Raw genomic sequence first — 43,894 nt, forward strand, 5'->3', positions numbered from 1 at the left:
CCGATGGGGCGGGGGGGGGGGGAGCCGGGGGGGGGCCCCCGCGGTGGGGCACCGCCAACGCGGCATGACTCTGGTCACGTAACGCTGACACCCACGAGGTTACCGACGAATTCGGCACTCGGCACGGCGTAGAGCTCCACAATCTTGGAGAACAGCCCGGCGGCATCGATCCCCGGCCAATCATCGGGCAGGAAAGAGGCGGGCAATCCGGGATCCAGGTACGGGATGATCCGCCAACGGTCGATGCTCCTGACATAGGTGGCGAAGGCCTCCGCCGAAGGCCCGGCGCCCGCCGTGCCGTTGGGTGAGTCGACCGCGGAGGAATGCTCCCTGATGAAATCGCGGTGCAACTGTGCCAGTGCGTCCAGGTCCCACCACTTCGCGGCAGTTTCTTTCAGCCCTCCTCCCGGCAAGGGAGGCTGCGTCACGAAGATCGTGGCCATGCTGCGCAGTTGAAGATCAGCCAGGATTTCTTCCACTTCACCGCGCAGCGTGTCCGGACAAATCCAGAGTCCCGCTGCAACTGTCCCGCACCCTATCCAATACAGCCTGCGGCGGAGTTGATGGCGCTTGTCCCGTTCAGTTTCGGGTATCGAGAAGGACACCAGGCACCAAGGATCGGTCGGGGCCATGGTCCGGGGCGTGAAGATCCTCCTGTCGCCCCGGGCCAGCATGGACGCGGCACCCGGAGTGAGGGTGAATCCCGCCAGGCCGGAGCGGGTGTCCGGAACCAAGACATCTTTTTTCCGGAGGCGCCCGAGGGCCGTCCGGGTGACCGTCCCTGACGTACCCAACGCTTCCATCAAGGCAACGATGTCCTTGGTGGCCATCCAACCGCCCGCCTCGCGCATGTACAAGCCGACGACGGTCCGCAGCAGTGACGTAGTACTCCCGGGACGGGAGTCCATATCGTCAAGGACAGCGCTCACTGCAGTTCCAGGAGGACATCACGGATTGCCGTGATTCCAAGCTCCACTTCCGCGTAGCTGGTGCTCAACGGCGAGAGCCCGATCCGCAGGCCGTGCGGCGGGCGGAAATCGGGGATCACCCCGCGTTCCCAGAGCTTCGCAGTGACGTCCGCAAAGAGTGGATGGTCCACCGTCACGTTCGAACCACGCTCGGCAGGGTCCCGGGGGCTGGCGATGGCAACGCCCAGGGGCACCAGCATTTCATCGGCGAGGTTCATGGCATGTTCGGTGAGCTTAATGGACTTCTCCCGGACAGCATCCATGCCTACGGAGGCGATGAGCTCCACCATGTCCTTGAGGGGCTGTATGGCAAGTACCGGGGGAGTGCCTGTGATGAAGCGGCGGATGCCCTGTGCAGGCTGGTAGGCGTCAGTCATGCCGAAGGGATCGGCAGCCCCCATCCACCCCCAGATCGGTTGCTGGAGGATGTCCTGGCAGGCGCTATTTACATAGGCGAACGCAGGAGAACCCGGACCGCCGTTGAGGTACTTGTACGTGCAGCCCACGGCGAGGTCGACGTCCCAGGCGTCCAGTTCCATGGGCACCGAACCCACTGAATGGCACAGGTCCCACAGCATGAGGGCCCCGGCATCGTGCACTTTGGCCGTGATCGCCTTGACGTCTGCAAGGAACCCGGAGCGGTAGGCCACATGGCTCAAAACCACGACGGCGGTCCGCTCGCCCAGCAGCCCATCGAGGTCGTGCGGACGAACCCCCGCGGCCGGGTTCGCGGCAATCCACCTGATGCTGGCGCCGCGTTCCTTAGCGATACCTTCGATGATGAAACGGTCGGTGGGAAAGTTATCCCGGTCAATGATGATTTCGTCCCTGCCTGGCTGTGAATCAACAGCGGCGCGAATCAGCTTGTACAGCATCACCGACGTCGAGTCCCCAACAGTTACCTGTCCAGCGGCGGCACCCAGTGTCACCTCGCCGATGCGGTCGCCCACCCGCGTTGGTTCGTCCATCCACTGCTCGTCCCAGCCGCGGATCAGCCGGCTGCCCCACGCGTCCTGCACGAACGACTGCAGCGATGCCACTGTGACGTCCAGTGGCCTGCCCAGCGAGTTTCCGTCCAGGTACGCGGTGAGTTGGCCGTCGTCGGGCGTGTAGAAAGCGGCCCGCTGTGCGGCGAGCGGATCAGCGGCGTCCAGTTGCGCCGAGGTGGGCCGAAGGGTTTGGCGTGCGGTGGTCATGGGTTCTCCTGCGGAGGTGGGTAGGGGGCTGCGCGTAGGAAGGCTGTGGCGTCCGGAAATAGAGCCGCTGTCAGGAACGGTTCAACTGCCGATCTCCGTCCGGACGGCATAAAGCTCCGGGAAGAACGTCAGGTCCAGTGCTCGTTTGAGGAAGTCGACCCCTGACGATCCACCGGTACCCACCTTGAAGCCGATGGTCCGCTGCACGGTGCGGAGGTGACGGAATCGCCACGCCTGGAAGTTGTCCTCCACGTCCACCAGGTCCTCGCAGGCTTCATACAAACCCCAGGGGGTGTCATCGGATTCATAGATCGTTTGGAACACCGGCACCAGTTCTTTGTGGAAGACCCACGGTTCCGAGGTGTCCCGGTGCAGTACTTCGGCAGGGATGTCGTAGCCGGCGCGGGCAAGGACAGCCAGGAAGGAGTCGTAAAGGGTGGGCTCGGACAAGAGCGTACTCAGCAGCGCGTGGGCTTCGGGGTCGCTTTCGAAAACCCGCAGCATGCCGCGGTTCTTGTTGCCCAGCAGGAATTCCACGCCGCGGTATTGGTAGGACTGGAAACCGGAGGAGTTGCCCAGGAAACCACGGAATTGCGCGTATTCCCGGGGCGTCAGTGTCCCCAGTACAGACCATTGTTCGGTCATGGTCCGTTGGATCGCCTTGACCCGGGCGATGCACTTCAAGGCCTTGCCGAGGTTGTCCTGGTCGAACAAGCGGCGCGCTTCAAGGAGTTCGTGAAGAATCAGCTTGAGCCACAGCTCGCTGGTCTGGTGCTGGATGATGAACAGCAGTTCGTCGTGGTGTTCGGGCTTGCTCACCGGATGCTGGGAGCTGAGCAGCCGGTCCAGGTCCAGGTAGCTGCCGTAGGACATGGCGTGCCGGAAATCGGTATGGACGGTGTCCTCGATGGGACGTATGTTCCGTGAACCGGGGGATTCGGAAGCAGGGGCGGCCGGTTGCGCGGCGGGGTTTTCCATGCATCCAGAATATCATTGCTTTGACGAGCGTCAAGGAAATGATTTGCGCCGGCCTTGCTGCCGGCTGTGCCGTAGGCTGACCTTAACCTTTGGGGAAGGGAGAACGCGGATGGCATCATCCGTCAGGCCGGTATCCATCTATTTGGACGTCGACGGCGTGGTGAACCCGTTCAGCCCTGTCGGCACCACCGACTGGGGCGGTGACTGGTGCATCGCGGACGCCGGCATCCTGGAGGTCGCCTTCGCGCCGGAAGTCGTAGAGGCCCTGAACGACCTGACCGCCCACCCGGCCGCGCGCTTCGTGTGGCTCACCACGTGGGAGCGGCTTGCCCCGGAGTTCCTGTGCCCGGCCATAGGTTTGAAGGGGCAGGACTGGCCCGTGCTGTCCAGCCAAGGCTGGGACGAAGGTCCCGAATGGTGGAAGCTCACTGCCCTGCAGAAGGATCTCGCGTCTTCGGGCTCGGACCGGTTCGCGTGGCTTGACGATCAACTGGGCCGCGACGCGGACGCACAGTCCTGGGCCGACTACCAGGAAGACCGCGTGTTGTGCATCTCACCGGATCCCCGCCAGGGCCTGTCGCGCAGCCACCTTGCTGCCGTCAGGGCCTTCCTGGGCTGATCACGCCGGGGCGCACGTTTGGCCGGAGGGTGGCTGGCACGTAGGATTCTTAAGGTTTCAGCCCGCACAATGAAGCCGGCAAGTCCAGCCAGTTGAACAGCTGCTGAATTATGCTGTGCTTGGCAGGTATGGGGAAGTGAAACTGCTGAACGTCGACTCTGCAGATTGGGCAACAGGTGGAAATCACCTTCATGGTCGCGCTTGTCATAGCGTTGGCCCTCTTCTTTGACTTCACCAACGGGTTTCACGACACAGCCAATGCGATGGCAACTCCCATTGCTACGGGGGCGATCAAACCCAAGACTGCGGTAGCGCTGGCCGCCGTGCTGAACCTGGTGGGCGCGTTCCTCTCCACGGAGGTGGCCAAGACCATTTCCGGGGGCCTGATCCGGGAAGGCGCCGACGGTATCCATATCACTCCGGACATCATCTTTGCCGGACTCATGGGCGCCGTCCTCTGGAACATGATCACCTGGCTCAAGGGCCTTCCATCAAGTTCCTCGCACGCCCTGTTCGGCGGCTTGATCGGTGCGGCAGTGGCGGGTATCGGCCTGCACTCCATCAACTTCGAAACAGTGCTTTTGAAGGTGATCCTTCCCGCCCTCTTCGCTCCGCTGATCGCAGGAGCCGTGGCCTACATCTGTACCCGGCTCGCCTACGCGCTGACCTCGCGGCACGATCCCGAGACCGGGGACAAGCTGACCCAGAAGCGTGGGGGCTTCAGGACCGGCCAGATCTTCACGTCGAGCCTCGTGGCGTTGGCCCACGGAACCAACGACGCACAGAAGACCATGGGCATCATCACCCTCGTACTCATCGCAGCCGGCACCCAAACTCCGGGCTCCGGGCCACAGTTCTGGGTCATCGCTGCCTGTGCGTTCGCCATTGCCATTGGTACGTACGCCGGCGGTTGGCGCATCATCCGCACCATGGGTTCGGGGCTGACGGAAGTAAAGCCCGCCCAGGGATTCTCGGCCGAAACCAGTACCGCGACGGCCATCCTTGCCTCCTCGCACCTCGGCTTCGCACTCTCCACCACGCAGGTGGCCTCCGGCTCCGTCATCGGCTCCGGCCTGGGACGCAAAGGCACCTCGGTCCGTTGGGGTACCGCTGGCAAGATCGCCTTGGGCTGGCTCTTCACTTTGCCGGCATCCGCGATCGTCGGCGGGCTGACGGCGCTTCTGGTCAATACCGGCGTCGTTGGCCTGGTCATTGCAGCCGTCGTAGGCACCGCCGCCATTCTCTTCATGTTCGTGGTCTCCCGCAGGGAGCACGTCGGCCACCACAACGCCGTCGAGGTGGATGAAGCCGGCCACGCGGTTGTGTTCCGCAAGAAGAAAAAGTCCAAGTCCAACAAGAACAAAGGTGCACAGCGATGAAGTGGTTGGAATTGCTGCTGGTTGCCGGGGTGACACTCGTGTCCGCGGTGACGGTCGTGGTCCTCTACTCGCTGGGTGTCCGGCTGACCGCGATAGCAGGCGACGTACAGCAGAAGTCGCCGGCACTCTTCAAGAGCCTTGCCTACGTATGCTTCGGCATCTGCGGGCTGGCTGTACTATTCGGGATCTACCTGATCGTTCCGTACTTCGGAAAGTAGCCCCCTCTCTGGCAGTAAAGCCCATTCGGGAGAATAATCGGCAGTGAAATTACATCACTGCACCCTGGTGATCCGGCAGATGCGGGGCTGTCATGAAGAGCCGATCCCTAAGCCACCTCATCGGACTGGCGTTGGCGCCGGTCCTGATGCTGGGCCTTTCTGCCTGCCTTCCCCCCGGCTCCGACTTCAACAGCCCCTCACCCAACCCGGCGCCGGAACCAACGTCTGCTGCGGCAACCGCCCAGCCTCCCGCCGTCGAACCTACAGCGGCCCAGCCCGCCGGCCCGGCCGGTCCCGCAGCACCGCAAGCTGAGGCGCCGGTGGTCCGCTGGGTGCCGGTCGGACCGGTCGGGCCCAATGACCCGACGGCGGGACAGCGCTACCTGCTGCTGCAGCAGTTCCAGTGCGACGCCCTGGCTGAAAGCGTCAGGCCGGACAGCGTCCAGGGGGCGGCAGACGTGACTGTCTGGCAAGCGGCAGCGGCCGTATGCCGCGCCGTGCAGAGCGGTTCCGAGCAGGATTGGCTTCAAGCGTCAGTGGCGGTCGCCGCGACTCCGCGCATCCCACAGACGCAGTGCCTGGAGTCCACGGTTGCAGCAACATCCGCCGCAGTCATTGCGCAGCACCGGGCCAGCCCCGGCCTGCCCATCAAGGCCACCTCGCCTCCCGGCGAGGCGTGCCCGCGCCACCTTAGCGGCCTGACGGTAGTGAATGAGGACCTGACGGCGGTGCCGGGCCAACTCCGGGCCTCCGGACCGCGTTCGGGCGGCACAATCGTGCGGCTGGACGGCTACTACGTCCGCGTAGGCGACATCCTCTTTGACGGAGAACCCGCCTTCCCGGAAATTGTGTCCGGTGGAGGCGACTACCAGACGATGTACCTCAGGATTCCTCCGGCCAACGGGCGGGACACCCTCCGGATTTCCATCACTGACACCGTGGATATCAGCGGAACGGTGACCTTCTACTATGAGGACACCGCGCCCTCGTCACCTCCGCCTGCCACCGGGCCAAGCCAAACGCCGTCGCCCCAACCGGGTGGGACGCAACCGGGCGGAACACAGCCCGGTGGCACACAACCGGCCCCTTTGCCCAGTACCGCTCCCAGTGAAGCGTCACCCACGGCGTTGCCGTGAGCGGACAATCGGCGGCAGAAGCTCCGGAGGAGGACGAGCGCAGCCTCATCAACACCCGGTGGCAGCGGACCTTGGACGTTTTGTCCGTGATTGGTCCGCCCTTGACGGTGGCCACGGCACTGTTGGTCTATTTCGGCTGGGCACGTACCGACGCGCAGGCAAAGGCAATGGGCCTCGACGTCAGCCTCTTTGGCTACACCGTGCAGGATTTCATTCTTCGGAGCATCCAGTCGCTCTTCCAGCCCTTGGCGTGGCTCGCGGTGATCGGCTTGCTGTGGCTGATGCTGGACCGGGCTGTTTCGCGGCTTCTGGACGCCTCAAGGCACAGGACGCTGTTGCACCGCACAGCACTGGTGGTCCTGGTGCTGGGATTCGCGTTTGCTGCCGTGATGTGGGTGGTCGTCGTTACCCAGCCGGGCCGGACTTTGCTGTACGTGCCCTTCCTGATTGCTGCAGGCCTGATAGTCGGCGCCTGGGGCCTGAGCGTCCGACGGCGGGCAGCGGCCCCTGCCGTCCGCACGCTGCGGGTCACGCCGCGCGCCTTGGAACGGTCCCTCGTTTTTGTCCTGGTCACCCTCCTGCTGTTCTGGGGTACCTCCGACTACGCCCAGGCACTGGGCCGCGGCGCCGCTGTCGACTACCAGGAGCGCTCCGGGCTTTTGCCCACCGCAGTGGTCTACAGCAAAGAGCGCCTGGGCGTCACCGCGCCCAACGTCCGCGAGGAGTCAGCGGGAACGGATGCGGCTCCGCTGTACCGCTATTCCGGCTTGCGGCTGCTGGTAGTCAGCGGCGGGCGGATCTTCCTGCTCAACGATCGGTGGACCCTGGCCCAAGGCCGCGTGGTGGTGCTGAGGGACGACGGGAGCGTGCGGTTGGAATACGGCAACGCAGGCGCGGACTGAATTGTCGGTGGCTTTTGGCTAGTCTGGGGCCATGTCGATCTTCCAGTACTACGTGGCGTCCACCATTGACGGCTTCATCGCTTCCCCGGATGACGATCTGGGCTGGTTGCTCCAATTCGACAAGGTGGAAGGGGTCAGCGGAAGCTATGAGTCCTTCTTCTCCGGCGTCGGGTGCATTGCGATGGGCGGGGACACCTACCGATGGCTCATGGCGCACGAGGCCGGAAAATGGCCTTACCCGAACATCCCGTGCTGGGTTTTTACCCATCACGAGTACTCCGCCCCCGCAGGCGCCGACGTGACATTCGTCCGAGGCGACGTCCGCGAGTTCGCCCCGGACCTGCTGGCCGATGCCGGGGACAAGAACGTCTGGCTGGTCGGCGGCGGGGACCTCGTAGCCCAATTCGCCAACGCGGGGCTGCTGGACGAGATGATCGTCACGATCATTCCGGTGGTGCTGGGAGCGGGTAAGCGGCTGCTGCCGCTCAACGGCCCGACGGCGCCGCTGGAGTTGGTCTCATCGAAGATCCTTGGCGGGGCCGCGGCCGAACTGCACTACAAGATGCCGGAAAAGAGGATGCCGGAAAAGCGCGGCTGACGCCTTGCCGGCACCTTGCGCGCCGGCTCCGCCCGACAAGCGGTCAGTGACGGTTATCGCGGATCATGTTCGTGATCCGCGCGGTGGAGAGCCTCCGACCCTGCTCGTCAGTGATCACGATCTCGTGCGTTGCCAGCGTGCCGCCAAGGTGGATTGCCGTGCAGGTTCCCGTGACCGTCCCGGCAGCAATGGAGCGGTGATGGGTTGCGCTGAGCTCAATGCCCACTGCATGGCGGCCTGGACCTGCGTGAACGGATGCCGCGAAGGAACCCAGGGTCTCGGCGAGGACTGCGTGCGCCCCGCCATGGAGGATTCCGGCTACCTGGGTGTTGCCCTCCACCGGCATGGTGGCAACGCTGCGTTCGGCGCCCAGTTCGCTGAAGCGGATGCCCATTTTGACCACCAGTGCGCCCACGCCGCCGGCCGATAGCCACTCGTGGAATTCTTCCGGTACGCCTGCTTGCCTGAGCTCATCCACAACCTGGTTCGGCGTGAAATTGTCCATCATGCCAACTAGGCTGGCACCTGTGAGTGAAACAACCAAACCGGACCAGGTTCCAACGGCCCAAGCTTCTGCCATCGCCACGGCAGCCCCCTCTTCCGAATCCCGAGCGAACATCACGGGGGAGGAGCGGCCCAGGCTGCTGGTCCTGGATGGCCACTCCATGGCCTTCCGCGCCTTCTACGCGCTCCCTGCGGAGAACTTCTCCACCGCCCGGGGGCAGCACACCAACGCAGTCCACGGATTCACGTCCATGCTGATCAACCTCATCAAGGACCAGAAGCCCACGCACGTGGCCGTGGCGTTCGATGTCTCCGACGACACCACGTTCCGGAAGGCCGAATACAGCGAATACAAGGGTGGACGCAACGCCACACCGCCCGAATTCCAGGGCCAGATCGGCCTCATCGCCCGGGTGATGGAAGCGTGGGGGATCAAGACCATAGCCCTGCCCGGCTATGAAGCCGACGACATCCTTGCCACCCTCGCCGCCCAGGCCGACACCGAGGGCTTCGAGGTGCTCCTGGTCTCCGGAGACCGGGATTCTTTCCAGTTGATCAATGACAACGTCTTCGTGCTTTATCCCAAGCAGGGCGTCAGCAACATTCCCAAACTCGATGCTGCAGCCATCGAGGAAAAGTACTTCGTCAAACCGGCTTTCTACTCTGACCTCGCCGCGCTGGTGGGCGAATCCGCGGACAACCTTCCGGGCGTGCCCGGCGTCGGCCCCAAGACGGCGGCAAAATGGATCAACCTCTACGGCGGCCTGGAGGGAATCCTCGAGAACCTCGATTCCATCGGCGGCAAGGTAGGCGGCGCCCTCAAGGAGAACGTCGAGAACGTCAAGCGCAACCGCAGGCTCAACCAGTTGCTGACGGATCTGGAACTGCCCGTATCACTGGCGGACCTCCATGAGCCGCGCCCGGACCGGCAAGCCATTGAAGAGCTGTTCGAGGAACTCGAGTTCCGCACGCTCCGCACCCGCCTTTTCGACCTCTACGGCGATGACACCGCAGGTGCAGCGCCGGACACCATCGAGGCTCCCGAGTTCACGACGCTCACCGACGCGGCCGCTTTGGAAGAGTTCCTTGCGGCCGGTTCGGGTGTCCGCTCCGCCCTCGCAATCCAGCAGGTTCCGGGCCGCATCGGCGAGGACGCTGCCGCCCTGGCGGTAGTCCGCAACAACGGTGCTGCCTTCATCGAGCTGACGTCCTTGGACGCCGCCGCCGAATCAGTACTTGCTACGTGGCTGCAGGACCCTGAGGAAGCCAAGGTGGTTCACGAGTTCAAAGCCGCGCTGAAAGCACTGCACAACAGGGGCCTGGGACTCGAGGGAGTGGTGGATGACACCTCCATCTCCGGCTACCTCATCCAGCCGGACCGCCGCAGCTACGATCTCGCCGAGCTGGCCCAGGTCCACCTGAAGATCACCCTCGGCCCCGCGGCTGCGCCTTCCGGCCAACTGGAGCTGGACCTCGCCGGAGACCAGGCTGCCGCCGCAGGGCTGGTCCAGCATGCCGCCGTCGTGCATGCCCTCAGCAAGCACTTCGAGAAGGAACTTGCCGAGCGGAAGGCCGATGCCCTCCTGACCACGCTGGAACTTCCCGTGGCCCGCGTCCTGGCGCAGATGGAGCTCACCGGCATCTACGTCTCCATGGACCGGATGAATGAGCAGCTCGCCGATCTCACCAAGGTGATCGAGAACGCCCAGGAACAGGCCTTCGCGGCGATCGGACATGAAGTCAACCTTGGTTCGCCCAAGCAGCTGCAAACAGTCCTGTTCGAGGAACTCGGGCTGCCCAAGACCAAGAAGATCAAGTCGGGGTACACCACCGATGCCGCTTCACTGAAGGCCCTGTTGGAGAAGACCGGGCACGAATTCCTGGTCCAGCTTATGGCGCACCGTGAATCGTCCAAGCTCGCCCAGATGGTGGAGACGCTGAAGAAGTCCGTGGCGGAAGATGGCAGGATCCACACCACCTATGCCCAGAACATCGCAGCAACGGGCCGCATCTCCTCCAACAACCCCAATCTGCAGAACATCCCTGTCCGCAGCGAAGAAGGCCGGCGCGTGCGCAGCATCTTCGTTGTCAGCGACGGCTACGAATGCCTGCTGTCCGCCGACTACTCCCAGATCGAGATGCGCATCATGGCGCACTTGTCCGGGGACGAAGCTTTGATCCAGGCGTACCGGGACGGCGAGGACCTGCACCGCTTTGTCGGTTCACGAATCTTCAACGTGGCTCCTGCGGAAGTCACAAGTGCCATGCGTTCCAAGGTCAAGGCGATGTCCTACGGGCTTGCGTACGGACTCACTTCCTTTGGCTTGTCCAAGCAGCTGGAGATTTCCGTGGACGAGGCCCGGACCCTTATGAAGGACTACTTTGACCGCTTCGGCGGTGTCCGCGATTACCTGAGGGGCGTTGTGGACCAAGCCCGCGTGGACGGCTACACGGCAACCATCGAGGGGCGGCGGCGCTACCTTCCGGACCTGACAAGCACCAACCGTCAGGCCCGCGAAGCGGCCGAACGCATTGCCTTGAACTCTCCCATCCAGGGGTCCGCAGCAGACATCATCAAGCGGGCAATGCTCGGCGTGGCCGCGGAACTCGCCGGCCAGGGCCTGAAGTCGCGCATGCTGCTGCAGGTTCATGACGAACTTGTGCTCGAAGTTGCCCCCGGCGAACGGGAAACCGTAGAGAAGCTCGTAGCCGAGCAGATGGGCGCGGCGGCGGATCTGTCTGTTCCCCTCGATGTCCAGATCGGCATCGGCGCCAGCTGGTACGAGGCAGGCCACTAACCCCGTCCCACCAAGGGGTCCGTCCAAGGGGCGCGCCGCCGGAAGGCTGGCGCGCCCCTTCGGCTCTGGCTAGGCTCGGGTGCGTGGCTGATCCCAAGGAAGAAAAACCAGGAAAATACACCGTCCACCAATTCGCTGCCGCCACGCAGGGCAGCCCCGATTTCGACCGTAGCGCCGCATGGGTGCAGGCGGTCTCCCACGGGTTCCACCAGAACCGGCGGGACGAAGACTACATCCGGAAGACGCTGGCAGCCTACGAGGCGGATCAGCGCACCCTGACAGGCGTTTACGTCAACGGCGACGTGCCCCCGCATTCCCTCGCCGCAGACGTCCCTGTTGCCACCTACGCCACCATGCGGAAGCCACTGAACATCGGCTTTGGCAAACAACTGGAGGCAAGCCTTGTAACGGCCGTCACCGTCCGGGGAACCCACCGGCGCCAAGGCATCCTCCGCGGAATGATCACCGCGGACCTGGAAGCTGCAAAAGACGACGGCATCGCGATCGCGGCGCTGACCGCTTCCGAAGGCAGCATCTACGGACGCTTCGGTTTCGGCGTGGCCACCTACGAGCGGAACATCACGGTGGATGCCGGCGCCCGCTTCCGGCTTCGGGGCAGCATGACGGGGACGGTGGAGGTTGCCGATCCTGCTGTCCTGCTGGAGCTTGCTCCGCAAATATTCGACCGTGTGCAGCGTGCCACGCCGGGGTCCATCGGGCGCCAGAAGTACTACCGCCTCCTGGCGTCGGGCTCCATCGGGCATGACGGCAAACCCGACACTGCTGTGCGGAGTGCCCTCCACTACGGTGCCGACGGCGCTCCTGACGGCTACGTCTCCTACCGGTTCAAGGGCTGGGACACCAAGCCCTACACCATGGAAATCGTGGATCTCGTCGCCGGCAGTGACGCAGCCTACCTCGACCTGTGGCGCTTCCTGGGGAGCATCGACCTTGTTGATGTGCTGACGTGGGCGGAAGCACCGGTCCATGATCCTTTGGCATGGGCCATGGAGGATCCCCGCTGCCTGGTGGACTCCGATGTCCGTGACATGCTGTGGCTGCGCATCCTGGACGTGCCCGCCGCGTTGTCGGCGCGGCAGTACGCAGCTGCGGACAAGCTCGTCCTGCGGATCGCGGATGCACTCGGACATGCGCACGGCACCTGGGAGCTTGATTCCGACGGCGGACCGGTGGCGGCCGTCCGCAAGGTCACCGCACGTGAGGCGGACCTCGAACTGGACGTGGCCGACCTGGCTTCGATCTACCTCGGCGCCGTTTCACCTGTCACGTTGGCTGCGGCCGGCCGCGTCAAGGAACTGAGCCCCAAGGCAGCTTTCCGGGCCCAGCAGTTGTTCGCGGTTGAACGGCCGGCGCACTGCCTGACGCACTTCTAGGGGGAGCGCACCCGTCCTTTTGACCCTGCTTTGCAGAATCAACTACAATAAACGGGCGTGTACTACGTGCGCGCAGCCATTTTGTAACAATCCACAAATCAGGATGACCCGGCACTTTGCCGTGTTCTGCCGTCCGGAGCCGGGCGGCAGCGGTTTGCCTGACCGACATACTATCCACAACGGAGCCCCTACTACATGACCATCACCTCCACCGAGAAGCCCGGTGCCCCCGTCGTCGCGATCAACGACATCGGCACCGCTGAGGACTTCCTCGCAGCAGTCGACGCCACCATCAAGTACTTCAACGACGGAGACCTCGTCGAAGGTACTGTCGTCAAGGTCGACCGCGACGAAGTCCTGCTCGACATCGGTTACAAGACCGAAGGTGTCATCCCTTCCCGCGAGCTTTCCATCAAGCACGACGTTGACCCCGGCGAAGTTGTCGCCGTTGGCGATCAGGTCGAAGCCCTGGTGCTCACCAAGGAAGACAAAGAAGGCCGTCTGATCCTCTCCAAGAAGCGCGCACAGTACGAGCGCGCCTGGGGCGACATCGAGAAGGTCAAGGAAGAAGACGGTGTCGTTACCGGTACCGTCATCGAGGTTGTCAAGGGTGGCCTCATCCTGGACATCGGACTGCGCGGCTTCCTGCCGGCATCCCTCGTCGAGATGCGTCGCGTCCGCGACCTCGCTCCGTACATCGGTCAGCAGATCGAAGCCAAGATCATCGAGCTGGACAAGAACCGCAACAACGTTGTTCTTTCCCGCCGTGCATGGCTCGAGCAGACCCAGTCCGAGGTCCGCTCCTCGTTCCTCAACAAGCTCGAAAAGGGCCAGGTTCGTCCGGGCGTCGTTTCCTCCATCGTCAACTTCGGTGCCTTCGTGGACCTTGGCGGCGTAGACGGCCTCGTCCACGTTTCCGAGCTCTCCTGGAAGCACATCGACCACCCGTCCGAGGTTGTCGAGGTTGGCCAGGAAGTCACCGTCGAGGTCCTCGAAGTGGATCTGGACCGCGAGCGTGTCTCCCTGTCGCTCAAGGCTACGCAGGAAGATCCGTGGCAGACCTTCGCCCGCACCCACGCCCTCGGCCAGGTTGTTCCGGGTAAGGTCACCAAGCTGGTTCCGTTCGGTGCGTTCGTTCGCGTCGAAGACGGCATCGAAGGCCTCGTGCACATCTCCGAGCTGGCTGTCCGCCACGTGGAGCTCGCCGAGCAGGTTGTCTCCGTTGGCGACGAACTGTTCGTCAAGGTCATCGACATCGACCTCGAGCGTCGCCGCATCTCCCTCTCCCTCAAGCAGGCTAACGAGGGCGTTGACGCTGACAGCACCGAGTTCGATCCCGCTCTGTACGGCATGGCCGCAGAGTACGACGAAGAGGGCAACTACAAGTACCCCGAGGGCTTCGACCCCGAGTCGAATGAATGGCTCGAGGGTTACGAAGCACAGCGCGCAGCCTGGGAGCAGCAGTACGCTGACGCCCAGACCCGCTGGGAAGCACACAAGAAGCAGGTTGCACAGCACGCTGCTGACGACGCCGCTGCTGCAACGTCCGGCGAGGGCGACTCCGGCGCTACCAGCTACTCCTCGGAGCCTGCTGCTGCAGAGTCCAACGCAGGCACCCTGGCTTCCGACGAGGCCCTCGCAGCACTGCGCGAGAAGCTCACCGGCAACTAATTCCGCCCGCCCTTCGGGGTTGAGCTGAATAGCCAAAGAAGGACCCCCACCGCATGCGGTGGGGGTCCTTTTGCGTCCGGACGGTAGGTGCGGCACAACGGCCTTTCCGCACCGGCGGGAGGCCGGCGGGCAGGCAGGAACCTAGCGGGGAACGTCAACCCATTCAGTTCCCTGCGGTTTGAGGACCGAGGCACCCGCCGTCAAGGCCGCCACCCGGGCTTGGGCTTCTTCCAGTAAGGCGGGCTCGTCAGGGAGGGCAACCCTGAGTACGGCCTGCCGGGCTTCGTACAGCGTTTCCGCCATGACGAAGCCCCCGCTGCGAAGTTCGTTTTCCAGCCGTCCCGCGTCTGAGTGCGGCACACCGATGTCACAAAGGCGCAGGCGTTTCCGTTCCACCAAGGGAGCAAGGTCCAGGGCTTTGGAAACCGATTCGGAATAGGCCCTGACCAAGCCGCCGGCTCCCAGCAGGATTCCACCGAAATAACGCACGACGACGGCACTGACGTCGCTCAGGTCGGCGACCCCGTCCGCCGTCTCGCGCTTGATGAGCGCCTCAAGCATGGGAATTCCGGCCGTGCCGGAGGGCTCACCGTCATCGGAGGACCGTTGGATCATACGGTCCGGGCCGATGACGAAGGCGGAGCAATGGTGCCGGGCATCGTGGAATTCCCGGCGGAGATCGGTCACCAGGGACCGGGCAGTGTCCTCATCCGGCGAACGGCGGAGCACTGTAATGAAACGGGAGCGGCGGATCTCGAGTTCGTGGCGGAAATCGGACCCGGCCGCCAGGGTTGTGTAGCTGGTTGCTCGGCTGTCGTCCTGGATTTCCACCGCTTCAGTCTAGTGTGGAGGGGTGCTGAAGATCGGGTTGACGGGCGGTATCGCCTCAGGGAAGTCGTTGGTGGCGTCGCGGTTGCGCGAATTGGGAGCAGTACTCATCGACGCCGATGTCCTCGCGCGGCAAGTGGTGGAACCCGGCACGCCCGGTCTGGCCCAGGTGGCCGAAGCCTTCGGTCCGGACGTGATCCGGAGCGACGGCACCCTTGACCGCCCCGCGCTGGGCGCGATTGTGTTCCAGGACCCGTCCAGGAGGGAGGTGCTTAACGGCATCATCCACCCCTTGGTCCGTGCTGCCGCAGCGGAGATGCTGGCCGGCGTGCCCCAGGGGGGCATCGTGGTGCAGGACATCCCCCTGCTTGTTGAGACCCGGCAGGGGAGTGCCTTCCACCTGGTCGTCGTGGTGGACGCGCCGGAGGACCTCAGGGTGCAGCGCATGGTCGATGACCGGGCGATGACCCCCGAGGACGCCCGCTCCCGGATGGCTGCGCAGGCCAGCCGTGATGATCGGCTGGCGGCTGCCGACGTCGTCCTCGACAACGCCGGCAGCCGGGAAGAGCTGCTCACCAAAGTCGATTCACTCTGGAACGAACGGCTCGTGCCCTTCGCCGCCCATCTCACCCAGGGGACACGTGCCCCCCGCACTGCCGGACCCGTCGTTGCAGCGCCTCAATCCGACTGGAGCGCGGCTGCGGCCCGCCTTATCGGCCGCATCACGGCAGCCGTACCGGATGCCCTTGCCGTCGACCACGTTGGATCCACCGCTGTACCCGGGCTGCCTGCGAAGGATGTCCTGGACCTGCAGCTTGCGGTGAAGGATCTGCAGACGGCAGACCGCATCGCACCGCTCCTTGCCGCCGTCGGATTTCCAGCCGTTCCAGGCGTTACAGGTGATACTCCCAAACCGTCCCATCCCGACCCCGCCGACTGGCAAAAGCGGTTCCACGCGAATGCCGACCCCGGACGGCCGGTCAACCTCCACGTCCGTGTCGCAGGCTCACCGGGGTGGCGCTACGCGCTCATGTTCCGCGACTGGCTCAGGGCGGATCCCGAGGGGCGCGCCCTTTACGAAGCCCACAAACTCAAGCTCGCTGACGAGTACGCCGGGGATTCAGGCACGGACGGGTACGCGGAAGCGAAGGAACCATGGTTCACTGACGTAGCCTGGCCCCTGATGGAGCAGTGGGCCACCCGGACCGGTTGGCTTCCGGAGACGTATTCCCACCAGCCTGCGCAGAGCTCAATGTGACGGTTCTCCCTTGGCTGAAGATGCCTATTCCGGACAGCGGGTGTCCGCAGGCGGGGGTAGATTGATTTCATGAGCCTTGCCCAGGAAATCAACCGCGTCGTCGCACCGTTTGAAGTAGTCAGTGAGTATAAGCCTGCCGGCGATCAACCGGCGGCGATTGCCGAGCTCACGGAGCGCATCAACAACGGTGAGAAGGATGTTGTCCTCCTGGGCGCCACCGGTACCGGCAAGAGCGCCACCACTGCCTGGCTCATCGAGAAGGTACAGCGGCCCACGCTGGTCCTCGTCCAGAACAAGACGCTGGCAGCACAGTTGGCCAACGAGTTCCGCGAGCTCCTGCCCAACAACGCGGTGGAGTACTTCGTTTCCTACTACGACTACTACCAGCCTGAGGCCTACGTAGCGCAGACGGATACCTTCATCGAAAAGGACTCCTCCATTAACGAGGAAGTTGAAAGGCTCCGCCACTCGGCCACCAACGCGCTGCTGACCCGCAGGGACGTGATCGTGGTTGCCACGGTTTCCTGCATTTACGGCTTGGGTACCCCCGAGGAATACATTGCGGGCATGGTCACGCTGCGCAAGGGCGCTGAGATGAACCGCGACCATCTCCTGCGCAAGTTCGTCTCGATGCAGTACACACGGAATGACATGGACTTCCACCGCGGAACTTTCCGGGTTCGCGGCGACACCGTGGAGATCATTCCCATGTACGAGGAACTGGCCCTGCGGATCGAATTCTTCGGCGACGAGATCGAGAACATCCAGACCCTCCACCCGCTCACCGGTGAGGTTATTCGCGACGAGGAGGAAATGTATGTCTTCCCTGCCTCGCACTACGTTGCCGGTCCCGAGCGGATGTCCCGGGCCATCAAGAGGATCGAAGACGAACTCGCCGACCGCCTGAAGGTCCTTGAAAGCCAAAACAAGCTTGTTGAGGCCCAGAGGCTCCGGATGCGGACCACCTACGACCTCGAAATGATGCAGCAGATGGGCTTCTGCAACGGCATCGAAAACTATTCCGCGCACATTGATGGCCGTGAACCGGGCACCGCTCCGCACTGCTTGCTGGACTACTTCCCGGATGACTTCCTCCTGGTGGTTGATGAGTCCCACGTGACCATCCCCCAGATCGGCGCCATGTACGAGGGCGACATGTCCCGTAAGCGCAACCTGGTGGACTTTGGTTTCCGTTTGCCTTCGGCCATGGACAACCGGCCGCTGAAGTGGGACGAGTTCCTCGAACGCATCGGCCAGACCGTCTACCTGTCAGCAACGCCGGGCAAGTACGAGCTCGGCAAGGCGGATGGGTACGTCCAGCAGATCATCCGGCCTACGGGCCTGGTGGACCCCGAGGTGGTGGTCAAACCGACCAAGGGCCAGATTGACGATCTCCTGGACGAGATCAGGCTTCGAACCGCCAAGGACGAGCGCGTCCTGGTGACCACGCTCACCAAGAGGATGGCCGAGGACCTGACGGACTACCTCATGGGCCACGGCGTCAAAGTGGAGTACCTGCACTCGGACGTCGATACCCTGCGCCGCGTGGAATTGCTGCGCGAGCTGAGGATGGGTGTCTTCGATGTCCTGGTGGGCATCAACCTCCTCCGCGAAGGCCTGGACCTGCCGGAAGTGTCGCTGGTGAGCATCCTCGACGCGGACAAGGAAGGCTTCCTGCGGTCCTCCACCTCCCTGATCCAGACCATCGGCCGTGCGGCACGTAACGTCTCGGGCCAGGTGCACATGTATGCGGACAAGATCACTGATTCGATGGCACAGGCCATCGATGAGACAAACCGCCGCAGGGCCATCCAGGTGAAATACAACAAGGATCACGGCATCGATCCACAGCCGCTCCGCAAGAGGATCGCGGATATCACCGACCAGCTGGCCAAGGAAGACGCCGACACCCAGGAGCTGCTGAACAACAACAGGCTCGCCAAGGGTGGCAAGCGGGGCAAGTCCTCGACGAAGGCTGCCGCCACCGTCCGCCAGGACGGTCTTGCGGCAGCGCCTGCCGAGGACCTGGTGGGGCTGATCGAACAGCTCACGGAACAAATGCACGGTGCCGCTGCGGAGCTTCAGTTCGAAGTCGCAGCCCGGATCCGGGACGAAGTCAAGGAGTTGAAGCGCGAGTTACGCCAGATGCAGTCGGCCGGCCACGCCTAGGGTAAAGTTGGCTCAACGTAGGGGAGTATCCCAAGCGCTACGTCCGTCAACACGCAAGGCACAGATGCCTCGCCGGGCCTAGCGGGCCGCCACATCGCGCCTTGGAGCGCATCGGCAGGCCGGAGAGACTTACACCATTTTCCCGTACCCTGCGAAAGGCCTTCTTTAATGGAGCTCCCTGTCTGGTTCGAGGTCGGCTCGTTCGTCGCCCTCGGAATCATCTTGGCCATAGACCTGCTTTTGGTGGTCAAGCGTCCCCACGAACCGTCCATGAAGGAAGCTGGCCTGTGGGTCGCCTTCTACGTGGCTTTGGCTTTGGTCTTTGCCGGTGCCATGTTCTACTTCACCGGCCCCGAATACGGCGGCCAGTTCGTAGCAGGTTGGGTCACTGAGTACAGTCTCAGCATTGACAACCTCTTCGTGTTCATCATCATCATGGCCAGGTTCTCCGTACCCAGGAAGTACCAGCAGGAAGTACTGATGGTGGGCATCATCATCGCGCTTGTCCTGCGGGGTATCTTCATTGCCTTGGGCGCCGTGGTCATCGAACAGTTCAGCTGGGTCTTCTACATCTTTGGCGCATTCCTTCTCTGGACGGCCTGGAAGCAAGCGACGGATTCCGGCGAGGATGAAGAGGACGTCGAGAACCCGCTGATTGCCCGCCTCCGCAAGGTCCTGCCGATGTCCGAGAAGTTCGACGGCGGCAAACTCCGGACCACCGTGGACGGCAAGAAGGTCTTCACGCCCATGCTGATCGTGTTCATCACGATCGGCATGACGGACCTGCTGTTTGCCGTCGATTCGATTCCGGCAATCTTCGGCCTGACGCAGAGCGCCTTCATCGTGTTTACCGCCAACATCTTCGCCCTGATGGGCCTGCGCCAGTTGTACTTCCTGCTCGGCGGCCTGATGACCCGCCTGGTCTACCTGAAGCACGCTTTGTCTGTGATTCTCGCTTTCATCGGCGTCAAGCTTGTCCTGCACGCCATGCACGTCAACGAGCTTCCCTTCATCAATGGCGGCCGGCACATCGAGTGGGCTCCGGAGATTCCGACCTTCGTTTCCCTGGCCGTGATCGTCGGAACCATCGTCGTCGCTGTCGTCGCCAGCCTGCTCAGCCCGGCGGCACGGCGGGCCAAGATCGACGCCCGGTTGGAAGAGGATGCAAAGAAGTCCATGAGCCAAGCCGACTAGGCATGGCTTGGCTGTAGTCTCTTGGGGTGACTACCACTTCATCAACGGCGCTGGATCCGCAACGGGTCCAGCGCCGTTCTGTTGCCCTGCTCAGCGGTGCCCAGCTCTTGAGCGGCATCGGAAACGGCGCCACCTTGTCCATCGGCTCCCTGCTGGCCGTCGACCTTTCAGGCTCGCAAGTCTGGGCCGGGTCCGTCACCACCATCCTCACCCTTTCAGCCGCTGTGTTCGCCTTGCCACTTGCCAGGCTCGCAGAGCAGCGGGGGAGAAGGACGGGGTTGGTCACCGGCCTGGTTGCTGCACTGGCCGGTGCGCTGCTGATGATGGCTTCAGTGGTGGCGGGATCGTTCCTGCTGCTCCTTCTGGGCGGGGCTTTCCTCGGCCTCGGCACCGCCGCCAACCTCCAGGCCAGGTTTGCCGCCGTCGATCTTGCGGACGCAGCGCATCGCGGAAGGTCGCTCTCCACGGTGGTGTGGGCAATTACCATCGGTGCAGTGGCCGGGCCCAACCTCATCCAGCCCGGCGCAGTGGTGGGAACAGCGCTGGGGATGCCACCAATTGCCGGCCCTTTCGTCTTCTCCGCAGCGGGCTTGTTCCTCGCGGCCGCGCTGCTCTTCTTTGGCCTCAGGCCGGACCCGCTTCTCCTTTCCCGCCGCCTGGCCTCGGAAGGGTCAAAAAGCGCCCTTCCCCCGGCCCGGGGTACAGTCCGTTCGGGATTGGCCGCAATCCGCGCGTCGCGACCGGCGCTTTTGGCACTGGCCGCAGTGGTTACTGCCCACGGCGTCATGGTCGCCGTCATGTCCATGACGCCCCTGCACCTGCAGCAACTCATCGCCGGAACCTCGACTGCGTCCGGGCACCAGCACGCCCCGGTGAGCGACAGCACCGACGCCCTGGTAGTGATCGGGTTGACTATTTCCCTCCACATTGCCGGTATGTTCGCGTTGTCCCCGGTCTGGGGTTGGCTTACTGACAAAGCGGGCCGCTACGCGAGCATCATCGCGGGACACGGGCTGCTGCTCGTCGCCGTCGTCGTCGCCGGATTCGGCCAGCATGAGCCGTCGCTGGTGACCGTAGGCCTGATCCTGCTGGGGCTTGGCTGGTCAGGTGCCACGATCGCAGGCTCCACGCTCCTTGCCGAAAGCGTCCCGGAAAGCCAACGGGTAACCGTTCAGGGTGTCTCTGACACTCTCATGGGCGCTGCCGGGGCTTTGGGCGGCGCCACGTCAGGCTTGGTCCTGGCCTCGGCCGGATATCAAGGCCTCAACACAGCCGGGGGCGTGCTGGCCGCAGCGGTGCTCGCATTCGCGGTCACCGCTGCGACCCGTCGGAAGTCGCCCGCCTCCGCCTAAATAGAGCAACCCCGCGGCTTATCAACTGCCGGGACGGACCAGCCCCAACAGGCGCCGGAAAATGCCTTCGCCGTCCTCGCCGATACCGTCGTGGTGGAAGGCATCGGTCACCCAAGGTTGGAGGCCCCGTACAGCCGAGGCAGTCTCCATGGATAAGGCATGGTCCACGTAGATATCGTCCTGATACACCGCGGCAGCTACAGGAACAGTGTTCGTCGCGAGCCTCTGCACGTCATAGAGGGGACCCCAGTCCGCCTTGCTGGCAAGCAACTCCGCGACCGGTTGGAAAGGCACAAGTGCAGGATCCTGCACGAAGTACCAGGGGTAGACCATTTCGCCGGTGAGAAGGGGTTCGTCCGCGGAGGGTTCGAACTCCGGGTACTCCTCCAGGACCCGCCAGGCTGCCCATTTGGTGGCCTCGCCCTGCGCGTAGATGGACTCGTGCAGTACGGCGTACAGCGGGTTGCCGGCACGGCTCACAAGCGAACGGACCTGCTCAAGGAACGCTTCGGACAGACGGGGTCCCGTGGCTGTTTCGATGAACGCGTCCTCCAGGAGGTAATGCAGGGCATCTACCCGCGTGTTGCCACCGAGGAATGAGCCCACCATCTGGAATCTTTCCGGGGTGAGCCGCTCGCCGCTGGCCAGGTGCTCTGGCTGGTCGGCCAGATGGCGCATGATCCGGGTAATACGCCCGCGGTCTTCGGGATACCAGGCGAAATACTCGGCGTTCCGCGCGGCAACGCGATGGAAGGTAGCGCGGTACACCCGTTCGGCCGGCCCTTGGAGGGGCGCGAGGCCGCCGGTGATAAGGACCTCACGAAGTCCCTCCGGAGCGAAGGACAGGTACGTGAGTGCGCAGAATCCGCCGAAGCTTTGGCCCATCACCGTCCAAGGTTCCGCCCCGAGGATCCGGCGAATCATCTCGGCATCGGCCACGATCGAGTCAGCCCGGAAGTGCGCCAGGTACTCGGCCTGCCGCTCTGCGTCTCCGCGACGTGCCAACGATTGGAATTCAATGGGCGTGGACAGGCCGGTACCGCGCTGGTCCAGCATCAGGATGCGAAAATCCTTGGCCGCAGCCTTCATCCAGCCGGACAGAGAGGTTACCCGGTTGCCGCGTCCGCCCGGTCCACCCTGAAGGTACAACAGCCAGGGCAAGCGTGCCGCGTCCTCCGCCGAGTGTTCCGTGGAGGTGTACTCGCGGGCGAAGACCGTGATGGACTCTTCGCCAGCGATTGCCTCGCGGCCGTTATGGCCCGCCCAAGCCTCCACCGGGCCATGGTCAAGGGGCACCGTGAAGAAGTGTTCCACGGTGCGGAGGCCCCGGAACTCGTGCCTTGCGCGGATGCTGTGCAGTTCAGCCACGCGCCAACGCCCTGTCCGGCGCCCCGGCTGCCGATCCGAAAGTTAGAAGGGCTTCGCCCGTCAGGCGGAACGTGGACCACTCCTCCATGGGCAGCGCGCCCAGGTTCTTGTAGAACTTGATGGACGGTTCATTCCAATCCAGGACGCTCCACTCCACGCGTGCGTATCCGCGTTCGACGGCGGTTGCGGCCAGGTGCTGCAGCAGCGCCTTTCCGTGGCCCTCGCCACGGGCTTCGGGCCGGACATAGAGGTCCTCGAGATAGATGCCGTGGACGCCCTCCCACGTCGAATAATTCAAGAACCACAGGGCAAATCCCTGGACCTCGCCGGCCGCGTTCTCTGCCATGTTTGCGAACACCCGGGGGTTGTCCCCGAAGAGGACCTCGGTGAGTCTTTCGGGCGTGTTCTTGACGGCGTCCGGTTCTTTTTCGTAGATGGCGAGGTCATGGATCATGCCAAGGATCGCGGGGACATCATCAGCGGTTGCGGGGCGGATTACACTCATGGTTCCGAGCTTACTAGCGCCCGGCCCCGGGTGCCTGATGCCGCAAAGCTCAGGCCCTGCCCCACAAGAGCTGTGACGAGCCATAGGCCACAGGCGCGCGGGTGTAACTGACAGGAACACCGTCGGCCAGCAGCGGCGGGCCTACGAACCTGAGATGGCCGTGGACGCTCTCCATCCCGTGGTATCCAGGTTCCGGCAGGGACGCCGGCAGTGACTCCGGCTCGTGGCCGCTACCCGGGGCCGGAAGGAGTCCGGCCCCGAAAAGCTCCTCAGCGGTGCGGACCAGCGACATCGTGGCCACACCGCCCCGGCCCGTGCGGGTCCGTTCGGCAAGCAATCCCAGAATGGCCGCTGCCAGGCCGTAGCCCGTTGCGTGGTCCAGCGCCTGGACCGGAAGCGCACCCGGCCGCCATCCGGCGTCGCCGTCGCTTCCGTAGTCAGTAGCGATGCCACAGGCGGCTTGGACAATACTGTCGAAACCCCGGCGTTCCTGCCACGGACCGGTACCCCAGGCGTTGAGCGTCGCCACCACAAGTCCACCATTGTCGCGTGCCAGATCCACCATTCCCAGTCCGAAGCGCTCCAGACTTCCGGATCGGTAGCCTGTGACCACGACGTCGGCCCGTGCCACCACAGCGCGCACCTCGTCCAGAACCGAAGGCACCGAGAAGTCCGCCACGACGCTTCGTTTGTCGAATCCGCAATCGATGAACGCATCGGGAAGTTCGGGAAGTCCGGGCGGGTCGATCCGGAGGACGTCCGCCCCCAGTGCGGCGAGGAGCCGGGTGGCCGTTGGTCCCGCTATGACCCGTGTCAGGTCGAGGACCCTCAAGCCCTTCAAGGGACGGGCAGCATCGCGGCCCGGGACCCAGCGGCGTGCCCCTGATGATCCCCCGGACTCCCTCAGCGCGATCCAGGGACCGCGGCTTGCCGCTTGGTGCATGGGGGAGCGTGTCCATTCCGCTCTGGTTCGAACAGCCGCGGCAACGCCGCCTTTGGCGGTGATCACTGATTCCGCTTCCGACGCTGTCAGCTCCCTCAAGGCGGGGCCGACGTCGTCGGTTGAGGAAACGCCAAGGGCCTGCAAAAGCCTGGCCGCGTGGTGCGGGTAGTTGGCATGCAACCGGACCCAACCGTCCGACGTCGGACGGAAGCCGGAGAGGGGCGCGAAACCTTCCGGCTGCTTTCCGGCGATCCGCAAGTGCCGCAGCGAGTCAAAGGCGGCTGCGGTCCCCGCTGACGTGACCGAAAAGGCCGACGTTCCTGTCAAGGCGTTGAGGGCAGTCGCCGCAGCCTGGACCGACCCAATGGCGAGGCCCTCCACATCCAAGGGTCCGCGCCACCACAGGCGCGGCCCGGACCATTCCGCAACAGGGACGTCCTTGACGGCCGCCAGTGTGCGGAGGCTGTCGGCCAGGTTGGGAACAGGATGCATTCGCGCCTCTTCGCTACGACCCGCTACAAGCGGCCAACGTCGGTCACGCGGACCACGGCGGTTCCCGTTTCATCGGAGGCCTGGAGGTCGACTTCCGCCGAGATGCCCCAGTCGTGGTTGCGGGCGGGGTCATCAAAGATTTGGCGGACGAGCCACTTTCCGGGTTCCTCGGTGATGATCAGCAACCCGGGTCCGCGGGCATCGGGGCCTGTTCCAATGTCGTCGTGTTCGTCGAAGTAGTCGTCCAGGACTTCTTCCCAGCGATCGGCGTCCCAACCGGCCTCGCCGTCGAGTTCGCCCAAGGCGGCCGAGTCTTCGTCAGCAAACAGCTCCACCCTGCGGAACATCTCATTGCGCACCATCACCCGGAAAGCCCTGGCGTTGGATGACAACGACGGCGGAGGCGGCGGGGGAGCATCATGCGGCGTCGGAGCCAGCCCGGCAGTCAGTTCCTCCCATTCGTCAAGAAGACTCGAGTCCACCTGGCGGACCAGTTCTCCCAACCACGCGATGAGGTCTTCGAGGTCCTCCCGCAGCACGTCCTGGGGTACGGTCTGCCGGAGGGCCCGGAAGCCGTCGGCGAGGTAGCGCAGGACGATCCCTTCGGAACGTGCCAGGCCATAAAACTGGACGAACTCGCCGAAATTCATGGCGCGCTCGTACATATCGCGAATGACCGACTTGGGCGCCAGCTCGAAGTCGCCTACCCACGGTGCCGCCTTGCGGTAGACCTCAAAGGCCTCGCCCAAAATTCCGGCAAGGGGCATCTGGTACGTGACTTCCTCCAGCATGGCCATGCGTTGGTCGTACTCGATGCCGTCCGCCTTCATGGCTGCGACGGCCTCGCCGCGGGCCTTCTTCTGCTGGGCAGAAAGGATCTGGCGCGGCTTCTCAAGCGTGGCCTCTATGACCGAGACGACGTCCAAGGCGTACGACGGCGACTCCGGATCGAGCAGCTCCAAGGCAGCCAGTGCGAAGGGGGAGAGTGGCTGGTTGAGGGCAAAGTTGGCCTGCAGGTGGACCGTCAGCCGCACGGAACGGCCCTCAGCGTCCTGTTCCTCCGGAGGAACGCGCTCAACGACACCTGCCGCCAGCAGTTCGCGGTAGATACCCAAAGCCTTCTTCATGAGCTTGAGCTGGGATGCCCTGGTTTCATGGTTTTCCGTCAGCAACCGGCGCGTGGCCAGGAAGGGGTCGCCCGGCCGTTCCAGCAGGTTCAACAGCATTGCGTGGGTGACGGTAAAGCTCGAGCTCAGCGGTTCCGGCGTCGATTCCACCAGTTTGTTGAATGTCGGTTCTCCCCAGGAGACAAAACCCTCAGGCGGCTTCTTCTTCACCACTTGGCGGAGCTTCTTCTGGTCGTTGCCGAACTTCGCGGCCGCCTTGGCCATGGCCTTTGTGTTCTCGACAACGTGTTCCGGAGCCTGCACCACCACTGTCCCGGCGGTGTCGTACCCGGCCCGGCCCGCACGGCCGGCAATCTGGTGGAACTCGCGGGAGTTAAGCAGCCTGGTGCGAACGCCGTCGTACTTGCTCAAAGCGGTGAGCAGCACCGTGCGGATAGGGACGTTGATGCCGACGCCCAGGGTGTCCGTGCCGCAGATGACTTTCAAGAGTCCGGCCTGGGCCAACTGCTCCACGAGCCGGCGGTACTTGGGAAGCATTCCCGCGTGGTGCACCCCTATGCCGTGGCGGACAAGGCGGTTCAAGGTCTTCCCGAAACCGGCCGCAAACCGGAAGTTCGCGATCAGCTCGGCGATGCGGTCCTTTTCTTCGCGGCTGCACATGTTGATGCTCATCAGGTTCTGCGCGCGCTCGATCGCTTCCGCCTGGCTGAAGTGGACCACATAGACCGGGACCTGTTTGGTGGAGAGCATCTCCTCCAGGGTCTCGTGGACGGGGGTGACGTGGTAGTAATAATGCAGCGGGATGGGCCGCTCCGCCGAGCTCACGGTGGTGGTGGGCCGCTCGGTCAACTCCGTCAGGCCGCGCTCGAACCGGGTGACGTCGCCCAAGGTGGCGGACATCAGGAGGAACTGTGCCTGCGGCAGTTCCAGCAACGGCACCTGCCACGCCCAGCCGCGTTGCGGGTCGGAGTAGAAGTGGAACTCGTCCATTACCACTGAGCCCAGTTCCGCACCCGCCCCCTCACGCAGCGCGGTGTTGGCCAGGATTTCGGCCGTGCAGCAGATAATGGGAGCATCCTGGTTGACCCCGGAATCGCCCGTGATCATGCCGACGTTCTCCGCGCCGAAAATCTCACAGAGGGCAAAGAACTTCTCGGAGACCAGCGCTTTGATGGGTGCGGTGTAGTAGCTTCGTTGGCCCCGGGCCATGGCCTCGAAGTGGGCCGCGATCGCCACCAGCGACTTTCCTGAACCCGTGGGCGTCGCCAGGATGACGTTGTTGCCTGCGGCGAGTTCCATGATGGCCTCGTCCTGCGCGGGATAGAGCTGCAACCCGCGGCTCTCCGTCCATTCGACAAACCGCGTGTAGATTTCGTCAGGGTCGAGGGGCCCGGCGCCCGTGGAAGCTGGAAGCTGCTCTGGAAGTTTCATTGGTTTCCAGCTTAGTGCCCTAACGCACTAGGCTCGCTCAGGTCAGCAGTACCGGTCCGGAGCTTGCCTGAAGGGTTGTCGAATGAAGTGGGATCCCAGTAAATACGTCCAGTTCGGTGACTATCGTGACCGTCCCTTCCATGACCTCGTTGCCCGGATCCGGGCCGATGACCCCACCCGGGTGGTGGACCTTGGATGCGGGCCCGGCAACCTTACCGCCACCTTGGGAATGCGTTGGCCGGAAGCACGGGTCACGGGGATCGATTCCTCTGCCGAAATGCTGTCCAAAGCTGCCGCGCTGGCCGAGCCCGGCCGGCTCAGCTTCCAGCACGGTGACATCGCCGACTGGCAGCCACAGCCGGACGTGGACGTCGTCGTCACCAATGCAGCACTCCAATGGGTCCCCGGCCATCAGGAAATGCTGGCCTCCTGGTTGCGGGCTTTGCAGCCAGGGGCCTGGTTTGCCTTGCAGGTCCCCGGCAATTTCACCTCGCCGTCACACACCCTGATGCGTGAACTCGCCAACTCGCCCGCCTGGGCGCCGCGCCTGGCCGGAGTACTGCGGCACGACGCCGTCGGCAGCGCTGCTGATTACCTGAACATCATGCTCGACGCCGGTTGCACGGCTGACGCTTGGGAAACGACCTACCTGCAGGTGCTCCCGGGCCAGGACCCTGTCCTTGATTGGGTACGGGGCACTGGACTCCGGCCGGTACTGGCAGCCCTGTCTCCGGCCGAGGGGGCCGAATTCGAGCACGAATACGCCGCTATGCTGCGTCAGGCCTACCCTTCATCGAGGCACGGCACTGTGTTTCCGTTCAGGCGGATTTTCGCCGTGGCACAGAGGAATCCGTGACAGGCAACAGCGCTGTACGCTTTCCCGCGAGCCGTCACGGCTTGTCCCGGCACTTCGACGCTGGTCTAATTCTCGGCATGGAGCAAGGACGTTTCGCTGATCAAGGCACCGCCGCCCAGGTGCCGCCCTGCCGGTGCCCGCAATGACCGGGAACGGTGATTTCCCTGGAAACTGGCGTCCGAACACCAACAGCGGAGTTGCCCTGTTCGAGCAGTTGAGGCTGCGAATCATCGAACTGGCCGACTCCGGCGTTTTGGCCGTGGGTGCCAAGCTTCCCCCGGTGCGGAACCTTGCCGGGGTCCTCGATGTTGCGCCCCACACTGTTGCCCGGGCCTACAAGGAACTCGAAGCCGCCGGCGTCGTTGCCACCAGGGGCCGCAACGGGACCGTGATCTGCGCCCGCGACGACCGGTGGGGCGCTTTGGCCGAAGTCGCCGCCCAATATGCGGCAGCAGCGAAGGCCCAAGGGGCATCGTTCGCGGAGGCGGTGCAGCTGCTGGCCGCAGCCTATGATGCCGATTGATACCGCCGGGTAGGGTGTGAGCAACGACATGGAAATTCGAAGACGTTTTCGACTAGCATTGTTGGGTGCCCAAAGCCTTAGCTGAAGATACAGCCGTCCATGACCTGAACACTGTTTCCGTCGCACCTGACGCCAAGCCCGTGCGCCCGGATCTGTCGCGCCTGGTGGTCAAGGGTGCGCGTGAGCACAACCTCCGCAATGTCGACCTCGATCTTCCCAGGGACGCGATGATCGTCTTCACCGGGCTCTCCGGATCCGGTAAGTCGTCCCTCGCCTTCGACACCATCTTTGCTGAGGGCCAGCGCCGCTACGTCGAGTCGCTGTCCGCCTATGCCCGCCAGTTCCTGGGACAGGTGGATAAGCCCGACGTCGACTTCATCGAAGGCCTCTCGCCCGCGGTCTCCATCGACCAGAAGTCCACCAGCAAGAACCCGCGCTCAACCGTTGGCACCATCACCGAGATTTACGACTACATGCGCCTCTTGTGGGCCCGTGTGGGACGTCCGCACTGCCCGGTCTGTGGTGAGCCCATCACGCGGCAGACTCCGCAGCAGATTGTCGATCAGCTGCTCGAACTCGACAAGGGCACGCGCTTCCAGGTCCTCGCTCCGGTGGTCCGCGGCCGCAAGGGCGAATTCGTGGACCTCTTCAAGGAGCTCACGGCCAAGGGCTATTCCCGTGCCCGGGTGGATGGTGAACTGGTCCAGCTCAGTGAAGCTCCCAAGCTGGGAAAGCAGTTCAAGCACACCATTGAGGTTGTGGTGGACCGCTTGGTGGTCAAGGAAGATATTGGCCAGCGCCTCACCGACTCCGTAGAAACCGCCCTGGGCTTGGCCGAGGGCCGCGTACTGGTCGAGTTCGTTGACCTCGACGCCAAGGACCCCGCACGGATTCGTGCTTTCTCCGAGAACCTGGCATGCCCCAACGAGCATCCGCTGGCTATTGACGAGATCGAACCCCGCTCCTTCTCCTTCAACAACCCTTTCGGCGCCTGTTCTGCCTGCAGCGGCATCGGTACCAAGCTTGAGGTGGACGAGGAACTGATCGTTCCCAACCCGGAACTCTCCTTGGCCGAGGGCGCCATTGCACCGTGGTCGATGGGCAGCGCTACCACGGAATACTGGAACCGGCTCCTGGAAGGCCTTGCCTCGGAGCTCGGCTTCTCCATGAATACGGCCTGGGAAAAACTGCCGAAGGACGTCCGCAACACGGTCTTGCACGGCAAGGACCACAAAGTGGTTGTGCAGTACCGGAACCGCTTTGGCCGTGAGCGCAAGTACAGCACCGGCTTCGAGGGCGCCATCCAGTATGTGCACCGCAAGCACGGCGAGACGGACTCCGATTGGGCGCGGGACCGGTACGAAGAGTACATGCGCCAGATTCCCTGCCCCGAGTGCAATGGTGCCCGCCTCAACCCGGCATCCCTCTCGGTGCTCATCAACGGCAAATCCATCGCCGAAGTCGCTGCGCTGCCCATGCGGGAGTGCGCTTCCTTCCTCGGCAACCTGACGCTCACCGGTCGTGAAGCGCAGATTGCACACCAGGTCCTCAAGGAGATCCAGGCCCGCCTGACGTTCCTCCTGGACGTCGGCTTGGAGTACCTGAACCTGGAGCGCCCGTCCGGCACCTTGTCCGGCGGAGAGGCCCAGCGTATCCGCCTGGCCACGCAGATCGGTTCGGGATTGGTGGGCGTCCTCTACGTACTGGATGAGCCTTCCATCGGCCTCCACCAGCGCGACAACAGGCGCCTCATTGAGACCTTGACCCGGCTGCGGGACCTGGGCAACACCCTCATTGTGGTGGAACACGATGAAGACACCATCCATGAGGCCGACTGGGTAGTGGACATCGGACCGGGCGCAGGTGAGCACGGTGGCCAGGTGGTCCACTCGGGCACCTACAAGGAACTGTTGGCGAACACGGAATCCCTGACCGGTGATTACCTGTCCGGGCGCCGGAAGATCGACGTCCCCGCCAAGCGCCGCAAGTACGACAAGAAGCGTGAGCTGAAGGTCGTTGGGGCACGCGAAAACAACCTGAACAACGTGGACGCGACCTTCCCGCTGGGCCTGTTTACTGCCGTGACGGGCGTCAGCGGCTCCGGAAAGTCCACCCTGGTCAACGAGATCCTTTACAAGGTCCTCGCCAACAAGCTCAACGGTGCCAAGCAGGTAGCCGGAAGGCACCGGACAGTGAACGGCCTGGAGCACCTGGACAAGGTGGTCCACGTCGACCAGAGCCCCATCGGCCGGACCCCCCGGTCCAACCCGGCAACCTACACCGGGGTCTTTGACAACATCCGGAAGCTCTTCGCGGAAACAACGGAAGCCAAGGTTCGTGGCTACCTGCCCGGACGGTTCTCCTTCAACGTCAAGGGCGGCCGCTGCGAAGCCTGCTCCGGAGACGGCACGTTGAAGATCGAAATGAACTTCCTGCCGGACGTGTATGTGCCCTGCGAGGTCTGCCATGGTGCCCGCTACAACCGGGAAACGCTGGAAGTGCACTACAAGGGCAAGACCATCGCCGATGTCCTCAACATGCCGATCGAGGAAGCTGCCGAGTTCTTTGCGGCGTTCACTCCGATCGCCCGGCATTTGAAGACCTTGGTGGACGTCGGCCTCGGGTATGTTCGCCTTGGCCAGCCGGCCACCACCTTGTCGGGCGGCGAAGCGCAACGCGTGAAGCTGGCAGCCGAGCTCCAGAAACGCTCCAACGGGCGCAGCATCTACGTGTTGGATGAACCCACCACCGGCCTGCACTTCGAGGACATCCGGAAGCTCCTCATGGTCCTTCAGGGCTTGGTGGACAAGGGCAATACGGTGATCACCATCGAACACAACCTGGACGTGATCAAGTCCGCCGACTGGATCGTTGACCTCGGTCCAAACGGTGGCTCCGGAGGCGGCCGGGTGGTGGCCACGGGCACGCCCGAGCAGGTGGCCAAGTCGACCGAGAGCCACACGGCAAAGTTCCTGGCCGAGATTCTCGGTTAACGACCCTTTACTGCGGTCGAAGTATTCCCGTAGCGGCATGCGAGTTTCAGGCATGCCGCTACGTGTGGGAAACTAAGCCGGTGACTCATACCAAGGTGCCCGTAATTTTCGATCTGGACGGCACCCTTGTCGATCCAGCAGGCGGTATCACGGGAGGCATCTCGACTGCCCTGCGGGAAATGGGACTACCGGTTCCGGACCAGGCCGTGCTGAATTCGATGGTCGGACCCAAGCTCAGCGACGCGTTGCTGAATCTTGCGCAGGTGCCCGCGGCCCTGGTGGATGAGACCATCCATCGCTACCGGAGCCATTACCGGGAAACCGGAATTGCCCAGAGCAAGCTTTACCCCGGCATCTTCGATCTCTTGGAGTTCTACGCCGAGTCGGGCCGGCCTACCGCTGTGGCAACGCAGAAACCGCAAGGGATTGCGCGGCTGGTCCTTGAGCACCACAACATCGCAGACTTCTTCGTTGCCATTCACGGAGCTCCGGACGACGAATCACTCGGTACGAATGCCGCCCCCGGCAAGGTCGGCATCGTGGGGGCCGCGTTGGCCTCACTGCACAGCCAGCCGGCGGTCATGGTCGGCGACAGGCACCAGGATGTCGCCGGGGCCATGGCGAACGGTCTGGACTGCATTGGTGTCAGGTGGGGATTCGCTCCCGACGGCGAACTTGAGGAAGCCGGGGCTGTGGCCGTGGTGGCCACGACGCTGGAACTGCGAAGCAAAATTGAAGAACTTGATGCTGTCCGAGCGGCGGCCCTGAGCGAGGTACATAACGATGGCAGTATTTGATGCGATCCGGTGGACTACCCGTGGACTGATTTCCACCACATGCCGGCCAACGGTCATCGGCCTTGAGAATGTGCCCAAAGAAGGCCCCTTCATCGTCGCACCCAACCATCTTTCCTTCCTGGACAGCGTCATTGTCCAAGCGCTCATGCCTCGGCCGGTAGCTTTCTTCGCCAAAGCCGAATACTTCACCACCAAGGGCGTCAAGGGCGCCGTCATGAAGTCCTTCTTCGAAGCTGTGGGTTCCATCCCCGTGGAACGCGGCGAACAGGCAGCCAGCGTCCAGGCGTTGAAGACGCTGCTGGATATCCTCGAGGATGGCAAGGGCATTGGCATCTACCCTGAGGGAACCCGATCCCGGGACGGGATCCTGTACCGCGGACGGACCGGAGTGGGCTGGCTGGCGTTGACCACTGGCGCACCTGTCATTCCGGTGGGACTCATCGGCACTGAGAAGCTGCAGCCGGCAGGCAGGAACGCTGTGCGCCCCCAGCACTTCACCATGAAAGTGGGAGAACCGCTGTACTTCGAGAAGACCGGCCCCGACCATTCACTGCCGGCCCGGCGCGAAGTTACTGACCGCATCATGGATGCCATTGCGGCGCTCAGCGGGCAGGAGCGCTCCACCAGCTATAACCAGAGCAAGGCCGTGGAGTAGCCCGCCCGGGTACCCGCCATCCAGTGCGCCGCCCATCCTCTGCACTGACCATGCTGCACGGCGGCGGCGTATGCTGTCCGCCCCGATCACTAGACTTGAAACGTGGCACATCCAGCAAGTTACCGCCCTAAAACAGGCGAAATCCCCACCAACCCCGGCGTCTACCGCTTCCGCGACCCGCACGGCCGCGTCATTTACGTGGGCAAGGCAAAGAACCTCCGTTCCAGGCTGAATTCGTATTTCGCCAATCCGGCGGGCCTGCTGCCAAAGACGCACGCCATGGTGCACGCCGCGAGCAGCGTCGAATGGACGGTGGTGGGCAGCGAGCTGGAGTCGCTGCAACTCGAGTACACGTGGATCAAAGAGTTCAAGCCGCGCTTCAACGTGGTGTTCCGGGACGACAAAACGTACCCGTACCTCGCTGTGACCATGGGGGAGAAGTACCCCAGGGTCCAGGTCATGCGTGGCGAGAGGAAAAAGGGCACACGCTACTTTGGCCCGTACACCGCAGGCGCCATCCGCGAAACCATGGACACCCTGCTCCGGGTCTTCCCGGTCCGCAGTTGCAGCGCAGGCGTTTTCAAACGCGCCCAGGCCAGCGGCAGGCCGTGCCTCCTGGGGTACATCGACAAATGTGCCGCGCCGTGCGTGGGCCGGGTGAGCCCGGAGGAACACCGGGGCCTGGCCGAGGACTTTTGCTCCTTCATGGGCGGGGAAGCCAAGCGGTTCATCAACAAGCTCGAGAAGGACATGGCCGCCGCGGTTGCCGAGCTCGACTATGAGAGGGCAGCGCGCCTCCGGGACGACATCATCGCCCTTCGCAAGGTCTTTGAACGCAACGCAGTGGTCCTGTCCGAAGACACGGACGCCGATGTCTTCGCCCTGCACGATGACGAACTCGAAGCGTCCGTCCAGGTCTTCCACGTTCGTGGCGGACGGGTCCGCGGCCAGCGTGGCTGGGTGGTGGAGAAAGTGGAAGACGCCACCACTCCCGAGCTCATTGAGCACTTGCTCCAGCAGGTTTACGGCGAGGACAGCGAAGTCCAGGGCCGCATTCCGCGCGAGGTCCTGGTTCCTGAAATCCCGAGCAACCATGACGAACTTTCCGAATGGCTGGCCGGCCTGCGTGGCGCCAAGGTGGACATCCGGGTGCCGCAGCGGGGGGACAAGGCCGCCTTGATGTCCACCGTCAAGGAAAACGCGGAACAGGCCCTGAAGCTGCACAAGACCCGCCGGGCAGGGGACATCACGGTGCGTTCCCTCGCCCTGCAGGAACTCCAGGAAGCACTGGAACTGCCTGTTCCACTGCTTCGGATCGAATGCTTCGACATCTCCCACGTCCAGGGCACCAATGTGGTTGCATCCATGGTGGTGGTCGAGGACGGCCTGCCCAAGAAGTCCGACTACCGCAAGTTCTCCATTACCGGAGCGGCTGCCGCGGACGATACCGCGGCAATGCACGACGTCCTCACCCGCAGGTTCAGGCACTACCTCAACGACAAGGCCGAGCAGGTGCCCGTATCCGGTGAGATCGTCAACCCGCTCCAAAAGGCGGTGCCGGGCGCTACCGAAGAGTCGCCGTCGGACCCGTCCCAACCGGCGCCGAAAGCCAAGTTCGCTTACCCGCCCAACCTGGTGGTGGTGGACGGCGGACAGCCGCAGGTGAATGCCGCTGCGCGGGCCCTGGCCGAGCTGGGGATCGACGACGTCTACGTGGTGGGCCTGGCCAAACGGCTTGAAGAGGTGTGGCTGCCGGACAGTGATTTTCCGGTGATCCTTCCGCGCACGTCCCAAGGTCTCTACCTGCTGCAACGTATCCGCGATGAGGCGCACCGCTTCGCCATCACGTTCCACCGGCAAAAGCGCGGCAAGGCCATGACGGTCTCGGCCCTGGATGGTGTTCCCGGCCTGGGAGAAGCCAAGCGGAAGGCCCTCGTGGCGCATTTCGGGTCCTTGAAGAAGATCAAGGCCGCTTCCGTCGAAGAACTGACGTCGGCCAAGGGGATCGGGCCCGCCCTGGCTGCCGCTGTTGTCCAGCACCTCGGTTCCGCAGAGAATGCCGAGGACGCCGCACCGGCCATCAACATGACCACCGGCGAAATCCTGGAATCTTAGTTAGGGTAAGAACTTGACCGGTGGCCGCGTTCGCGATGCCGCCGGCGCATATGCCTGACTTCAACAGGCGCTTTGTGGGACACACCACTTTCAGGGAAACGGGGACGACGGATGGACGAGGCAACGGCAGGATCGGGCGCGGAGCAGGACGGGATGACCCCCGTCAAGCCGCCGGAGGCCGAACTGCTGGTGGTGACGGGCATGTCCGGGGCAGGCCGAAGCACCGCTTCGGACGCGCTGGAGGACCACGGCTGGTATGTGGTGGACAACCTTCCCCCGCAGATGCTGGGCACGCTCGCCGAAATCGTTTCCCATGCACCCAAATCGATCCCCAAACTGGCCGTCGTCGTCGATGTCCGGAGCAAGGACCTCTTCACGGACATCCAGACCGCCTTGGGTGCCCTGAGTGCCAGCGGCGTGACGTTCCGCGTCCTGTTCCTCGACGCCAGGGACGAAGTCCTGGTGCGCCGGTTCGAGCAGGGCCGCAGGCCGCATCCGCTGCAGGGCGGTGGACGCATCCTGGACGGCATAGGAGTGGAGCGTGAAGTCCTCCGGGAACTCAAGGAACACGCCGACATCGTCCTGGATACCAGCGACTATAACGTCCACGGCCTGGCTACGGCGATCACCGAACTGTTCAGCGACACCGGCCCGGTCACCCTCCGGCTGAACGTCATGAGCTTTGGCTTCAAGTACGGGCTACCCGTGGATGCGAACTTTGTTGCCGATGCCCGCTTCATCCCGAATCCGCATTGGGTTCCGCAATTGCGCCCGCATACGGGCCTGGACCAGGACGTCAGCGACTACGTGCTGGCAGCCGACGGTGTCCACGAGTTCGTCGACCGCTATGTCAGCGCCTTGGAGCCGGTACTTGACGGCTACCGCCAGGAGAACAAGCACTACGCCACGCTGGCCGTGGGCTGTACCGGCGGCAAGCACCGCTCGGTGGCTGTCGCCGTCGAGCTTTCCAAGCGGCTCGCGCAGTACCCGCGGGTGACCGTGACAACCACTCACCGAGACCTGGGTCGCGAGTAATGGGCGTCCTCACCGGCCCGCTGCCGCTGATCCCGCCCAAAGGCGTTCCCGGCAGCCAGCAGGACAAGACCCCCTCCGTCGTCGCCCTCGGTGGCGGCCATGGGCTGGCCGCCTCCCTGTCCGCCCTGCGCCTTCTGACCTCCGAGCTGACCGCGATCGTCACGGTAGCGGACGACGGCGGTTCTTCCGGGCGCCTGCGGGACGAGTACGGCGTCCTCCCGCCCGGGGACCTGCGGATGGCGCTCAGTGCGCTCTGTGATGACACCGATTGGGGCCGGACATGGCGCGATGTCATGCAGCACCGGTTCAACGCGGGAACGGCCAAAGGCGGCTCACTGGACAATCACGCCATGGGCAACCTGCTGATCGTGACGCTGTGGGAACTGCTGGGCGATACTGTGGCAGGCCTCAAGTGGGCCGGCGCGCTGCTGGGTGCCCGCGGACAGGTCCTGCCCATGTCCAGCGTGCCGCTGACCATCGAAGGGCAAGCCCGGGTGGAACTTCCCGGAGGCGGTCATGAGCTGCAGACCGTGCGGGGCCAGGCCAAATGCGCGGTAGCCGGAAAGCTCGAGGACGTCCGGCTCCTTCCGGAGGACGCACCGGCCTGCACCGAAGCGCTGACCGCCATTGAGCTGGCCGACTGGGTCATCCTGGGCCCCGGCTCCTGGTACACGTCGGTACTGCCGCACCTCCTGCTGCCCGAACTTCGCCAGGCATTGGGGGAGACAACCGCAAAACGCTGCCTCACCATGAATCTCGACGTCGAGACCAAGGAAACCTCAGGCATGACCGCCGCCGACCATTTGGATGTCCTGCGGCGCTACGCTCCGGAGTTCAGCGTGGACGTTGTCCTTGCCGACCCGGCCGCCGTGCAGGACCTCAATGCTTTCGAGAAGGCCGCCGGGATGATCGGGGCCGAAGTCGTCTTGGGTAGAGTAGGGGCGTCGAGACGCAGGCCTGTCCATGACCCACTGCTCCTGGCGGCGGCGTACCACGATATTTTTGGGAACAGTTAGGAATACATACGCGATGGCACTTACCGCGTCGGTCAAGGACGAACTGTCCCGGCTGGACATCAAGAAGTCCTCAGTCCGCAAGGCCGAAGTCTCGGCCATGCTCCGGTTCGCGGGCGGCCTGCACATTATTTCGGGCCGGATCGTCATCGAGGCCGAGGTGGACCTGGCTTCCACCGCCCGGCGGCTTCGGGCGGCCATTGCCGAAGTTTACGGCCACCAAAGCGAAATCATCGTCGTCTCCGGCGGTGGCCTCCGCCGCGGCAGCCGCTATGTCGTGCGCGTGGTCCGCGACGGTGAGGCGCTGGCCCGGCAAACCGGTCTCCTGGACGGCCGGGGCCGGCCTGTGCGGGGGCTGCCGTCGGTGGTCGTCAATGGTTCGGCGGCGGATGCGGAGGCCGTGTGGCGCGGGGCCTTCCTCGCCCACGGCTCGCTCACGGAACCGGGACGGTCCTCCTCCTTGGAGGTGACGTGCCCGGGTCCCGAGTCCGCATTGGCACTGGTTGGCGCAGCACGTCGCCTTGGCATCCAGGCCAAAGCACGGGAGGTACGGGGAGTTGACCGTGTGGTCATCCGCGACGGAGACACCATCGCCGCCTTGCTGACCCGCATGGGTGCCCACGATGCCCTGATGGTGTGGGAAGAGCGGCGCATGCGCAAGGAAGTGCGCGCCACGGCCAACAGGCTGGCCAACTTCGACGACGCCAACCTGCGCCGCTCCGCACAGGCCGCGGTCGCCGCCGGCGCCAGGGTGGACAGGGCCCTGGAGATCCTCGGCGACGACGTTCCCGAGCACCTGAAATACGCGGGGGAGCTGCGGGTTGCCCACAAGCAAGCAAGCCTGGACGAGTTGGGCCGGCTAGCCGATCCGCCCATGACCAAGGACGCGATCGCCGGCCGTATCCGGCGTTTGCTGGCTATGGCGGACAAGCGTGCGCTGGACTTGGGCATTCCGGGAACTGAGGCAAATGTGACTCCGGAAATGATGGACGAATAGCTGCCGCCCATAGAATCGGGAGGGTGCGGGGGAAATACTCCGGGGGCCAGTCGGGTTGTCGCCCGTAGACTCAACAGGAGGCTTCTCCGCCCAAGGGTTTCCGGCCGGTTCATCGGCCGGATGAACAGAACGAGAGTTACCAACCGGACTTCGGTCCACTACATTGGAGGATTTCGTGACAGAGTACGTCCTGCCCGAGCTCGGCTACGACTACGCAGCACTGGAGCCGCACATTTCGGCGAAGATCATGGAGCTGCACCACAGCAAGCACCATGCCGCCTACGTTGCCGGCGCCAACAACGCCCTCGCACAGCTGGCCGAAGCCCGCGAAAAGGGTGATTTCGCCAACATCAACCGCCTCTCCAAGGACCTTGCGTTCCACACCGGCGGCCACATCAACCACTCCGTGTTCTGGAACAACATCTCCCCGGACGGAGGCGACAAGCCCGAAGGCGAGCTCTCGGCAGCCATCGAGGATGCCTTCGGCTCCTTCGATGCCTTCCGCGCACAATTCACTGCTGCAGCACTTGCCCTGCAGGGCTCCGGCTGGGCCTTCCTTGCCTACGAGCCCATTGGCGGCAACCTCGTGATCGAGCAGCTCTACGATCAGCAGGGCAACGTTGCCGTGGGCACCACCCCGCTGCTCATGCTCGACATGTGGGAGCACGCTTTCTACCTGGACTACGTCAACGTCAAGGCTGACTACGTGAAGGCTTTCTGGAACATCGTCAACTGGGCAGACGTAGCCAAGCGCTTCGAAGCAGCCCGCGCCAACGCCACGGGGCTTATCGTTCTCTAGTTGGTGAGGCCGCGTTCATTGAGGTGTAACAAAAGTCACATTTCAGTGAAATAGGCCCAAATGCTGAAATGCCTGCCTCCGCAGTTGCGGGGGCAGGCTCAGTTAAACGTAAGATGGATCACGGAAGGCGGTTAGCCTTCAGCAACGTGGCTGGTCGCCCTCCGATCTGATAATCACCTCTGCCCAATGACGTGCGGGGTCTGTTGGTTGGACCCAAATCCAACTCACGAGGCGTGCTTGCAAGAGCACCAAGGAGATTGACAAACAGTGACCACCCGTATTGGTATCAACGGCTTCGGCCGCATCGGCCGTAACTACTTCCGCGCCGCGCTGGCACAGGGCGCAGACCTTGAGATCGTGGCAGTCAACGATCTCACCAACCCTGAGACCCTGGCGCACCTCCTGAAGTACGACTCCGTCGGAGGCCGTCTGACCCAGTCCGTGGAAGTTGTGGACGGCAACATCGTCGTTGACGGCAAGTCCATCAAGGTTCTGGCAGAGCGTGATCCCGCCAACCTTCCCTGGGCCGACCTCGGCGTTGACATCGTCATCGAGTCCACAGGCTTCTTCACCGCAGCTTCGGCAGCGCAGAAGCACATCGACGCCGGCGCCAAGAAGGTTCTTATTTCGGCGCCTGCCAGCGACGAGGACATCACGATCGTCATGGGCGTGAACGACGACCTCTACGACCCCGCCGCACACAACATCATTTCCAACGCATCGTGCACCACCAACTGCCTCGGCCCCCTGGCCAAGGTTGTCAACGACGCCTTCGGCATCGAGCGTGGCCTGATGACCACCGTGCACGCGTACACGGCAGACCAGAACCTGCAGGACGGCCCGCACAAGGACCTGCGCCGCGCACGTGCAGCTGCCATCAACATGGTGCCCACGTCCACCGGCGCTGCGAAGGCCATCGGCCTGGTGCTTCCCGAACTCAAGGGCAAGCTTGACGGCTACGCCATCCGCGTGCCCGTCCCCACCGGTTCGGCTACGGACCTGACTGTGACCGTGTCCCGCGAAGTGACGGTTGAGGAAGTCAACGCGGCTGTAAAGGCTGCTGCCGAGTCCGAGGAGTGGGCGGGCATTCTTACCTACACTGACGCCCCGATTGTTTCCTCTGACATCGTGGGGGATCCGGCGTCGTCCATCTTTGACTCGGGCCTGACCAAGGTCATCGGCAACCAGGTCAAGGTTGTTTCCTGGTATGACAACGAGTGGGGCTACTCCAACCGCCTCGTAGACCTCACGGAGCTCGTTGCATCCAAGCTGGGCTAGGGTAGACACATGACATCTCACACCCTCAACGAACTCATCGCTGAAGGTGTCCGCGGGCGGTACATTCTGGTACGAAGTGACCTGAATGTGCCGCTCGACGGCTCTACAGTGACCGATGACGGCCGCATCAAGGCTTCCCTTCCGGTCCTTAAGAAGCTCTCGGACGCCGGTGCCCGCGTGCTCGTAACCGCCCACCTCGGACGCCCCAAGGGAACTCCCGAGGAAAAGTACTCCCTCAAGCCTGCTGCAGCCCGTCTGGCTGAGCTCGCCGACTTCAAGGTCCAGTTGGCCGAAGATACCGTCGGAGAGTCCGCCAAGGCCCTGGCTGCGGCGTTGCAGGATGGTGAAGTGCTCGTCCTGGAGAACGTCCGTTTCGACGCACGCGAAACCAGCAAGGACGACGCCGAACGTGGCTCCTTTGCTGACGAGCTTGTAGCGCTGACCGGGGACAACGGAGCATTCGTGGATGACGCTTTCGGCGCCGTCCACCGCAAGCACGCCAGCGTCTACGACGTCGCTACCCGCCTGCCCGCTTACTTGGGCGACCTCGTCCACACCGAGGTTGAGGTCCTCCGGAAACTCACCACGGACACGCAGCGTCCGTATGTGGTGGTGCTTGGCGGTTCCAAGGTCTCGGACAAGCTCGCGGTTATTGACAACCTCCTGGGTAAGGCGGACACCATCCTCGTTGGTGGCGGTATGCTGTTCACCTTCCTGGCAGCGGCCGGCCACAAGGTGGCGGGCAGCCTGCTGGAAGAGGACCAGATTCCCGTTGTCCAGGACTACCTCAAGCGCGCTGCCGATGCCGGTACGTCATTCGTCATCCCGACCGACGTCGTGGTCGCTTCCAAGTTCTCCGCAGACGCGGAGCACGAGGTAGTGAAGGCTGACGCCATTGAGGAAAGCTCTTTCGGCAAGAGCGGTATCGGCCTGGACATTGGTCCGGAATCAGCTTCCGCCTTTGCTGCCCAGATCGAGGGTGCCAAGACTGTTTTCTGGAATGGCCCCATGGGCGTTTTCGAGTTCGAGGCCTTCTCCGGCGGCACACGTGCCATCGCCCAGGCCCTGACGGACACCGTGGCTTTCACAGTGGTTGGCGGCGGCGATTCGGCTGCGGCCGTTCGTACCCTCGGGTTCGAGGACTCGCAGTTCGGCCACATTTCCACCGGCGGCGGTGCCAGCCTTGAGTACCTCGAGGGCAAGGAACTTCCGGGCCTCAGCGTCCTGGACCGCTAAATCAGTAATCCGGCCGGCGGGACGCCCCTGCGTTCTGCCGGCCGTTCACTTTTCACAAGCAATCTTGGAGTTCACGTGACTACTTCTGCCAACGGCAACTTCGTCCGCAAACCCTTCATCGCCGGCAACTGGAAGATGAACATGGACCATGTCCAGGGCATCACCCTGTTGCAGAAGCTGGCGTGGACGCTTTCGGACGCCAAACATGACTACAACCGTGTTGAAGTTGCCGTCTTCCCTCCGTTCACAGACCTTCGCGGTGTGCAGACTCTCGTCCAAGGCGATGAACTGGACGTCGTCTACGGCGGCCAGGACCTTTCCCAGTTTGATTCCGGCGCGTACACGGGAGACATCTCCGGTCAATTCCTGAACAAACTGGGTTGCGCCTATGTCCTGGTTGGGCACAGCGAACGCCGCACCATCCACAACGAATCCGATGAGGTCCTGAACGCCAAGGTCAAGGCCGCCTTCCGCCACGAAGTCACTCCCGTCTTGTGCGTTGGTGAAGGCCTCGAGGTGCGCCAAGCGGGCACCCATGTGGACCACACGCTGGCCCAGTTGCGGGCCGGGGTCGAGGGCCTCACGGCGGAGCAGGCGGCTCAGCTTGTGGTTGCTTACGAGCCCGTCTGGGCCATCGGCACCGGCGAAGTGGCTGGCCCGGACGATGCACAGGAGATGTGCGCAGCCATCCGCGCTGAACTCGCGCAACTGTTCGACGCCGACGTGGCAGGGAAGACCCGGCTGCTCTATGGCGGATCGGTCAAGGCCAACAACGCTGCGGCCATCATGGCCGGGACCGACGTCGATGGCCTGCTTGTGGGTGGCGCCAGCCTTGACCCGGCCGAGTTTGCTAACATTGTCAGGTTCGAGAGCCACGTCGCCAAGGGCTAGTCGGGCTCCCGTTTTCCGTTTCTTCGAAAGGCCGTCGTGGACGTTCTTCAAGTCATCCTGCAGATTCTGCTGGGCATCACCAGCCTCCTGCTGACCTTGCTCATCCTCCTGCACAAGGGCCGCGGTGGCGGCTTGTCGGATATGTTCGGCGGTGGCATGAGTTCCGGGCTGAGTTCGTCCGGCGTCGCTGAGCGGAACCTGAACAGGTTTACCATCATCCTGGGTGTTACGTGGGGTGTGGTGATCATCGGGCTGGGCCTGATCATGCGCTTCACCTCCGGTGGGGATTCCTAGCCTTCATCCGAAGGGTGCCGCCGTCCGCGCCCTGGCATTAGACTGTGCGTGTCGGCCTGAAAGGCCTACTGGCCTTTCAGGCCGATCACCGAGTCGCTAGGGGATCGAAATGGTTCATGGCACGCAAGGTTACCGGGGCACCCGGGTGGGCGTAGCCCAGGGGTCGCCTCCCAGAAATCACAGTGATCATAGTGATGGAGAACAACTGCCGCGTATGCGTGTTCCCTATTGGTGCGCCAAGGGACACGAGACGCGGCTTGTTTTTCTTAAGCTGCCCGAAGATCAGATACCAGTGAGCTGGGATTGCCCGAAGTGCGGGCTACCCGCCTCCAGGGATCCGCTGCACCCGGCTTCGGCACGCTCCGAGGACGAGATTTTCAAGTCGCACCTGGACTACGTTAAAGAAAGACGCTCCAGCCAAGACGCGGAAAAGGTCTTGGCCGGAGCGCTTGAACGCCTACGCGCCCGCGGGGTCCTTCCGGACCAGCTGCTGGGGGACGCGTGAAGCCGCATTCTCATCAATAAGCCACAGTGTCCTGGCTTGGCCCACGGGGCCTGCTGCGGGCACCTGTACTGGATTGGCACCGGCCAAGGCCAGGCCTACCGCCCCGGCCTTGTCCTCGCCCGCAACCACCATCCAGATTTCCTGGGCGGTGTTGATGGCGGGGAGCGTCAGCGAAATACGCGACGGCGGCGGCTTCGGCGAGTTCTCGACCCCCACTACCGTTCGGCTCTTCTCCCTGATTGCACCCTGTTCCGGGAAGAGGGAGGCCACATGCGCATCCGGACCGACACCCAGCAGCAAGACGTCGAAGCGGGGGAGTGCTGCGGGCTCTTCCGGACGATCATCTGACATGTCGGCTGCGTGCTCGGCTTCCGCTGCTTCCTTGAGCTTGGTTGCGTAATCCTGGGCAGCTTCGTCGGCAGTCGCAAAATCGTCAGACGAGCCAGGTTCGTGGACCCGGTTCGGATCTACGGGCAGATGTGCCAACAGAGCCTGGTAGGCCTGACGCGTGTTCCTGTCCTCGCTGTCGGCGGGCACAAAACGTTCATCCCCCCACCAGAAATTCACCCGGGACCAGTCGACTGCCGGAGCCGCGGCCGACTCCGCCACGGCCTTCAGCGTGCCGATACCGACGGTTCCGCCGGTGAGGACCACCGTAGCTTCGCCGTGCTTGTCCTGGACGTCCACAAGCTTGGTGATGAGGCGTGCCGCAATGGCTGCCATCAGAACCTTGGAGTCGGGGTGGATGCTAACTCTTGGCTCAGCGCGCACTGGTCTGGACTCTCCTTTGACTGGTAAGTGGAAGTCCCATCGTAATCACTTCTCCGAAGACTTCGTCGGGGTCGAGCCGGCGGAGTTCTTCTGCGAGGCAGTCCTTGA

The 43,894-nt window shown here is 63.6% G+C and carries 38 protein-coding genes and 1 pseudogene; 28 read left to right on the plus strand and 11 right to left on the minus strand.

Features of this window, described 5'->3' with window-relative positions:
* Positions 1-74 precede the first annotated feature (74 nt).
* The 3 genes from OCL88_RS16150 to kynA all read right to left on the minus strand — a co-directional run bounded on the left by OCL88_RS16150 (position 75) and on the right by kynA (position 3,142).
* Positions 75-929, minus strand: coding sequence for a PaaX family transcriptional regulator C-terminal domain-containing protein (locus OCL88_RS16150; RefSeq protein WP_193591383.1), 855 nt, complete (start codon positions 927-929; stop codon positions 75-77).
* Positions 926-2,164: a kynureninase gene (locus tag OCL88_RS16155; RefSeq protein WP_264963149.1), complete on the minus strand. Its 1,239-nt coding sequence runs from the start codon at positions 2,162-2,164 to the stop codon at positions 926-928. The genes OCL88_RS16150 and OCL88_RS16155 overlap by 4 nt, the downstream gene beginning before the upstream one ends.
* 81 nt (positions 2,165-2,245) lie before the next feature.
* Positions 2,246-3,142 (minus strand): tryptophan 2,3-dioxygenase, encoded by an 897-nt coding sequence (gene kynA / locus OCL88_RS16160; protein WP_264963150.1) that lies wholly within the window; start codon positions 3,140-3,142, stop codon positions 2,246-2,248.
* 109 nt (positions 3,143-3,251) lie between these two features.
* Here kynA and OCL88_RS16165 point away from each other — a divergent pair, with 109 nt between their 5' ends.
* From OCL88_RS16165 to OCL88_RS16190, 6 genes are all read left to right on the plus strand, one after another.
* Positions 3,252-3,761 (plus strand): HAD domain-containing protein, encoded by a 510-nt coding sequence (locus OCL88_RS16165; RefSeq protein ID WP_264963151.1) that lies wholly within the window; start codon positions 3,252-3,254, stop codon positions 3,759-3,761.
* A 176-nt stretch (positions 3,762-3,937) separates the two neighbouring features.
* Positions 3,938-5,140 (plus strand): inorganic phosphate transporter, encoded by a 1,203-nt coding sequence (locus tag OCL88_RS16170; RefSeq protein WP_021470380.1) that lies wholly within the window; start codon positions 3,938-3,940, stop codon positions 5,138-5,140.
* Positions 5,137-5,358 (plus strand): hypothetical protein, encoded by a 222-nt coding sequence (locus tag OCL88_RS16175; RefSeq protein ID WP_021470381.1) that lies wholly within the window; start codon positions 5,137-5,139, stop codon positions 5,356-5,358. The genes OCL88_RS16170 and OCL88_RS16175 overlap by 4 nt, the downstream gene beginning before the upstream one ends.
* 92 nt (positions 5,359-5,450) lie before the next feature.
* On the plus strand, positions 5,451-6,494 hold the full coding sequence (locus OCL88_RS16180; protein ID WP_264963152.1) for a hypothetical protein: 1,044 nt from the start codon (positions 5,451-5,453) through the stop codon (positions 6,492-6,494).
* Positions 6,491-7,396 (plus strand): hypothetical protein, encoded by a 906-nt coding sequence (locus tag OCL88_RS16185; protein WP_264963153.1) that lies wholly within the window; start codon positions 6,491-6,493, stop codon positions 7,394-7,396. Before OCL88_RS16180 ends, OCL88_RS16185 begins: the two co-directional genes overlap by 4 nt.
* Positions 7,397-7,427: 31 nt before the next feature.
* Positions 7,428-7,994, plus strand: a complete 567-nt coding sequence (locus tag OCL88_RS16190) for a dihydrofolate reductase family protein (protein WP_166184229.1) — start codon at positions 7,428-7,430, stop codon at positions 7,992-7,994.
* Between the two features lie 43 nt (positions 7,995-8,037).
* Here OCL88_RS16190 and OCL88_RS16195 read toward each other — a convergent pair whose 3' ends face one another.
* Positions 8,038-8,502, minus strand: coding sequence for a hotdog fold thioesterase (locus OCL88_RS16195; protein ID WP_264963154.1), 465 nt, complete (start codon positions 8,500-8,502; stop codon positions 8,038-8,040).
* Between the two features lie 157 nt (positions 8,503-8,659).
* Between OCL88_RS16195 and polA the strand changes: the two genes are divergently transcribed.
* The 3 genes from polA (at position 8,660) to rpsA (ending at position 14,361) form a co-directional block, all read left to right on the plus strand.
* Positions 8,660-11,296 (plus strand): DNA polymerase I, encoded by a 2,637-nt coding sequence (gene polA, locus OCL88_RS16200; protein WP_264963171.1) that lies wholly within the window; start codon positions 8,660-8,662, stop codon positions 11,294-11,296.
* 83 nt (positions 11,297-11,379) lie between these two features.
* Positions 11,380-12,690 (plus strand): GNAT family N-acetyltransferase, encoded by a 1,311-nt coding sequence (locus OCL88_RS16205; protein WP_264963155.1) that lies wholly within the window; start codon positions 11,380-11,382, stop codon positions 12,688-12,690.
* 195 nt (positions 12,691-12,885) lie between these two features.
* A complete protein-coding gene (gene rpsA, locus OCL88_RS16210) occupies positions 12,886-14,361 on the plus strand; it encodes a 30S ribosomal protein S1 (protein WP_264963156.1) in 1,476 nt (491 codons plus the stop codon).
* Positions 14,362-14,502: 141 nt separating this feature from the next.
* Here the strand turns inward: rpsA and OCL88_RS16215 are convergent, their stop codons facing one another.
* Entirely contained in the window at positions 14,503-15,192 is a 690-nt protein-coding gene (locus OCL88_RS16215) for an IMPACT family protein (protein ID WP_264963157.1), read from the minus strand.
* Positions 15,193-15,214: 22 nt separating this feature from the next.
* Between OCL88_RS16215 and coaE the strand changes: the two genes are divergently transcribed.
* From coaE to OCL88_RS16235, 4 genes are all read left to right on the plus strand, one after another.
* Positions 15,215-16,447, plus strand: coding sequence for a dephospho-CoA kinase (gene coaE / locus OCL88_RS16220; protein ID WP_264963158.1), 1,233 nt, complete (start codon positions 15,215-15,217; stop codon positions 16,445-16,447).
* A gap of 69 nt (positions 16,448-16,516) precedes the next feature.
* Positions 16,517-18,616 (plus strand): excinuclease ABC subunit UvrB, encoded by a 2,100-nt coding sequence (gene uvrB / locus OCL88_RS16225; RefSeq protein WP_264963159.1) that lies wholly within the window; start codon positions 16,517-16,519, stop codon positions 18,614-18,616.
* A gap of 168 nt (positions 18,617-18,784) precedes the next feature.
* A complete protein-coding gene (locus OCL88_RS16230; RefSeq protein WP_021470392.1) occupies positions 18,785-19,810 on the plus strand; it encodes a TerC family protein in 1,026 nt (341 codons plus the stop codon).
* A 26-nt stretch (positions 19,811-19,836) separates the two neighbouring features.
* Complete coding sequence (locus OCL88_RS16235; RefSeq protein ID WP_264963160.1) at positions 19,837-21,162, plus strand: MFS transporter; 1,326 nt, start codon at positions 19,837-19,839, stop codon at positions 21,160-21,162.
* A 21-nt stretch (positions 21,163-21,183) separates the two neighbouring features.
* On the opposite strand, the gene OCL88_RS16240 is transcribed toward OCL88_RS16235, so the two are convergent.
* From OCL88_RS16240 to OCL88_RS16255, 4 genes are read right to left on the minus strand one after another with little or no spacing between them, the layout of a single operon-like run.
* On the minus strand, positions 21,184-22,530 hold the full coding sequence (locus OCL88_RS16240; protein ID WP_264963161.1) for an alpha/beta hydrolase: 1,347 nt from the start codon (positions 22,528-22,530) through the stop codon (positions 21,184-21,186).
* Positions 22,523-23,035, minus strand: coding sequence for a GNAT family N-acetyltransferase (locus OCL88_RS16245; RefSeq protein WP_264963162.1), 513 nt, complete (start codon positions 23,033-23,035; stop codon positions 22,523-22,525). The genes OCL88_RS16240 and OCL88_RS16245 overlap by 8 nt, the downstream gene beginning before the upstream one ends.
* 49 nt (positions 23,036-23,084) lie before the next feature.
* The gene (locus OCL88_RS16250) at positions 23,085-24,470 is read right to left on the minus strand and encodes a CoA transferase (RefSeq protein WP_264963163.1); all 1,386 of its coding nucleotides are present in this window, start codon (positions 24,468-24,470) and stop codon (positions 23,085-23,087) included.
* Between the two features lie 23 nt (positions 24,471-24,493).
* Positions 24,494-27,028, minus strand: a complete 2,535-nt coding sequence (locus OCL88_RS16255; RefSeq protein ID WP_264963164.1) for a DEAD/DEAH box helicase — start codon at positions 27,026-27,028, stop codon at positions 24,494-24,496.
* Positions 27,029-27,110: 82 nt separating this feature from the next.
* On the opposite strand from OCL88_RS16255, the gene OCL88_RS16260 reads away from it, so the two are divergent.
* The 15 genes from OCL88_RS16260 to OCL88_RS16330 all read left to right on the plus strand — a co-directional run bounded on the left by OCL88_RS16260 (position 27,111) and on the right by OCL88_RS16330 (position 43,015).
* The gene (locus tag OCL88_RS16260; RefSeq protein WP_264963165.1) at positions 27,111-27,884 is read left to right on the plus strand and encodes a trans-aconitate 2-methyltransferase; all 774 of its coding nucleotides are present in this window, start codon (positions 27,111-27,113) and stop codon (positions 27,882-27,884) included.
* Between the two features lie 142 nt (positions 27,885-28,026).
* Positions 28,027-28,407 carry a GntR family transcriptional regulator gene (locus OCL88_RS16265; protein WP_264963166.1) on the plus strand — a complete coding sequence of 127 codons (381 nt, stop codon included), beginning with the start codon at positions 28,027-28,029 and terminating at the stop codon, positions 28,405-28,407.
* 65 nt (positions 28,408-28,472) lie between these two features.
* Entirely contained in the window at positions 28,473-31,400 is a 2,928-nt protein-coding gene (gene uvrA, locus OCL88_RS16270; RefSeq protein ID WP_021470400.1) for an excinuclease ABC subunit UvrA, read from the plus strand.
* 80 nt (positions 31,401-31,480) lie between these two features.
* Positions 31,481-32,197 (plus strand): HAD hydrolase-like protein, encoded by a 717-nt coding sequence (locus tag OCL88_RS16275; protein ID WP_031215924.1) that lies wholly within the window; start codon positions 31,481-31,483, stop codon positions 32,195-32,197.
* Positions 32,184-32,852 carry a lysophospholipid acyltransferase family protein gene (locus tag OCL88_RS16280; RefSeq protein ID WP_021470402.1) on the plus strand — a complete coding sequence of 223 codons (669 nt, stop codon included), beginning with the start codon at positions 32,184-32,186 and terminating at the stop codon, positions 32,850-32,852. The genes OCL88_RS16275 and OCL88_RS16280 overlap by 14 nt, the downstream gene beginning before the upstream one ends.
* 102 nt (positions 32,853-32,954) lie before the next feature.
* The gene (gene uvrC, locus OCL88_RS16285) at positions 32,955-34,967 is read left to right on the plus strand and encodes an excinuclease ABC subunit UvrC (RefSeq protein ID WP_264963167.1); all 2,013 of its coding nucleotides are present in this window, start codon (positions 32,955-32,957) and stop codon (positions 34,965-34,967) included.
* A gap of 111 nt (positions 34,968-35,078) precedes the next feature.
* Entirely contained in the window at positions 35,079-36,002 is a 924-nt protein-coding gene (gene rapZ / locus OCL88_RS16290) for an RNase adapter RapZ (RefSeq protein ID WP_021470404.1), read from the plus strand.
* Positions 36,002-37,018 (plus strand): gluconeogenesis factor YvcK family protein, encoded by a 1,017-nt coding sequence (locus OCL88_RS16295; protein WP_264963168.1) that lies wholly within the window; start codon positions 36,002-36,004, stop codon positions 37,016-37,018. The genes rapZ and OCL88_RS16295 overlap by 1 nt, the downstream gene beginning before the upstream one ends.
* A gap of 13 nt (positions 37,019-37,031) precedes the next feature.
* A complete protein-coding gene (gene whiA, locus OCL88_RS16300) occupies positions 37,032-38,012 on the plus strand; it encodes a DNA-binding protein WhiA (RefSeq protein WP_021470406.1) in 981 nt (326 codons plus the stop codon).
* 175 nt (positions 38,013-38,187) lie between these two features.
* Positions 38,188-38,811 carry a superoxide dismutase gene (locus OCL88_RS16305; protein ID WP_021470407.1) on the plus strand — a complete coding sequence of 208 codons (624 nt, stop codon included), beginning with the start codon at positions 38,188-38,190 and terminating at the stop codon, positions 38,809-38,811.
* Positions 38,812-39,078: 267 nt separating this feature from the next.
* The gene (gene gap, locus OCL88_RS16310) at positions 39,079-40,089 is read left to right on the plus strand and encodes a type I glyceraldehyde-3-phosphate dehydrogenase (protein WP_021470408.1); all 1,011 of its coding nucleotides are present in this window, start codon (positions 39,079-39,081) and stop codon (positions 40,087-40,089) included.
* A 9-nt stretch (positions 40,090-40,098) separates the two neighbouring features.
* Positions 40,099-41,325, plus strand: a complete 1,227-nt coding sequence (locus OCL88_RS16315) for a phosphoglycerate kinase (protein ID WP_264963169.1) — start codon at positions 40,099-40,101, stop codon at positions 41,323-41,325.
* Positions 41,326-41,400: 75 nt separating this feature from the next.
* Positions 41,401-42,216 (plus strand): triose-phosphate isomerase, encoded by an 816-nt coding sequence (gene tpiA / locus OCL88_RS16320; protein ID WP_021470410.1) that lies wholly within the window; start codon positions 41,401-41,403, stop codon positions 42,214-42,216.
* A gap of 36 nt (positions 42,217-42,252) precedes the next feature.
* Positions 42,253-42,510 (plus strand): preprotein translocase subunit SecG, encoded by a 258-nt coding sequence (gene secG, locus OCL88_RS16325; RefSeq protein WP_021470411.1) that lies wholly within the window; start codon positions 42,253-42,255, stop codon positions 42,508-42,510.
* A gap of 109 nt (positions 42,511-42,619) precedes the next feature.
* On the plus strand, positions 42,620-43,015 hold the full coding sequence (locus OCL88_RS16330; RefSeq protein ID WP_264963170.1) for an RNA polymerase-binding protein RbpA: 396 nt from the start codon (positions 42,620-42,622) through the stop codon (positions 43,013-43,015).
* On the opposite strand, the gene pgl is transcribed toward OCL88_RS16330, so the two are convergent.
* On the minus strand, positions 42,968-43,786 hold the full coding sequence (gene pgl, locus OCL88_RS16335) for a 6-phosphogluconolactonase (protein ID WP_021470412.1): 819 nt from the start codon (positions 43,784-43,786) through the stop codon (positions 42,968-42,970). The genes OCL88_RS16330 and pgl overlap by 48 nt on opposite strands.
* Positions 43,776-43,894, minus strand: a pseudogene (locus OCL88_RS16340) (glucose-6-phosphate dehydrogenase assembly protein OpcA); the annotation flags it as partial. The pseudogene OCL88_RS16340 and the gene pgl, both read right to left, overlap by 11 nt.

The sequence above is a fragment of the Paenarthrobacter sp. PAE-2 genome, from assembly GCF_026013155.1.
Classification (GTDB): domain Bacteria; phylum Actinomycetota; class Actinomycetes; order Actinomycetales; family Micrococcaceae; genus Arthrobacter; species Arthrobacter ureafaciens.

What these genes read in the sequence shown, in the direction of transcription:
- OCL88_RS16155 (WP_264963149.1), bottom strand. Translation starts at nt 2,164, where the DNA reads ATGACCACCGCACGCCAAACCCTTCGGCCCACCTCGGCGCAACTGGAC.
- kynA (WP_264963150.1), bottom strand. Translation starts at nt 3,142, where the DNA reads ATGGAAAACCCCGCCGCGCAACCGGCCGCCCCTGCTTCCGAATCCCCC.
- OCL88_RS16165 (WP_264963151.1), top strand. Translation starts at nt 3,252, where the DNA reads ATGGCATCATCCGTCAGGCCGGTATCCATCTATTTGGACGTCGACGGC.
- OCL88_RS16175 (WP_021470381.1), top strand. Translation starts at nt 5,137, where the DNA reads ATGAAGTGGTTGGAATTGCTGCTGGTTGCCGGGGTGACACTCGTGTCC.
- OCL88_RS16180 (WP_264963152.1), top strand. Translation starts at nt 5,451, where the DNA reads ATGAAGAGCCGATCCCTAAGCCACCTCATCGGACTGGCGTTGGCGCCG.
- OCL88_RS16190 (WP_166184229.1), top strand. Translation starts at nt 7,428, where the DNA reads ATGTCGATCTTCCAGTACTACGTGGCGTCCACCATTGACGGCTTCATC.
- OCL88_RS16195 (WP_264963154.1), bottom strand. Translation starts at nt 8,502, where the DNA reads ATGATGGACAATTTCACGCCGAACCAGGTTGTGGATGAGCTCAGGCAA.
- polA (WP_264963171.1), top strand. Translation starts at nt 8,660, where the DNA reads ATGGCCTTCCGCGCCTTCTACGCGCTCCCTGCGGAGAACTTCTCCACC.
- rpsA (WP_264963156.1), top strand. Translation starts at nt 12,886, where the DNA reads ATGACCATCACCTCCACCGAGAAGCCCGGTGCCCCCGTCGTCGCGATC.
- uvrB (WP_264963159.1), top strand. Translation starts at nt 16,517, where the DNA reads ATGAGCCTTGCCCAGGAAATCAACCGCGTCGTCGCACCGTTTGAAGTA.
- OCL88_RS16230 (WP_021470392.1), top strand. Translation starts at nt 18,785, where the DNA reads ATGGAGCTCCCTGTCTGGTTCGAGGTCGGCTCGTTCGTCGCCCTCGGA.
- OCL88_RS16245 (WP_264963162.1), bottom strand. Translation starts at nt 23,035, where the DNA reads ATGAGTGTAATCCGCCCCGCAACCGCTGATGATGTCCCCGCGATCCTT.
- OCL88_RS16250 (WP_264963163.1), bottom strand. Translation starts at nt 24,470, where the DNA reads ATGCATCCTGTTCCCAACCTGGCCGACAGCCTCCGCACACTGGCGGCC.
- OCL88_RS16255 (WP_264963164.1), bottom strand. Translation starts at nt 27,028, where the DNA reads ATGAAACTTCCAGAGCAGCTTCCAGCTTCCACGGGCGCCGGGCCCCTC.
- OCL88_RS16260 (WP_264963165.1), top strand. Translation starts at nt 27,111, where the DNA reads ATGAAGTGGGATCCCAGTAAATACGTCCAGTTCGGTGACTATCGTGAC.
- OCL88_RS16265 (WP_264963166.1), top strand. Translation starts at nt 28,027, where the DNA reads ATGACCGGGAACGGTGATTTCCCTGGAAACTGGCGTCCGAACACCAAC.
- OCL88_RS16280 (WP_021470402.1), top strand. Translation starts at nt 32,184, where the DNA reads ATGGCAGTATTTGATGCGATCCGGTGGACTACCCGTGGACTGATTTCC.
- rapZ (WP_021470404.1), top strand. Translation starts at nt 35,079, where the DNA reads ATGGACGAGGCAACGGCAGGATCGGGCGCGGAGCAGGACGGGATGACC.
- OCL88_RS16295 (WP_264963168.1), top strand. Translation starts at nt 36,002, where the DNA reads ATGGGCGTCCTCACCGGCCCGCTGCCGCTGATCCCGCCCAAAGGCGTT.
- whiA (WP_021470406.1), top strand. Translation starts at nt 37,032, where the DNA reads ATGGCACTTACCGCGTCGGTCAAGGACGAACTGTCCCGGCTGGACATC.
- OCL88_RS16315 (WP_264963169.1), top strand. Translation starts at nt 40,099, where the DNA reads ATGACATCTCACACCCTCAACGAACTCATCGCTGAAGGTGTCCGCGGG.
- OCL88_RS16330 (WP_264963170.1), top strand. Translation starts at nt 42,620, where the DNA reads ATGGTTCATGGCACGCAAGGTTACCGGGGCACCCGGGTGGGCGTAGCC.